Here is a 56687-nt window from a genome sequence, read left to right as displayed (position 1 = left end):
CGCCTGCGGCATCGACGTCACGGTCACCAACGCCAAGGGCTCGGTGAAGGACCACGGCACGGTGATCATCCCCGCACGCGGCCAAACGCCGAGCGAGGCGAGCTACAGCATTCCGACCTCGTCGTCGTCCGGCATGGCGCAAACCGCGCGAAATTGCCGGTTCGTGTGAGGGTCTTTCTTACCTCGCCCCGCCTAGCGAAGCTTCGCTTCGCGCGGGGCGGGGAGAGGTTAGGAAGTCCCTCAATCGATCCTGATTTTCGCCGCCTTGATCACCTCGGCCCACAGCGCTTTCTCATCGGCCATGCGCTTGCGGAGCTGATCGGGCGTGGTCGGCGAGGGCGTGATGAGCTGCAGCTTCAGCTTCTCGATCACGGCCGGCTCGGCCAGCGTCTGCGTCACTTCGGCATTGATCGTCGCCACCACATCCTTCGATAGCCCGCCCGGGCCGACCAGCGCATTCCAGGCGTCGGACTGCACGTCGATGCCGCTCTCGGTGAGTGTCGGCACATCCGGTAGGAACGGCGAGCGCTTCGCAGTGGTGACGGCGAGGATCTTTACGGCGCCGGTGGCGAGCTGCGGCGTCACGCCGATGGCGGGCAGGCACGCGACCTGCACGTCGCCGCGGATCAGCGCGGTGGTCGCCGCGGGCGACGACGGATAGGGGATGTGCACCATATTGGCGCCGGCCTTCTGCGCGATCGCTTCCATGCAGAGCTGCGACAGTGTGCCGACGCCGATCGAGCCGTAGCCGAGGCCCTTCGGATCGGCTTTGGCCTTGGCCAGGAATTCCGCGACCGTATTGACGCCGAGGCTGGTCGGCACCGCGAGCACGCTTGGGAGCTGCGTCAGCAGCGTGATCGGCGCGATGTCGGTGTCGGGATTGTAGGGCAGCTTGGCAAACAGCAGCGTGTTGATGGCGAGCGGGCCGCCGAGCGAGATGCCGATGGTCGAACCATCAGGCGTGGATTTCGCGATGGCGTCGGTGCCGATATTGCCGGAGGCACCTGGCTTATTCTCCACGACGAAATTGGTGCCGGGATGCCGCGTCTGCAGACTGTCGGCGAGCACGCGACCCACGATGTCCGGGCTCGCACCGGCGCCGAACGGCACGATGATGCGAACAAGCTTGGGCGGCCAAACGGGCGCCTGCGCGTGCGCTGCGAAGGGCAGCGTCGCGAACAGCAGCGCTGCGAGCGCAAGGTGAAGGCGGGCAGGTGTCGTGTCGTTTCGCAGCATTGCGTGCGTCCCCTGAAAAGTGATACCCGGAAGCCGTCTGATCGGCACCAAAGGCGGCTAAAATCCGCTGGCCGGGCGGGACCATAGTGGGAATTTCAGGGCGGGCAACCCATCCGGCACGCAACCGCCCGGGCGAGAGGACTGAACATCATGGGACTGAGCGTGATGATCCTCGGCCTCGTGCTGTTTCTCGGCATTCACCTGTTCATCATCAGGCGCGAGGCGCGCGCGGAGCTGATCGCACGCCTGGGCGAGAGCGTCTACAAGCTCGGCTTTGCGCTGATCTCCGCTATCGGCCTCGCGCTGATCATCTGGGGCTTCGCGCAATATCGCGCGACCGGCTGGATCAATGTCTGGACGCCGCCGCTGGCGATGAAGCACATCACCGTCGCCCTGATGCTGCCGGCGGTGATCATGGTCACTGCGTCCTATATCCGCGGCCGCATCTACACCACGCTGAAACATCCGATGCTTGCCGGCATCAAATTGTGGGCCGCCGCGCATCTGCTCGCCAATGGCGATCTCGGCTCGATCATTCTGTTCGGATCCTTCCTGGCCTGGGCGGTGATCGATCGCATCTCGATGAAACATCGCACCGACGCCGGCGGCCCGCCGATCCCGGTGGGCGGTCCGATGAATGACGCGATTGCGGTCGCGGTCGGCGTCGTCGCCTATATCGCTTTGGGTTTCGCCTTCCATCCGGTGGTGATCGGCGTTCCCGTGTTCGGAGCTTAAGTTCATGTCAGTTCAGTCGGCCATTAAGCGCAAGACCGCACCGGATATTCTCGCGCGCAAGAACGGCGAGCCGATCGTGATGCTCACCTCGTATCATGCGCATACGGCCTCATTGGTCGATCGCTATTGCGACGTGATCCTGGTCGGCGACTCGCTCGGCAATGTGATGCATGGCTTTGAGACGACAATCCCGGTGACGCTGGAGATGATGATCCTGCAGGGTCATGCTGTGATGCGCGGTTCGAAGCAGTCGCTGGTCGTTGTCGACATGCCGTTCGGCTCCTATGAAGCCTCGAAAGAGCAGGCGTTTCATTCCGCCGCGCGCATCCTGAAAGAGACCCATTGCGGCGCCGTGAAGCTGGAAGGCGGAGCGCGTATGGCCGAGACCATCGCCTTCCTCACCGAGCGCGGCATCCCGGTGATGGCGCATATCGGCCTGACGCCGCAGTCGATCGCAGCGCTCGGTTCGTTCCGTTCGCAAGGTAAGGCCGAGGCCGAGGCACTGGCGCGGGGCGATAACGCGCCGGGTCCGATTCAGAACGATGCGATTGCTATCGCGCAAGCCGGCGCGTTCTCCGTCGTCATTGAAGCAGTCGCCGAACCACTCGCGCGAAAGATCACCGAGACGATTCCGATCCCGACCATCGGCATCGGCGCGAGCCCGGCTTGTGACGGTCAGGTATTGGTACTCGAAGATATGCTCGGCCTGTCGGCGCGGGTGCCGAAATTCGTCAAGCGCTACGGCAATCTCGGACCCATGATCGAGGCCGCCATCGAGGGCTACGCCACCGACGTGCGCTCGCGCGCGTTTCCGGGGCCGGAACATGTCTATGGCGGCAAGCCGAAGGGCTGACGCAGGTTTGACGCAAGACGGACGCAGGATTTCCGCAGGAATTTTGCGGCCCGGCCGGGGTTGAAAGAGCAGGGGCAATGCGAAGGATGTTGATGATGAAGGCCTTGAAATTCCTGAGCTTTGTCGCCGTTTTGGCGCTGCTTCCCGCGGTTTCCCACGCGGAGCCAGCCAAAAAGGAGCGGAAGCCCCATTATCGTGTCGAGGAGCCGCGTCCGGTCCCAAACCCGCTTAACGACACCCGCGGCAATGCGGCGCTGGGCGGCAACAACGCCAATTCGGCCTTCGGCGACAACAGCGCCGGGTCCAATGCCAATGGCCGCACCAGCGGCGGCGCCGGTGGCATGAACTGACGGGCCTAAAAGGCATCGGTTCGAAATTAAGCATTTCGGGATAACGCTTTGATCGCGCTGGCTTTGCCTTGCCAGCGCCATAACGCTAGGGTATCGCCGCCGCCATGCCGGAGCGTATATGCCCGGCGCCGCTCGGGGTGAGCGCGGCCCATCGGGGACAGGATACCTTTAAGTGTCTGAATTATTTAATGAAGTCGACGAAGACCTGCGTCGCGAGCAGCTCAAGAAGATCTGGGAGAAGTATTCGCTCCTGATCATCGCAGTCGCGATTCTGATCGTGGTCGGCGTCGGCGGCTGGCGTGGCTACAGCTATCTTGAGGCCAAGAAGGCCGCCGTGGCCGGTGCGGCGTTCGACCGCGCGGTCGAGCTGGCCGAGCAGAACAAGCATGCCCAGGCGGAAGCCGCCTTCACCAAGCTCGCTGCCGAGGCGCCGTCCGGCTACCGTACGCTGGCGCGTCTGCGCGCCGCTGCCGAGGCTGCTTCGCGCGATCCGCAGGCTGCCGTGAAGCTCTATGACGACATCATCGCCGACCGCACCGTTCCAGCACCCGAGCAGGATCTCGCGCGCATCCGCGCCGGCAGCCTGCTGCTGGAGACCACGCCTTATGAGGCGATGCAGACGCGCCTGGAGCCGGCGACGACCAATACCAGCACCTATCGCCATTCGGCGCGCGAGCTGCTGGCGCTGTCGGCATGGAAGGCCAACAACGCCGTGGCGACGCGGCAGTGGCTGGACATGATGTCCAACGATGCGGAGACGCCGGCGAGCCTGCGGACCCGTGCCGAAGCACTGCAGGCGCTGCTGCCGCCCGCGGCGAAAAGCTGAGCAAGAAAAGAGCCGAATTAAAGCTGACCTGAAGCCGATCGTTCAGATCACGAGTTGAGTGAGAAGTCGTCCATGCGCCCGATGCAACGCCTCGTTTCCGCCGCCGTCCTGATCGCGCTGTCCAGCGCGCTCTCGGGCTGCGGCAGCATGACCGGCTGGGACCCGTCCGACATGCTCGACTTCCTGGACACCAAGAAGAAGCTGCCCGGCGACCGCAAGCCGGTGTTCCCCGACGGCGTCCCCGGTCTTGAGCAGGGCGTGCCGCGCGATCTCTACAAGGAGAATGTCGAGCGCCAGCGCGCGCAGGAGGCTGCGCCCGTCGCAGCCGCCCCACTGCAGCCGCCGCCGGGCGCGCCGGAGCCGAAGGGTCGCAAGGCGAAGAGCCGTGGCTCTGTTCAGGTCGGCACCGTCCGTCAGGACGGCGCAGCGCCCGCCGATCCCGATGCCGCGCCGACAGAGGAAGGCAGCACGGCTGCCGCACCGCCTCCGCCGCAAGGCAAGAAAGTCGCCCGCCGCCGCAGCACCACCGCGCCGCCGCCGGATGAGCCGGCAGCAGCCGCGCCGGCCCAGCAGGCCACCACACCATTCCCGGCACCAGTGCCGTCGGGTAGTTTCTCGCGCTGAGTTCGCGCGCCCTCTCATTGACAGGCTGTCCGTAAAGGGCGCACGGATCACCTATGTCTTATACCATTGCCATCATCGGCCGACCCAATGTCGGCAAGTCCACGCTGTTCAACCGTCTGGTCGGGCAGAAGCTTGCGCTGGTCGATGACACCCCGGGCGTCACCCGCGACCGCCGCGAGGGCGAGGGCAAGCTTGGCGATCTCGAATTCACTTTGGTGGACACCGCCGGTCTCGATGAAGGCCCAAAGGGCTCGCTGACCGCACGCATGCAGGAACAGACCGAGACGGCGATTGCGCTGGCCGATGCGCTGTTCTTCGTCATCGATGCGCGCATGGGCTTGACGCCGAACGACCGCGCCTTCGCGGATTTCGCACGCCGCGCCAACAAGCCGGTGCTGCTGCTCGCCAACAAGAGCGAGGGCAAGCACGGCGAAGTCGGCGCGATGGAATCCTATGCCCTGGGCCTCGGTGATCCCATCCAGGTCTCCGCCGAACACGGCGAAGGCCTCGGCGAGCTCTATGACGCGCTGCGCGTGCTGATGCCGGAGCCGGTCGAAGAGCCGGAAGAATTCGACGACGACGACGTCATCATTCCCGAAGAAGAGATCGAGACGCGGCCGATCCGCGTCGCTATCGTCGGGCGCCCCAATGCCGGCAAATCGACCACCATCAACTATCTGCTCGGCGAAGAGCGCCTGCTGACCTCGCCGGAAGCCGGCACCACACGCGACAGCATTTCGGTCGAGCTCAACTACAAGGGCCGCGACTTCCGCATCTTCGATACCGCGGGTCTACGCCGCCGTTCGCGCATCGAGGAGAAGCTGGAGAAGCTCTCCGTCGCCGATACGCTGCGCGCGGTGCGTTTCGCCGAAGTCGTCGTGCTGATGATGGACTCGCAGAACAAGTTCGAGGAACAGGATCTGCGCATCGCCGATCTGGTCGAGCGTGAGGGACGCGCGCTGGTGCTTGCGGTCAACAAATGGGATCTGGTCGAGAAGCAGGGCGGCCAGATTGGCGCGCTGCGCACCGATGCCGATCACTTGTTGCCGCAGATCAGGGGGGTGCCGGTCGTAGCGATCTCCGGGCTGATGGGAGAGGGTGTAGAACGGCTGATGAAGGCGATACAGGATGCCTACGCGGTCTGGAATCGCCGTATTCCCACCGCAGGCCTCAATCGCTGGTTCGAGGATGCGATCGACAAGAATCCGCCGCCGTCGGTATCGGGTCGCCGGCTGAAACTGAACTACGTCACCCAGAACAAGGCACGGCCGCCAAGCTTCGTGGTGTTCTGCTCGCGCGCCGATGCGGTGCCGACGAGCTATCTGCGCTATCTCACCAATACGCTGCGCGAAGCTTTCGACCTGCCGGGCACGCCGATCCGCATCACGTTGCGCGAGAAGGCGAACCCGTTCGCGCACAAGCGCAAGCGGCCGAACTGATCGACCAGCAGGAAAAAAAAACGCCGGATCGCGGTGCACGCGATCCGGCGTTTTTATTTTGTGTCCTATCGCTCGCCGGTGAGTCCGAACGGATTGGCGTGCCTCTGCGTCGGCGGACGCTCTGATTTGCGCCACGGCAGGATCATCGACACCCGATCGCGGTAGCGGCGATAGTCATCGCCGAACAGCTCGACCAGATCGCGCTCTTCCAGAAAGATCCCGACGAAGATGTAGGCGGTGGTGACGGCCGCAAACAACAGATGTCCGACCGTCATGAGCGGCGTCGCCCAGAAGGCGATGATGAAGCCGAGATAGATCGGGTGGCGCACAAAGTTGTAGTAGAGCGGCGTGCGAAACGCCGGCGCAGACGGCTTCTGGTCAGACAAATTCTGCACTACCTGCTGCACGCCGAACAACTCGAAATGGTTGATCAGGAACGTGCTGGTGAAGACGAGGACCCATCCGAACAGGGAAAGCCCTGTCATCGTCATGACCAATTGTGGATTGTTGATCTGCCAGACGACCGCCGGCATTGGGCGCCACTGCCAGAACAGCAGCAGAAGGCTCAGGCTCGCGAACAGCACATAGGTGCTGCGCTCGACCGAAGCCGGGACATATTGCGTCCACCACTGCTTGAACGACTTCCGCGCCATGACGCTGTGCTGGATTGCAAACAGCGACATCAGAGCGAGATTGACGAGCCCAGCTTCCAGCCACGGAACCTGCGTTCCGGTGTTGATGTCTTTTGGTACCATCATTCCGTCGACGAAACCGATGGCATAGAGGATCGTGATGAAGAAGATCGCGTAGGACGCGAGCCCGTAGAGGAGTGCAATGATGCGGGTCATGGAACTATCCTTTGCTGGTTGTCTTGTCGATTTGAACCAAGCGTAAGCGTTGTCTCAGCTGGCCCGTCCGGGAGGACCCGCGCGCGCTTCGGGTTGCTTGGCGCGGGGCTTCCCGGGGAGAAGGGATGCCTCGGCCACGCGCACGATCGGCCGCATGATCGGCGCTAACGGAATGGCATCGGGCTGCAGCCGACAACGCGCGGGGTGATCACGGCGGATTTGTGCCGCATTGTGATCGGGCAGGCTGCCGGAGCAGGCACTCAGGGCGCCGACGGCGACGAGCACGCCAGCTGTAAGTATCCGAATGCGGAAGCTCACCATTTGTCGGATCGCACGCATGATGGTTTCCCGGTGCAGCGTATCGATCTGCGCGCGATGGCTGTCGAAAGCGATCGATTCATCTGCGAGATTTTGAGTCGGGTCCGGTTGGGGCAGCGACACTTGACCCGACTCAAGAGCGGTATCGACGTCTTGCACATCGCGCTGCGCATGCTTGCTACCAAAGAAGCGGTGCGGGTCGGTTTGAAGCGGACTCTCGAGGAACTCGGCCACCGCGGCGCGTGATAATCCTGCCTTGGATAGCGATCTGTCGTCGATGCTGATCAGCCGCGCAATGGCGCGCCGCATCAACAGTGCTGCAATCAACCGGAAGCTACGATCGGCGGCTTTGGACAGCCGTTTCTTGATCATCATCGTCTCCATCGGATACAATGCGCCACATGCCGCGCATGGTTGGGGCTGCGGACGATGATCGGAGGTTCAGGACCTCGCATGATCGAGACACCGCCATCATTTGCAGCGACGCCGGATATTGATCGCGGTGGGGATTTGCTCGCAGATATGCTGCGGTCGATCCGGCTCAGCGGATCGGTATTTCTGAACGCCAGCCTGACCGAGCCCTTCGGCCTCATTAGTCCGAAACATTTCGACGAACGCACTCCGATGGCGCATTTGCGCCATGTCAGCATTTTTCATTTGATCGCGGCGGGCGAATGCACCGTCGAACTCGCCAGTGGCGAGCGAGGCACCATTGCCGCGGGCGACGTTCTGCTGATGCCGTTCGCCGACACGCACAGGTTCTACAGCGGCGATGGCGCGGAGTTGTGTTCCGCGATGGAACTGGTGCGGGCCGGTCCACTATCCGGCATGTGGACGATCGAGCATGGCGGCGGAGGGCGGGAGACCCGCATGGTCTGCGGCTTCATCGAATCGTCGGAGCTGCTGCATTCTCCGGTCTTTCGGACCCTGCCGCCGATGCTCATCGATCGCGCCGGCGACGACAAGGTGAGCGCGATTCTCGCCACGACGGTGCGCGAAATTCTCTCACTGACCGAAGATGCGACGCCCGGCAGCGAGATCATGCTCGGCCGACTGATGGAGCTGCTATTCGTCGAGGTGCTGCGTCGCTACGCTGCGGGATTGCCGCCCAGCGCGCATGGCTGGTTCGCAGCACTGAACGATCCCGTGCTCGGACGTGCGATGTGGCATGTCCACGGAAATCCCGGTCATCGCTGGACGGTTGACGATCTGGCCCGCGAATGCGGCACGTCGCGCACGGTGCTCGCCGAGCGCTTCAACGAGGTGTTGGGCCAGGCTCCGATCGAATATGTGACCAGCTGGCGGATGCAGTTGGCAGCGGAGCGCATGCGAACGGGTGGCGACAGTCTTGCTGTCATCGCCAGCGATGTCGGCTACGACTCCGAGGCGGCCTTCAATCGCGCCTTCAAGCGCGTGACCGGAATAGCACCGGGTCGCTGGCGTGACGGCGCGAAGTCGGCGAAGCCGTATCCGAGCCCCATGCGCAGAGGCTGACCTCGACTTAAACTGGCTATTCCTCGCGAAATGATCGTGCGATCTGGTCACCGATCGGCTTGATCAGAAAAGACAGGACTGTGCGTTCGCCGGTCTGAATGAAGGCTTCCGCAGGCATTCCGGGAACGAGGGCGAGTTTGCCGAGGCGCGCCAGTTGCTGCGGCGGGATGGTGATCCGCACGATGTAATGGGAAAGCCCGGACTTCTGATCCAGCGTCAGGTCGGCGGCGATGCGGCTGACGCTGCCGTTCAGTTCGGGCGTGGTGCGCTGGTTGAAGGCCGACATGCGCAGCACGGCAGGCTGGCCGAGCCGTATCTGGTCGATGTCCTGCGGGTTGATCTGTACTTCGAGCGCTAGCCTGTCGCTGTCGGGCACGATGAGCATGACGGTATCGGCTGGCGAAATCACGCCGCCAACGGTGTGCACCGCGAGCTCGTGGACCAGTCCGCTTTGCGGAGCGATAATATCGATCCGCTTGAGCTGATCTTCTGCAGTCACCTTCCGTTCGACATATTCCGCCGTCTGGCCCTCGATGTCGCGCAGGCTGCTGGCGACTTCGCTGCGGAGGTCCTGGTCGACCTGAATCATCTGCAACTGTGTTTCGGAAATCTTGCCGCCGGATTGCGCCTGGGCTTCAACGAGCCGGCCGCGTTCGCCGTCGAGGTTTGCCGCTTCGCGTTCCAGCGCCATCATGCGCTGAATGGGCACCAGCCCTTTCTCCCATAGCTCGCGCACGCCTGTCAGTTCGCGTTCGATCAGACCAATGCCGCGAATTTTCGCTTCCTCCTGAGCCACGAGGCCGCGCACTTCCTTGCCGTATTGAAGGGCGCGTTCGCGAAGCTGTGCCTTCTGGCCGAGACGGGCATCGCGGCGCAGTTCGAACAGTCTGCTTTCACCAGCCATGAGCTGCGCGATCTCCGGATAGGCAGCGCGTGATCTGATTTCGTCGGGGAAGGCGATGACGCCGGCCTCGTCGCGCTCGACGCGGAGCCGCGCCCGTCGCACCGCGAATTCGTCGAGCCGTTTGGTAACGATGGCGAGATTAGCGCGCGTCTGCGTCGCGTCGAGGCGCATTACAATGTCGCCTGCAGTCACGCGCTGTCCTTCGCGGACCAGAATTTCGCCGACCACGCCGCCGGTCGGGTGCTGGACCTTCTTGACGTTGGTATCAACGACGAAGTGTCCTGCGGCGACGACCGCACCGGCCAGATTGGTCGCCGCAGCCCATCCGCCGATGCCGCCAACCAGCACAACACCCGCCAGCGTGGCGATGCCGAGATGGCGCAGGATCGAGTGGGAGACCGCCGAGACATTGCTATCGGGCATCCCGATCTTCCATATCGTCATGAGGATGTGTGCTCATTCCCGACTTGTCGGCGGGATTGGCGATCACCCGCAGCGGCGCCAGAGACCGCGCGGTGGCCGTATGGCCGGTCGTCGTGCCGCTGCCGTGTGCTGCGGGGGCGGGAGCCTTCAGCGCTTTGCTGAGGACGTCCGCGCGGGGACCGAATGCCTTGGCACGACCGCCTTCCATCACCAGGACGAGGTCAACGGCGCCGATTGCGCTCGGACGATGAGCGATGACAATGGCAATGCCCTTGCGCTCGCGGATGGCGGCGATGGCGCGGATGACCGCCGCTTCGCCCTCGACGTCGAGATTGGCATTGGGCTCGTCGAGCACGACCAGGAACGGATCGCCATAAAGCGCGCGTGCCAGCCCGATGCGCTGGCGCTGGCCGGCGGACAGGGCTGAGCCGGCTTCGCCGATCCGCGTCTGGTAGCCATGTTCCAGCCGCAGAATGAGATCGTGCACGCCGGCAGCTTTGGCCGCGGCGACGATGGCCTCGGAGTCCGGGTCATCTTCGAAGCGGGAGATATTCTCGGCAATGGTACCATCGAACAGTTCGACGCCCTGCGGCAGATAGCCGATATCGCGACCGAGCATCTCGCGATCCCACTGGTCGAAGCTGGCACCGTCGATGCGCACCTTGCCGCTGGCGGGTCGCCAGGCGCCCACCAGTGCACGTGCCAGTGTGGACTTGCCGCTGCCACTATGGCCGATGATGCCAAGAGCACTTCCGGCGGAGACGGTAAAGCTCAGCCCCGCGACGCTCGGCCGTTTCTCTCCGGGCGGCGCGATGGTCATTGCCTCGACGCGCAGATCGATATGCGCGCGTGGCAGTGCCATCGCCTTGGGGGCTTCCGGCAGGCGCGTCAGCAATTCATCGAGCCGTGCCCAACTTTGCCGCGCCATCAGGAACGGCTTCCATGTCGAGATGGCCAGATCCACGGGCGCAAGCGCCCGGCCCATCATGATCGAACTCGCCACCATCACACCGGCGCTGGCTTCCTGCCTGATCACGAGATGGGTGCCGACACCGAGCATGGTCGACTGCAGCAGCGCACGCAGCGCGCGGGCTACACCGCCGAGGCCTCCCGCCACATCGCCAGCTCGTCGATTGGCCGCCAGATAATCCGAATTGGTACGATGCCAGCGCGCGGCCATCCGGCCGCCGAGGCCCATCGCGCGCACGACTTCGGCATTGCGGCGGCTGGCCTCCATCAGCGCGTTGCGAAACATGCCGTGTTGCACGGTCTCGCGGGCGGGTCCCTTGGAACGGGCATTGGTGAGAAGGGTGAGGGATACGAGGATGACCGCGCCCACGAGGGCCGTGATGCCGATCCAGAAGTGAAACACGAAGCAGATGGCGAGGTAGAATGGCATCCACGGCAGGTCGAAAAAGGCGGTCGGGCCGGGGCCGGACAGGAAGCCGCGCACATTGTCGAGATCGCGTAACGGCTGCAGGCCATCGCCCGGCAAAGGCATCTCAAGCGGCAGGCAGACAACGGCATCATGCACACGGCCGGACAACTGATGATCGAAGCGCTCGCCGATGCGCAGCAGAATGCGCGATCGAATGATGTCGAAAAGGGACTGAAAAGCGTAGAGCGTGGCCGCCAGCACACCTAGGCCGATCAACGTCGAAACGCTGCGGCTGGCCAGCACACGGTCATAGACCTGCAGCATGAACAGCGGCGCGGTCAGCGCGAGCACGTTCACGATGCCGCTGATCACGGCGATCCCCGCGATGGCGGGCTTGAGTGGCGAGATGGCCGCCGCAGCCAATGGCTGCGACGGACTTCGCTGCGGAGCTTTCACCACGACAGCTCTGCTCAGACGGTGAAGTGGCCGTCCAGGATCAGACCAAGCATGTCTGTCCCGACATAGCCATCGAGCTGGATCGAGTTGGCGCCGTCGGTGATGGTGAGCACGTTGCTATTGTCCCACCAGTTGCTGTGGTTGAAGAACAGATCGACATAGTTCGAGATGTTGGTCACGCCCTGCAGGTCGAGGACGTCGAAATCGCCTGCGGCCGCGTGAAAATCCAGCACGACGTCATTGGCGCACCCGTCGGCGAAAAAGAGCGTATCGTTGCCAAGACCGCCAGTGAAGCTGTCATTGCCACCGAAGCTCAGCATGACATCGTCGCCGGCCGTGCCGGTCTGGATGGTGCCCTGTTCGGCAAAGTAGCCGTAAAGGCCGTTCAGGCTGCCATTCTGCGACAGATCGGTGATCGCGGCATCGAAGGCCGGCGTCAGCGTTGCGCCGCTGAATCCGATCGACAGACCGGGATCCTGGACCCACAGGTCGGTCGATGATGCATAAGCCAGATTGCTGCCGAGTGTCAGGTTGGTGACCGTGCCATCGACGATGCCCGGCGTATAGGAGAAGTCATCACCGCTCACGATGATCGACGACTTGTCGTTATCGACGCCGCCGACGATGCGTGTGCCGGCATACCATTGGTCGGTTGTGTTCTTCACGGCGTTGAAATTTCCGGTGCCACGATATTCGAAATTGTCGATCCAGTTGTCCAGATAAGCGGGCAGGTTGCTGCTTGCTTCGCTGTAGGTGACAGTTAGTGCCATTGTCTTTCCTCAGGATTTGGGTTGTCGGGACGTCGTGATCCAGCGGCGTGTCGTGATCACTGCAGGCGATCCCGATGCAAGGAGCTGACGCGACATCAGCGTCGCGTCAGCAGGTTGCGTGGCCGCCAGTTCGCAGCGAAGTCTGTTAGACGAAGGCGATATCGCTCCAGTCCAGCGTGCCGCCGCCGTCGAAGTTCACGGTGATGGTGCTGGTCAGCCCGTTCGTCGCATCGGCATAGGTGATGACATTGCCGGACAGGCTGCCGCCTGCGCTCTGGAATGCCGCAGCATTTGCCCAGCCGAAACCCGTGAACTGAATCTGGTCGGCGTCGTCGAAGAAGTCGGTGATGACGTCGTTACCCCAGCCCTGTGCAGCGGTGCCCGCGGCCGTGTCGTAGTAATCAGCGCTCCAGCGGAATGTATCCACCGATACGGCGCCGTTGCCGCTCAGCACGTCGTTGCCCGCAAAGCTGAGGAGAACGTCGTCGCCCGTGGTGCCCGTCTGGTTCGTTCCCTGCTCGGCGAAGTAGTCCGTCAATCCCGCGAACGACTGACCGAAGAACGTCCCACCATCGACCAGGCCGCCATGCGATAGCGAATAGATCGCCTGATTGAAGGTGGTGGTGACGGGCATGTAGCCGCTGCTATTGGTGATGATCAGTTCCTGATCTTGCACCCACAGATCCGTGGCCGGCACATATTCAAGATTATGGCCAAGCGTGAGCGATTCCACGTCACCGTTGAATGCACCGGGCGAATAGGTGTAGTCATGAATGTTCATGATGACGGAAGGCAGATTGTTGTCGGCGCCTTCGGTATCGACGCCGGCCGACCACTGATCCTGGCCGGTGAACGAGGTGGAGAACCAGCCGTTTCCGTTGTAGGTGAAATTGGCATCGTATGACGCCAGATAAGTCGCGAGATTGCTACTCGCAGCCGTGAGCTGAATATTTAAGGTCATTCTGGATATCCTTCTCTGCTGTTATGCCCGTCGTGTGACGAGCGACCCATCCCCGGCGAGGGAGCTTGGGGATTCCTAAAATTTGTAGTTCAGCGACACCGTCGCAGTGCGGCCCGGCGCGGCGTAGAAATTGGCGCCGACCGCCGGCGCATAAGCAAGGTCGGTGACGTTGTTCACGGCGAAGCGCAGCTTGGTCGCTTCGTCGAAGCTGTAGGATCCGTAGATGTCGTAGACGCGGTAGCCCGGCATCTCGTAGCCGCTGCGCAGCGAACCGAGGGCAGGGACGGTCTTCGAGACGTCGACGATGCGTGTGCCCAGCGTCAACTTCTCGTCGAATAGCCGGATGCCGGCATCAAGCGTTACGCGCAGCTTCGGCTGTTCGAAGATGACGGCGGCGCCGAGACCGCTATTGATAGGCATGTTTCTGCCCGACGGGGTCGTGAAGCTGTCGGCGAAATCGGTGTCGATGCGGGTCACTGTCCCGCCGATATAGAGGAATCGCGCGTCGTAATTGGCCTCGATCTCGACGCCCTTCATCCGGGTGACGCCATTCAGATTGACGTAGGTCTGGTATTGTTTGGCGGCTTCCGCATTCCGGATCTGGCCGAAGCTGATATAATCCGTGATCTCGCGATAGAAGCCGACGGTCTTGAAGCGGACGGTGTCGCGCTCGGTTAGGATGCCGTTGGCCAGGACATTGAAGCCGGCTTCGTAGGTGTCGCCGCGTTCCGGACGCAGGAACGGGTTCGGCGCGTAGCCATTGATTTCATTTGCGTCGTGGCCGCCATTCAGGATCGATTCCATGATTGTCGGGGGCCGATAGCTCTTGGAATATTTGGCGAAGGGCTGCAGCCAATCGGTGGGCTGAAAGGCAACCGTGAAGCTCGGTAACCAGGCGCCGCCGGATTTATCGATCTCCACATCATAGCTCGGATAGACAGGGGGACCGTAGATCGGCTCATATTTCGGCAGAATAGTGTCCCAGCAGCCGCGCCGGTTACAGCCGGCCGGCTTACCGGGGTCGGTCATCTTCTGACCGATGACCGGCGGCTTCGGATCGCCATAAATCGTCGCATTGCCAGCGATATGATACCAGTCGTAGCGGACACCGCCGATCAGGGTCACCCATTCCGTTGGCTTGAGAGTGGCCGTGCCGAAGCCACTGGCGACGTCGCGATCTCCGCTCGGTGTGCCGCCGGTCAGGGTGCTGGAATAGTCGACGCCGTTGGCGTCGGTGAAGCCGCGTTGCAGCTTCGTCTTGCCGGTGTCACTGAACGCTTCCAGGCCGTAATTGAGCGCCAGCGCGCCGATTCCCGTCTCGAAGCGACTGGTGTTCTCGACGCTGCCGCCCAGCGTCGAGAATACGAAGTTCGAAGGCCCGGTCAGCGCAAACGCGCCGTCGGAGACCGTGTCGTTCTTGAGGTGGTTGTAGTAGAGCTTTGCTTTCAGATTGACGATGTCATTGCCCGGATTCCAGTCGAGCGCTGACGTGAATGTGTCGTTGGCGACCTGTTCGCTGGACTTGAGGATGCCCCCGCGTGCGATCGTGTCATCGTAGTTTCCGGTATTGTACCGGGAATCGTTATGCAGCCAGCCGATCGTGATCTTGACGTCTTCGGTCGTCAGTGCCTCGGCCTTGAGGATCGTCGAGAACACCTCCTGGCCGGAGAACAGGAAGACATTGCCGTCATAGGCCGTGGTGCCGCCACCGATCGTGCCGTTCTTGCCGATATCGTAGGCGCCGATGTTCTTGTAGCTGACGCCGCCGAGCACCGAGAAACGCTCCGACACGCGGACGGCTGCGGCCGTCGAACCGTCGAAATTGTACGCATTGGTACCCGTAGTGGCATTCACCATGCCGCCATATTGATTGCCGGGCTTGATCAGGTCGTCGGCGATGAAGGTGCGGAAATTGACAAGGCCGCCGAGCGCGCCGGCGCTTCCAACGCCCGATGTCGTGCTCTTCTCCACGTCGATCTGGCGCAGGAAGGCGGTGTCGACATAGGTCCGCTGCGTCGCACCGTGGCCGCTGCGCTGGAAGTTCTGCCGCGCGCCGTCGATCATGGTGGCAATGCGGTCCTGGTCCTGCAGGCCGCGGATATTGACGCTGATGCCAGGGTTCTGCGCCGCCGAGCGGTTGGCATAGACGCCGGCGACATTGTCGAGCAGATCGCGTGCGTTGCGTGTAGGGCTGCTCTCGATCGCCTCGCGGGAAATCACGCTGACCGCGGCCGGTCGCTGATAGACCCAGTCCGGCGTTCCCTGATAACCGGAGCCCGTCGTATTATCGCTCCTGGCCGCATCGACGACGATCGTATCGAGCTGGACGCCGTCGCCCGAAGGGACGGGCCCCGCGCGGCTCTGCGACGGATCGATCAGCAGCGCGGCTTTCGGGCCGGTGATGCGATACGTAATTCCCGTGCCGGCCAGCAGTTGTCCCAGCGCTTGTGCGACCGTGTAATTGCCGTTCAACGGCTGGCTGCGGATGTCTGGCGCGAGCTGGATCGTGTAGAGGATGCGCCATCCGCTGCTGGCGCCGAGGTCGGCAATTGCTGCTGCAAGAGGTTTGGCGGAAATGTTGAGCGGGTAGGTCGTAGGGGTGGTCGCTGTTGCTTCGACATTGTTTTGGCCAAAAGCCGGTACTGTCGTGATCAACGGCAATATGCCGATCAGCCCGCTCGCCACATGGCGAGCGACGCCCCGTCTACCCCCGAACCGCATTACGCACGAACTCCGTTGTCTCATTGTTTGCTGTGCGCCGCCCCAGCGCCGCGAAGAGCTTCTGCTCTTCATCCAGTTCAACGAGTCACGAAATCAAACCCACATCAGGTCCGTGGTGTTGCGGTTTAGAATTCCGGTAAACAGCGGAGGAGTTCAGTAGATAACGGTCACCCAAGGGGTGATCTGGGCGACGTTGCCCTCGATCATGCCGGCAATGGCTGTGAGGCTTTCATCGACATTCGTGGTCGGAAACGTGCCGGAGACGAGCAGATCGCTGAAGCGACCGCGGATGACGATGCGGCTCGATGTCTGACGCTGCAGCGCTTCGACGACCCGATGCAGCGGGACGCGGTCGAAGACCAGGCGGCCGGATATCCATGCGAGCCTGGCGTCAATGTCTCCGGTTTCGACGGTGCCGAGCTTTCCGCCGGACACGCGCACATGCTGGTTTGCCGATAGCTTGACGGTCGCATCGCGATCCTCGCCGGCGACCGACACCAGTCCGCGCTGAACTGTCACCTCGACACCATCAGCCGTCCGGTCGATATTGAAGGCAGTCCCGAGCACGCGGATTTCGCCTGCGCCGCTGTCGACCGTGAAGGCCGTCTGGTCTGGCTTTACATCGAAAAAGGCCTGGCCACGGCGCAGAACGACCCGGCGTCGACCATCCTTGAAGTCCAGGTCCAGGGCAGTGTCGGCACCGATGTTCAGGCGGGAGCCGTCCGGCAGGTCGCGGGCCATCACCTGACCACGCGCAGTGACAATATCTGCCTGCCAGTTCTCAAGCATCGATGGATTGATGACCCAGATGACGCAGGCTGCAGCGATCGCTGCGGGCAATGCCGGCCACCATCTCATCTGGCGCCGGGCAGCGATGTTGCCGAGACGATGGTCGCGTGCAGCCAGCCGAATGGCAGGCTCCTCAAGCTGCTGCCAGATCGCCGCTGCTTCGCGATAGGCAAGTTGATGACGATGATCCTCATTGAGCCATTGCCGAAAGGACGCTTCGTCGGCCTCGGTTGTCGTCCCGTCGCGTCGGATGAGCCAGAGATCAGCGGCGGCGCACTGTGCTTTCGTTGGCCGGTCGCCAGGTTTCATCAGCAATTCCTTCGATCGATCGAAAAGGCGATGCGGGAATGCTCCTGCCGTTAGAAGCGTTCCAGCTACTCCTACCTTTACAACGAGCGACGAGAAAGAACCCACATCCATTTTAGCGGAAATCTTTGCTGGCGAGGTTGAGATGATCGTCCACGGCGGCGCGGCAGTGTTGCATGGCGCGTAGCAGATGTTTTTCGACGGCACTCACGGAAATGCCGAACCGCTGTCCGATCTCGGCATTGGATTCGCCATTGACACGTCGGCGAATGAAGATCTCGCGGGTTCGGGCGGGAAGCTGCGTGAGCGCGCGATCCAGCGCGGCAACGGCCTCGCGCGCCTGCAGTGCGGCGTCTTCCGATGGCTGCCCGGGACTGAGCTGTTCAGGCAATACATCGGCGAGCATATGATGCCGCCGCGATGCCGTCAGGTTATGATCGATTGCGGCGTTCCGGGCTGCAGCGTAGAGGACGCGCTTGTTGTCTTCATCCGAGCCGTTAGTCCCGGCGGCAAGCACCCGGGCGAAGACGTCCTGGACGATCTCCGAAGCCACTTCACGATCACGGACCCGGCGACGCACGAGCGTTTCGAGATGAGCGCGATGTGACGTAAAGAGCCTCGCGATCGTGCTCTTCCAGAGGGGCATGATGTCACGCGTTCGAACAAGACGGGCTTCGATGCGTTGCGGCGATCATTGAGAACGGGGCAATAGCTGACCCATACAAACGATATGTTGTCTGTATGACGAGATCGTCGACCATGTCACCGACGGCGCCAATGTCGCTATCGGAAATCTCGCTCATCACCGGTTCCTGTAGTCAGGATATTCCTGATTGTCCGGCAGAGATAGACGGTACCACTGTCCAGCTCAAGTTATTGATGAGGACGTGATATAGAACGGTTCGAAATTCACGGAAGCCCGGCCATGCGAAGTGCCGGCACGGGATATTCCGACACTCAGGCCGCAGCCACGATCACGTGTGCCTGAATTTTAGCAGCAACCTCGCCGTTGCCATGTCTGCGCGCAATTTCAGATGCTGCGTAGTCAGTTGCAGCTTCCAGTTTTCCCGCGTCTCTGGCTTCGATTTCGGTGCGAAGAACAGTTCCCTGACAATAAGCAACGGCCGGAAGGCGCGGCGAGGATGCACGGCTTTGTTCGGCTCTCGTCTCGATCATCACATGGGAGAAACCTGCGTCCTCCAGCTCGCGACGGATCAGTGCCGTATCGTGGTAGCCGTGTGGCGTGCGCGCCAGAAAGCGCGGCGGATCGTCCGGGAAAATCTTTGCGAGAGCATTCGTCACATCGTCAGCAAATACATTGTCCTCGATGCGATCCCATACATTGAATAAAAGATGTCCTCCGGGCTTCAGAACTCGCTTCGCTTCGCGGTAGGCAGATGGGCGATTAGGAAAGAACATCGCACCGAACTGACAACACACGAGATCGAAGGCCGCATTTTCAAACGGGAGCGCCAGAGCATCCGCTTGTCGCCACGTGATGCGATTGTCCGGAGCTTGTCGCGACGCGGCGTAGTCGAGCATCGGCTGGTTGAGGTCGGTGACAATATAGCTTGCATCGGGGGACAGTTTTGGCGCCAGCGCCCGGGTGACAACTCCGGTGCCCGCGGCGATTTCCAGAACGGCGCCTGGCGCGAAAGACGCTGCGCGTTGTGCGAGATCTGCGGCGTAGGGCTCGAAAATCAACGGCACCATATAGCGGTCGTAGTTTTCCGGAATCGAGCCAGCGAATAACTTGTCCGTTTCCAGCATTGCTATCACCCGTCGTCCGTTTGATGGCGCGCGAGACTAGCATGTATTGTCGGCGTCGTCCCGAAGGGCGAGAGCCGGGCCAGGGCCATTGCGTCTGGCCGAACGTCAGTGATTCAAATTCTCCAACCGGGCGCTCGAACGATGGAGCTGTCCAGATGATGGACGGCTCCATTGTTCGCATGCACCAGCATGGGGCGTGCATCGTCGGGACCGGAAACAGACGATCTGGCTATAACTCGTAGCGACAGCTACTTCAGCGCATCCGAGACAAGCCTGAACTTCTGGATGCGCTTTCCGGTGTCGACTTCGGCCGTGTAGACGTTGCCCTTGGTATCGACTGCCATGGCGTGAATCCAGTGGAACTGGCCGGCCTGACGGCCATTACGGCCGAAGGTGCCGACGACCTTGCCGTCGTCGCGATTGATGACGCGGATCTCGTTGTTCTCACCATCCGCTGTTAGCAGCCAGCTCTGCTTAGGATCGGGCCACACCGCGAGATCCCACACCGCGCCGTTGCCGAGGGTGGCCTTCTCGTAGAACCACTCCTTCACGAAGCTGCCGTCCTTCTTGAACACCTGCACGCGGTTGTTGATGCGGTCGCAGACATAGACGAGGCCGTCATTGGCGAGCTTCACGCAATGCACGGGATTGCCGAACTGCTGCGACACCGGCGCATTGGGGTCGTAGGCCGCCTGCTTGTCGTCATTCGGCTTGTTGCCATAGGCACCCCAGTGCCGCTTGTAGGCGCCGGTGGTGGCGTCGAATACGATGACGCGGCGATTGCCGTAACCGTCGGCGACATAGATCTCGTTGGCATCCTTGTCGATGGCGGTCTCGGCGGGCTTGCCGAGCTTGGTGGTGTCGTTGCTACCCTTGCTCGGCGCGATCTTGCCGATCTGCATCACGAATTTGCCGTCGGTGGTGAATTTCAGGATCGCATTGTCGTTGTCGAGATTGCCACCGACCCAGACAAAGCCATCGTCGCTGACCTCGATGCCATGCTCGCGGCCGACCCATTCATAGCCTTCGCCAGGACCGCCCCATGAGCGCAACAGATTGCCGGCGGCATCGAACTCTAATACGGGCGGCGCTGAGACGCAGCACTTCGAACGCGGCGGATTGAGTGCCGCGCCTTTCTCGTCATCGGTCAGCGAGCGCGGGCGGTGGATCACCCAGATGTGGCCGTCCTTGTCGGTCGTGATGCCGCCGACCTGGCCGAGGATCCAGTTGTTCGGCAGCGGCTTCGGCCAGGACGCGTCGACCTCGAAGCGGGGGATATCGGCGGCGCGGGAGGAGGGAGGTGCGAGGGACAGCGCGGCGAAAGCGAGGGCTGCTGTTGCAAGTGCACGCAGTGACCGCGCGCGATGAGTTGGCGACGCCATGACGACCTCCCTGATTGTCGGTGCGGGTTGTCCCGCTTGGGAGGGAGTGAATAACGCGGCTAGCTATGAGTCAACCGAGAGGCAGTGATTGCTGGTGTCTCAGTTCGAATTCCCCAAAAGGATGCTAGCCTACCAGCAGGGCCGGAAGCTCGCTCATGCTATCGAACAGTTCGGAGCAACCTGTACCCAGTTCCAACGCCACTTCGGCGTCACCAGCTGTAAAGCCGAGCACGCGCATTCCGGCGGCCTTGGCCGCCCAAATTCCGGGCAGTGAATCTTCAACGACGATGCAGCGCGACGGGTTGACCCCCAGCGATCGTGCGGAGTGCAGAAAAAGCCCAGGGTCCGGCTTCCATGAACCAACCTCATAGGCGCTGAATATGCGTCCCTCGAAGTGTGGAAGAAGCTTGGTCAATCCGAGAGTGTGCGTAAGTTTGGACATTGGCCCGTTTGATGCGACGCAGACTGGAAGCGTGATTGATGCTAATGCCGCGTGAATCCCTTCCACAGCCTGCAAATTTGCCTCGAACGCAATCGCTATGGCTTCCCTCAAGTCCGCGACAAAGTGATTGCGAACGCGGCGCCCCGATCTGCGTTCAATTTCGGCGACGCAGTCTGCCATTTTCATTCCGCGAAACAGCCGAATTGCTTCTTCCGCACTAATCGCAGCCCCCTCAGCAGTAGCTGCTTGAGCGAGTACCGCAAGAGCGATCCTCTCGCTATCGACCAGAACACCGTCGCAATCAAAGATCACTAGTTCGATCATAAGCGATGATCCATGTCGTCTCAGTTTGCGGGGTCTCTCACCTTATAGGTTCTACGCATCTTTGAGGAATGCGAGCGCCCGGTCCTCGATCGCAGCAAGCAGTTATGGGGCAGGTGCGTGGAAGCCCATCACCTTGCCGGTCTTGTAGTCGACGAACTTCCCGGTCTCCGTCCATGACGGCAGGCAGAGCGGCACGATGGTCTCGGCAACTTGCGCCGGCGTGTCGAGCGTTTCGGGATCTTCGCCGGGCATCACGATGGCGCGCATGTGGGTGCGGATCGGGCCGGGATTAAACAGGTTCACACGCAGCGGCGTCGTGGCGGTCTCGTTGGCCCAGACCCGGACCAGCGTTTCCAGCGCAGCCTTGGAGACGGCATAGGGGCCGCGATAGGCAGAGGCCTTGCTGGCGGTGCCGGATGTGAGGAACACCGCGCGGCCCGCATCGGACTGCTGCAGCAGTGGCTCCATGCAGCGGATCAGCTGGAAGTTGGCCGTGAGGTTGGTGGCCATGGTGTCGTTCCAGGCCTTCAGCTCGATATGGCCGAGCGGCGACGAGGGGCCTGCGACGCCAGCATTGCCGACCAGAATGTCGAGCTTGCCGTGGCGCTCATGCAGAGCGGCGCCGAGCCGCGACAGGCCGTCGAGATCGGTGATGTTCAGCGGCACCAGCGTGGCGCTGCCGCCCTCGGCACGGATCGCGTCGTCGAGTTCTTCGAGGCCGCCCTGGGTGCGCGCCACGGCGACGATGTGCGCGCCGGCCCTGGCCAGCGCCAGCGCAGTGGCATAGCCGATGCCGCGCGAGGCGCCGGTGACGAGGGCGATGCGGGAGGCGAGGGGAAGGGTCATGGCGCGGCTCATAAATCTCAGGCGTCATCCCCGCGAAGGCGGGGATCCATACACGGGAGGGTTATGATGCGGAAAGGTGGTCGTGTCTAATCCAGAGCCAAACAAATTAGATCGTGGCTATGGATCCCCGCTTTCGCGGGGATGACACCCGATAAGACTGCGATCAGCTCGCCTCAGCCAGCAGCGAGAGCTGCCGCGGGGCGTCGATCTCGCTCATGTCAGTGAGCGGGGTCGGGTAGTCGCCGGTGAAGCAGTGATCGGCGAATTTCGGATGGGCAGGATCGCGGCCGGGTTCGCCCATGGCGCGGTAGATGCCGTCGACCGAGACGAAGGCCAGCGAGTCCGCGCCGATCAGGTCGCGCATTTCTTCCAGCGTGTGCGTGGCGGCGAGCAGGCCGGCGCGGTCCGGCGTGTCGATGCCGTAATAGTCCGGATGGGTGATCGGCGGCGACGCGATGCGGAAGTGGACTTCCCTGGCGCCGGCGTCGCGCATCATCTTGACGATCTTCTTCGAGGTAGTGCCGCGCACCAGACTGTCGTCGATCAGCACAACGCGCTTGCCTTCGATGGCGGCGCGGTTGGCCGAATGTTTCATGCGCACGCCGAGTTCGCGCACGCTCTGGGTCGGCTGGATGAAGGTGCGGCCGACATAGTGATTACGGATGATGCCGAGTTCGAACGGCACGCCCGAAGCGCGGGAATAGCCGATCGCGGCAGGCACGCCGGAGTCCGGCACCGGCACGATCACGTCGGCTTCCACATGGGTCTCGCGGGCGAGCTGTTCGCCCATCGCCTTGCGGGTGTCATAAACCGAGCGGCCGCCGACGATCGAGTCCGGACGCGCGAAGTAGATATATTCGAAGATGCAGGGGCGCGGCGCTTGCGGCGCGAACGGCTTGTGGCTCTGCGCGCCGTTCTCGTCGAACACGATGACTTCGCCAGGCTCGATGTCGCGGATGTACTTGGCGCCGATGATATCGAGCGCGCAGGTCTCGGATGCGAGGATCGGCGAGCCGTCAAGTTCACCCAGCACCAGCGGGCGGATGCCGAGCGGATCACGGGCGCCGACCAGCTTCTTGTTGGTCAGCGACACCAGCGCATAGGCGCCTTCGATGGCGCGGAGTGCTTCAATATAGCGGTCGATGAAACGGTTGCGCTTGGAATGCGCGACGAGGTGCAGAATGACCTCGGTGTCGGTGGTTGACTGCATCATCGCGCCGTTCTTCACGAGCTCGCGGCGCAGGGTCAGACCGTTGGTGAGGTTGCCGTTATGGGCTACTGCAAAACCGCCGGCATTGAGTTCGGCGAATAGCGGTTGGACGTTGCGGAGAATGGTTTCGCCCGTGGTGGAGTAGCGGGTGTGGCCGACGGCGGCGGTGCCGGGCAGGCGCTCGATCACTTCGCGGCGGGAGAAGGTGTCGCCGACGAGACCGAGGCGGCGTTCGGAGTGGAAACGCTTGCCGTCGAAGGCGACGATGCCGGCCGCTTCCTGGCCGCGATGCTGGAGGGCGTGGAGACCGAGCGCGGTGATCGCCGCCGCATCGGGATGGCCGTAGATACCAAACACACCGCATTTTTCGCGGAGCATGTCGCCGTCGAGATCGGGATTTCGCATGGTGGTGCTCGCGTCGTCGGAAGGGCTCTGCATCGGATCCATCGCGCCTTTCAGGTATCGCGAGAAACTAAGAACGCCTAGCGTCCCGCCGGTTTGCCATCGATCAGCTTTTTCAGGCTGTCGCGGGCAGGTTTGGAATAGCCATCCGCGGCGCCGGGCGCTGCGGGCTCGGCGTCGGTCGTATCCTCATCGGGTTTGTTTTTCTTGAACCTCTTCAAGATGGTGTTTTCAGGGTCATCCGGCAAGAGTGCCATCAGCCAATCGCCGGTTCCTTGCAGAACGACGCGCGATTTTGCTCCCGTGACCCAATCCGGACGCTGCTTGTCCGGCACCAGCCATGAGAAGAACAGGAAGGCGACGACCACGATCAGGAGGCCGCGGGCTAGGCCGAACAGGAAGCCCAGCGTGCGGTCCAGCGCGCCGATGCGCGAATCCAGGATCATGTCGGAGATGCGGACGGTGATGATCGAGACCACGATCAGCGTGCCGATGAACACGCCGGCCACCACCACGATGCTGGCGACGGTATCGTTGTTGAAATAAGTTTTAGCGGTCGGGAGCAGCTTCTGGAAAGCGAACAAGGTGACTAGCGCCGCCGCGCCCCAGGCCGCGATCGACAGGATCTCGCGCATGAAACCGCGGACCATGGCCAGCAGGCCGGAGATCAGCATGACGCCGAGCAGGACAAGGTCGAGAATCGTGATCGGCATCGGCTGGTCAGGTCCGCTCGTGAATCAGAAACCGCGAATCGGCACAGGCGGCCGCTTCAGGTGACGGTGATATGGCACGTCTCGCAAGGCCGGAAAACCGCTATCGGCCGCAAGAGCACACCTGATCACACCATTGTTCCGCTTTCGGCAGAGTGCCTTAACGGAGCGTTTTGCACATCTGCGCAGTCTGTTGCGCGCGCATTCTATAGCGGCCGCAGCAGCGCAGGTCACGCCGCTGTCAGCCGTCCTGGCGTTTGAATCGCGCCGGTACGGTATTTTTCTCGGCATCTGTGCTTTTGCTGTTGTCGCGCGTGGGTTTGACGCCGCGCGCAGCGATATCGGCGACCAGCGAGGTCAGGCCGCCGATGGTATTTAGCGACAGTCCGGCATCGCCGCCGGGATCGCCGCGTGCCGATTCCGGCAGTACCGCGCGGCCGAAGCCGAGTTTTGCCGCCTCTTTCAGCCGCGCCGAGGTCTGCGCCACCGGGCGCACGGCGCCGGACAGCGAGATTTCGCCGAAATAGACCGCGTCGGTGGGCAGCGGCGCATTGCACAGCGAAGAGACCAGGGCTGCGGCCGCGGCCATGTCGGCGGCGGGCTCGTTAATGCGCAATCCGCCGGCGACGTTGAAATAGACGTCGTAGCCCGACAGCTTGACCCCGCAATGGGCCTCCAGCACGGCCAGCACCATGGACAGCCGGGAGGAATCCCACCCCACCACGGCGCGGCGGGGGGTGCCCAGTGTGGTCGGCGCAACCAGAGCCTGCAGTTCCACCAGCACCGGACGGGTGCCCTCCATGCCGGCGAAGACGGCGGTGCCCGGCGAGCCGAGATCGCGATCGGACAGGAACAGCTCCGACGGGTTGGAGACCTCACGCAGGCCGAGACCGGTCATCTCGAACACGCCGATCTCGTCGGTGGGGCCGAAGCGGTTCTTCACCGCGCGCAGGATGCGGAACTGCTGCGAACCTTCGCCCTCGAAGGACATTACGGCATCGACCATATGCTCGACCACACGGGGCCCGGCGATCTGGCCGTCCTTGGTGACATGGCCGACCAGGATGATGGTGGCGCCGGATTTTTTGGCGAAGCGAATGAGCGCCTGCGCCGAGGCGCGGACCTGGGTCACGGTGCCCGGCGCGGATTCCACCGTGTCGGTCCACATGGTCTGGATCGAGTCGATCACGATCAGCCGCGGCACGGTGCCTTCGGAGAGCGTGGCGACGATATCTTCGACCGAGGTTTCGGACGCGAGCTGCACCGAGGCGTCCGCGAGGCCCAAACGCGACGCGCGCAGCCGCACCTGGGCGACGGCTTCTTCACCGGAGATGTAGACCACGCGGTGGCCGGCACGCGCCATCAGGCTGGTGGCCTGTGTCAGCAGTGTCGACTTGCCGATGCCGGGATCGCCGCCGATCAGCAGCACCGAGCCGCGCACGAAACCGCCGCCGGTGACGCGGTCGAGTTCGCCCATCCCCGAGGCAATGCGCGGCGCATTGTTGCTCTGGCCGGTCAGGCTTTCGAGATTGAAGGTGCGCCCCTTGCGCTTGGAGCGCGCGCTGACCGGAATCGTGGTGACGCCGGTGGTGTCCTCCTCGGCCAGCGAATTCCACTCGCCGCAGGCGTCGCACTTGCCCTGCCACTTGTTATAGGCGGCACCGCAGTTCTGGCAGACGAAGGAAAGGAGGTTCTTGGCCATTGGCGGAAGGAATCGGGGCTGTAGGTGTTTTTGGTTTGTTCTCTTGGTCTACGCGGTTGAATGGGGCATTTGCAAGTTTCTTCTCGAAGGGTTTGCCAGCCTCGCCGGGTGGGACGCATCGACCGGCACATGGGCAAGGTCTATTCGGTTGCCAAAATTCCGACGCGCGAGAACTGGTCGGCAATGTCGGCCTGGATCGCCTTTGCCGCGGCGATGCTGGAGGTGCAGCCTCTGCAGTGGTCCTTCTTCAGCTTGGCGATTGCTTACGCTCGGTAGACGCGCCGCGAGCAGAATCCAGATGCAAGCAGTGGTGAGCGATCGAGGCTGCTCGACCAACCAGCTGAGCCGAGTCCAGCGCTTCGCGAGTCTAATTCATTCCGCGCAGGAGCTCGTGTGGAACTGCACGTGCGACGAATCCTTCATTAACCTCCGCTCTATAGCCTCACCGCAGTGACGTCAGCGTGAGGTGTGCCGTGCGTATTTTGATGATCGTGCTGGGTGCAGCGACGCTGGCGACGCCGGTACTTGCCTCTGACTACCGTGATGCGCGCTATCGCGCCGGCACCGCGCGCTATCCCATCAAGATGGATACCGGCATTCGCGCGCCGCCGCCGCTTTACTATGTGGAAGCGCCGCCGCGTTATGTGCGGGATCTGAGAACGGGCGAACCGGGCCAATGGGTGGTTCGCCAACCGAGTGTGTTCGAGCAACTCTTCGGGCTGCCCCGCGACGGTTATTAGGTTGGCTGCTGAGGCCGATTGATCTCACGTCGGGCTCTGCGGTGAATCCAGGCGCAGTGCAGCTGTGTCTGCCTTGGCATCCTGATATGTTGCCGTCATCAAATCTTAAGCACGTTCATCAAGGTAAATATCAGGACCGCGTTGACCGGTGGTGGTGCTTGGCTGAGTGTCGCGCATCAGAGCGATACGAACTCATTTCAAACAAGCTCGCCACGGGGTCTCATCATGACAAAATTGATTGCTGCTGCGATGTTCGCCACTGTCGCCGGAATGGCGATGCCCGGTGTTGCCTCGGCGGGTTGCTATAACTGCTACACACCGCCGCCGTGCCAGACCTGCTATCAGCAGCAGGTGGTGCCGCCGCAGTATCGCACGGTCGAAGAGACGGTGATGGTGGCTCCCGGCCGCACCGTCGCGCGCCGCACGCCGGCGCAGTACGAGACGGTGATGGTGCCGAAGACCGTGATGGTTGCGCCTGCGCGCGTCGATTACGAGCGCATCCCGGCACAATATGCCACGCAGCAGCGCGTCCAGATGGTCGCTCCGGCGCAGGTCTATTACGCACCGGTGCAGCAGGGCTGCTCGACCTGCAATCGCGGCTTCAGCTTCGGCTCAAGCTACGGTTACTAAGCCGCGGATAGCTCAGATTTTCAGGACTGCGATCGGCCGCCTCAGGGTGGCCGATTTGCGTTTGGGGGAGGCCACCGGTGGCGGCGGCGGTCATCTCCCTGCGGTGATGACCTCTCCGCACAACTCGCCGTCAGCAGCACCATTTCCAAATGAAACTGCCGCATCGAGGTCGAATTCGGAGAGCGGGACGGGCCGACCGAACAGAAAGCCCTGGACGAGGTCTACGCCTGCAGCCTGCAGATATTCAAATTGCTCTTCGGTCTCGACACCCTCGGCCGTCGTTGCGATGCCAAGACCACGGGCCAGCGCAAGCACCGAGGACACCACCGCTGCACAATCGCGGCGATTGGGAGCGCCTTGTGCGAAGGATTTGTCGATCTTGATCCTGTCGAACGGGAAATTGGTCAAATAACTCGCCGTTGAATAACCAGTGCCAAAATCATCGAGCGCTATGGAGATGCCGAGATTCTTCAGTTGCCGTATCGTCCCCAGATGCGCCGTCGCGTTCTCAAGAAGAGCGGTCTCCGTAATTTCCAACTCCAGCCGTTCAGGCGAAAGACCCGTCTCCATCAGAGTATCCAGCATGACGTCGAGCAGCTTTCCCTTGCTGACTTGAACCGCTGAGATGTTGACCATGATCTTGAGGTGAGCCGGCCACGACGCTGCATCCGTGCAAGCCTGGTGCAGGATCCACTCGCCAAGAGGAAGGATCAGCCCCGTCGCTTCCGCGAGCGGAATAAATTGATCGGGAGCGATGAGCCCTTTCGACGGATGCCGCCAGCGGACCAGCGCCTCGGCGCCGCGGATCTGCCGTGTCTTGGCGTCAACCACCGGCTGATAGTGCACTTCGAATTCATTTCGCGCGATCGCGTCTCGCAGTTCGTTTGCCAATATCTTCTGCGAGTGGGCAGCCTCGATCATTTCGGACTGGAACAGGCGGAAATCGTTTCGCCCGCCCGTCTTGGCGTCGTAGAGCGCGAGATCTGCTTTTCTCAACAGGTCCTCGGGATCGACGCCCTGTTCCGGAGCGAGGGCAATTCCAATGCTGATCCCGATGCTGGCCTGGTGGCCGTTGAGATCAAATGGCTGAGCAATGGCATCGATGATCCTGAGGGCAAGCACGATTGCACCCTCCTGCGGATTGGGTCCTCCGTCCTGGATGATCGCAAACTCGTCACCCCCAAGGCGGGCCAGCACATCGGTTTCGCGAGTCGATGATTTCAGCCGTTGAGCGAACTCAACAAGCAAACGATCCCCTGCAGGATGTCCCAGCGTGTCGTTGACGGTCTTGAATCTATCGAGGTCGAGCATGACCACGGCAAAGCCATCGTCATGGCGGCTAAGACGCTGGCTCGCCTCCTCAAGTTTCTCGGTAAACAGTGTTCGGTTGGCAAGTCCCGTGAGCGCATCGTGACGCGCCAGGTGAACGATCTCGGCCTCTGCGCGCCGCCGTTCGGTGATGTCTTCGTGCGTTGCAACCCAACCGCCGTCCTTCATCGGCTGTCGGGTGACGAGCATCAATCGCCCATCCGCAAATTCATCGACCCTGGCCGAGCTTGAATCGGTCGAGTGCTGGCCCAATTCAGCTATCTTTTTCCTGATGGCTGGTTCGCTCGTCCCGCCCTTGAGAATGCCACGGGAGACGCGATCGGCGATGATAGCCTCATGAGGCGTCCCGACTTTCAACAAAGCCGCAGGCAACTGGTATAGTTCCGCATAACGATCATTCCAGACAACGAGCCGTTTCGCTCCGTCGAACATGCAGAGACCCTGCGACATGTTGCTCAGCGCAATGTCGAAGCGTTCGTTGGTCTGCTCCAGCTCCACGGCTTTCGTGGCCAGCAACTGCTCCCTGTGTTTTTGCGCCGTGACATCTTCATGAGTCGCCAGCCACCCTTCGGTCGGCATCAGATGGCGCGTCATCGAAATGAGGCGTCCGTCGACAAGCTCCTGGACCTCTTTCTCCAGTTTCAGTTTGGCGTCGACAAGGACATCCGCAGCCATTTCGCAATTTGTTCTCTTCGCCCGGCGATATTCAATGATTTGCCGCAGCGTAGTCCCTGGCTTCACCTGTTCCTCGCTGAGGTGATAGATTTCCGCATAGCGCGCATTTGAAAGAATGATCCTCTGCTCACCATCAAATAGCGAAAGACCCTGCGACATGTTGTTCATCGCGGCGTCGAAGCGCATGTTGATCCGCTCAAGTTCAGCAGCTTTATCAGTCAACAAGCGCTGTGCGCGTTTCTGCTCGGTGATGTCTTCATGGGTTGCGACCCATCCGCCATCCGCAATCGACCTGCGTTGAATTAAAATCACGCGACCGTCGGCAGTCATAAAAATCTGTCTTTGCTTCGTCGGAATCTCCTGAACATCCCCCTCGATGGACAAATCGTGCTTTCCGCGATCTTTGAGGGCCTGCAGCATGAGAGACAAAGGTGTTCCGGGCCTGACGAGTTCTTCCGGGAAACCGTACATCTCGCGGAAGCGGCCATTCGAAACCACCAGATTCTTGTTCGCGTCAAACAGGCAGAGCCCTAGCGACATGTTGCTCAAGGCAGCATCGAACTGCATGTTCGTTCGTTCCAGAATCCTAGTTTTCACGGCAAGACTATTCGTCTGGCGCAAAATCCTAAACGTGCCGAACAAGATGACGGCAACGATCATGGCGACGAGCGGGCCCACCATGTAAAGGTGCTGGCGCCATGGTCCCAGCACCTCACTGCGGGCGTATGTGATGACCAAGACCAGCGGCAGTCCGGGCACAGCCTTGTACCCCGCGAGGCGCGCGATGCCGTCGATAACGCCTATCGTCTCGTAGGTGCCTGCTTCCGATTTTGGCAGATATTCGGAGACGAGCGGGCTATCCGCGAAAGATTTGCCGATGGCTCCTTTTCTCGCGGGCTCTCGCGCAAGAACCCGCCCCGTGCCCGCGCGATGCAGCAACAGCACGGATCCGCCCTTGCCGACATCGATCGCGCGATAGACCTGCGTGAAATGTGTCGGGTCGAGCGGCGCAGTTACGACCCCTGCAAAGCTGCCGTCGGCGTTGCTTAACCGGCGCGACGCCGCCGTCAACCATTTGTCGGTGACAGCCGAGGGATAGGGGGGCGCAATAAACAGCCGGCCATCGGCCTGATCGCGTTGAGCGGTGAAGTGCAACATGTCGGAGATATTGCTTCGCGGCGGCGTGCGATCGTAGGAATGCGCCAGAAGGTTACCGGCTGCATCTGTCCAGCCGACGGCAACGACGATCGATGAGGCCTTCTTGAGAAGACGCAAGGCGGTATTTGCGGCTTCGGGCGTTGCATACTTTCCCGAAAGGTTATCTTCGCGAATTCTCTCAGCTTCGAGCAGTGTTCGATCGATCCCCTCAAAGGTCAGCGCCGTGTGTTCGGCGAGAATCTCGGCGATGTTCAGTGCTGCCTTTCTTGCCTCAGAAAGCGCCGCATGATGGCGCGCCTGCAGATCCACCAAAAACACAACGATGATCGACGTCGCAAAGAAGACGCCGAGCACCACCAATGAAAATCCTGGCAGCCGGGCCAGTCTTCCATAGAACGCGCGCATGAAGCGTCCAGTAGTCGTTACAAATGAAACAAATGAAATTCCGGATTTCAGCGTGGATGACGAACCTTAATAATAGGTTGGAAATATTGGCTTTACTGTACGCGGCGAGGCAAAGGATTATGTTGCACTGCGCACGTTGGATATGCGGATTTGCGAGATACTAATACCTGTTGCTGGTTGATCGCATCTATGAAAATCAGTCGCATGTACTTCTAAGTAATAGATACAACTTTAAACAGCGCCAGCTTCCAACGGCCTGCCGTTTGGAAATCTCCTGTTGGCGCGTTTCGGACCCGAGGTGATGTCCTGGTTGAGCCTGCAATTCGCGGGGATAGCGGACATACTTACCGCGGCTTGTGAGTACACGCCCTAGATCAGCGCCATCCCCGACAGCACCATGCTTGCGCCCGCCAGAAGCATGATCCCGTCCATGACCAGGCGGAACGTCTCGACGCTCAGCTTCAGTACGTAGCGCTTGGCGATGAATGCGCCGACCATCAGCGAGGCGCCGGCGATCAGGCCTTTCACAAGCACGTCGAGATCGAGCGCGCCAAACCGCTGGAAGGTGACAGACTTGCTGAGATACAGGCCGAGCGAACTCGCGGCTTCGGTGGCGAGGAAGGCGCCCTTGGCGAGGCCGTAAAACAGAAACAGCGGCACGCTGAGTGGGCCGCTGGAGACGACGATGCCGGTCAGATAGCCAATGATCGCGCCGCCAAGCGCGAGTTGCCACAGGCTGATGGTGAAGGAGCGCCGCGCCAGCCAGTGGCGCAGCGGCACCATGGCAATGAAGAACAGTCCGATGGTGAGATCGACCACATGCGACGGCAGCACCAGCGGCGTGCGTGCGCCCAGGGCTGCAGCTGGAATGCCGGTGAGCGAATAGGCGGCGGTGGCGCGCCAGTCGACCTCGCGCCACCAGGCGAGGATGCGCGACAGGTTGGCCATCACGGCGGCGACCGCCATGATCGGCACGGCTTCCTTCGGCCCGAATTGCCAGACCAGCACCGGCATCAGCATGATCGACGAGCCGGTGCCGACGATCCCGGAAATGGTGCCGGCGATAAGGCCGACCGTGCAGACGAAGATGAAGTTCAAGGCGCGACTCTCCAAGCGCGGGACGTTACAAGAGCGCTCCAGTCGTGTAGGTGCAACCGATCCGATGGGAGACGGCGATGCCAGTCACAAGAATAGTCGCCGGAGAATGGGCGCGGGGCCGTGAGATCGAGGTCATTGAGGCCGTGCAGTCGGCGATGCTGGCGGCGCTCAAAATTCCCGACTGGGACCGCGACGTGACGGTGGACACCTATAGCGAAACGCAGCGCATCGTGCCGACCGGGCGCTCGCAGCGTTTTACGCGGGTCGAGATCACGATGTTTGCCGGCCGCTCCATCGAGGCCAAGCGAAGCCTCTATAAGACGATCGTGCAGAACCTTGGGGCGCTCGGCGTTCCGGAACTCGAGATCAAGATCGTCCTGAACGAACAGCCTTTGGAGAACTGGGGCGTGCGCGGCGGCCTGCCGGCCTCCGAGATCGAACTCAGCTTCAAGGTCGACGTCTAGGACGCGGCGGCGGGCTCTGCGGCGGCGGTGCCGTCGTCGCCCTTGTAGACCCGCAGGTAGCGTCGGCCGAGGCTGGTCAGCACCTCATAGGCGATGGTGCCGTAGTGATGCGCGAGTTCGTCGACGGTGATGCCGTCGCCGATCAGCGTCGCCAGATGGCCGCGGCGGGCGGCGTTGTGGGGCAGGTCGGTGATATCCACCGCAAGCAGGTCCATGGAGATGCGGCCGGCGATTGGGCAGCGCTGGCCGGCGATAATCACCTCGGCGCCGCGGGTGCCGTCGCTGCTGCCGGCCGCGCGGAAGTAACCATCGGCATAGCCGGCCGCGATGATTGCAAGTCTGGTCGGACGCCGCGCCACCCAGGTGGCGCCATAGCCGACGCTGTCGCCGCGTTCGACGCTGCGGGTCTGCAGGATCCGCACCTTGAGATCGACCACAGGTGCCATCGGGTTGTCGGCTTCCAGCGTCGGATTGACGCCGTAGAGGGCTGCGCCCGGACGCATCAGATCGAACTGATAGGCCGCGCCGAGATAGATGCCCGACGAATTCGCGAGGGATGCAGGCACGCCGGAGAACAACGATGACGCCTCGCGGAAACTGGAATATTGCCGGGCGTTCATCGGATTGTGCAGTTGTTCAGCACAAGCGAGGTGGCTCATCACCAGCGTGAAGCCGTGATCGCCGGAACCTAGGCGCGGGATCAGGCCCTGGACGTCAACCAGGCCGAGGCCGAGCCGGTTCATGCCGGTGTCGATATGCACCGCCGCGCCGCCCTTCCAGCCGGTGCGGCGGCAGAACATGTCCCATTCGGCGAGTTCATTGAGATCGCCGATCACGGGCTGCACATTGATGGCGGCCAGCGCATCGCCGGAATTCGGCGGAAAACCGTTCAGTAGATAGATCGCGGCTTCGGGCGCGGCCGCGCGGGCGGCGCGAGCTTCGTCGAAGGTCGCGACAAAGAAGGTCTTGCAGCCCGCCTTTACCAGCGCGCGCACCACGGGGGTGATGCCGCAGCCATAGGCGTCGGCCTTCACCGCCGCGCCGCATTCGGCAGGCACGCCGTGTTTTTCGAGTTTGCGCCAATTGGCGACGATGGCGTCGAGATCGATGGTCAGGATGCCGCTGGCGTCTGCAGGCAACTCCATTTCGGCGGGAGTTGTTAATTTCGGATCGGAGACGCTGTTCATCGAAATGTCCTGGCACAGGGATCGTGTGATGGGATCACACGATTGAATTCTGCGCCGCACAATATGCGCGCGTCAGAGACGGTTCAACCGCACGCGCGTCACTCCTGCGGGGCGCGGAACTGGGCGCCGCCGGCGAGATCGCTGAAGCGGGTGAACTGGCCTTCGAACTGCAGGTCGACGGTGCCTGTGGGGCCGTGACGCTGCTTGGCGATGATGACTTCGGCCTTGCCGTGCGCAAGATCCATCTCGAGCTGCCATTTCTCGTGCTCGGGAGTGCCGAGTCGCGGCTCCTTGGCCTGCAGATAGTATTCCTCGCGATACACGAAGACCACCACGTCGGCGTCCTGCTCGATCGATCCGGATTCACGCAAGTCGGAGAGTTGCGGATGCTTGTCTTCACGATTTTCGACCTGACGCGAGAGCTGCGACAGCGCCACTACCGGGCAGTTCAATTCCTTCGCCAGCGCCTTGAGGCTGGTGGTGATCTCGGTGACTTCCTGCACGCGGTTATCGGAGCGTTTGCCCGAACCCTGCAAGAGCTGGATGTAGTCCACCATGATGACGTCGAGGCCCTTTTGCCGCTTCAGGCGGCGGGCGCGGGCGGTGAGCTGCGAGATCGACAGGCCGCCGGTTTCGTCGACGTAAAGCGGCAGGTTCTGCAGCTTGATGGTGTAGTCGCGGATCTTGTCGAATTCGGCTTGGGTGATGCCGCCGCGGCGGATCGCGCTGGAGGAAATCTCGGTCTGCTCGGCGAGAATACGCGTGGCGAGCTGTTCGGCCGACATTTCGCAGGAGAAGAAGCCGACGACGCCGCCATTGATGGTCTTCATGCTGCCGTCGGGCTGCACTTCGGACTGATAGGCGGCGGCGATGTTGTAGGCGATGTTGGTGGCCAGCGAGGTCTTGCCCATGCCGGGGCGTCCGGCGAGCACGATCAAGTCGGAGCGCTGCAAGCCGCCCATGCGGGCGTCGAGGTCGCGCAACCCGCTGGAGATGCCCGACAGTTTGCCGTCGCGCTGATAGGCGTTGGCCGCCATGTCCAGCGCTGTGGTCATTGCCTGGGAGAAGCGCTGGAAGCCGCCGTCATAGCGGCCGGCTTCGGCCAGCTCATACAGCCGACGCTCGGCATCCTCGATCTGGGCGCGGGGGGCGAAATCCACCGGAGCGTCATAAGCGACGTTGACCATGTCCTCGCCGACATTGATCAGCTGGCGTCGGATTGCCAGTTCGTAGATCGTGCGGCCGTAATCCTGCGCATTGATGATGGTGGTGGCTTCGGCGGCGAGGCGGGCGAGATATTGGCCCACGGTCATGCCGCCGAGATCCGTGTCGGTCGGCAGGAAGGTCTTCAGCGTCACGGGTGTGGCGATCTTGCCGGCGCGCACGATGGCAGCGGCCGTCTCGAAGATCGTCTGGTGGATCGGCTCGAAGAAATGCTCGGCCTTGAGGAAGTCCGAGACCCGGTAGAAGGCGTCGTTATTGACCAGGATCGCGCCCAGCACGCCCTGTTCCGCCTCGATATTGTGCGGCGCCGACCGATAGGCCGGGGTGCCCGCCTCGGGGGTGAGCTTAAGAACGTTCGAATCGAATGCGGCCATGGTCTCTATTGGGTCTTCCGAATTGGGCGGATGAACGGCGTAGTCACGCGGGCGTCGGCGACTAAGCGCCTGACGGTCTCCGAGTGGAAGGACGAAGCGGCCTTATGCACGATTCACACATCAAGGCGGGGGAATTCCGGTCGGTCGCGCGCATTGCGCTTGACGCTTCCACCGCAGCAAGGGGAGGGGTCTGAATCATTGCTTAAGGAACCCGCAAAAATTGCGCCCCGCGCCTGAACCGGATGGCGATCTCTCGCACTTATAAGAGAGCCAGCCGCTGGCAGGCACGGCAGTGCCGGAACCCCACGGGGAGCCGGGCGTTGGCTTCAAAACGAATAAGAGGCGAAGGATAGATCCATGAGCCAGCGTCACCAGCATCCCGATGCCGGAACTCAGGCTGCCGGAACCGACGGTTCTGCGTGGTTGTCCACGCTGATCGACACGTTCGAGCGCACCGCGCAGCTTGAAAATGTCCCATGCGATACGAAAGCGCTCTCCGCCGCCAAAGCGCGCCTCCAGCGCCCCGCCATTCTGCGGCCACGGCCTGTCTTGCGCCGCCGGCATGCGACGCTCCTATTCCAGCACTAAACCAGCCTATTCGCCGGCAATCTGCAGACGCGGTTGTTGGCTCCGTTCCCTGGCTCGAAGCCGAGCTTCCTCCCGCCCGATATAATCGCGCGTGAACGGCACAACGTCCTGACGTTTGGTGAGCTGGATCTGGAAGTTCATCACGTTCTGCATACGGAACGACATTTCCGACGCCGCCAGATAGAACTCCCACATCCGCGCAAAGCGCTCGTCATAGAGCCGCACGGCTTCCTCGCGTCGTGCCATGAAGCGCTCGCGCCATGCCTTGAGCGTCTCGGCATAATGCAGCCGCAGGATTTCGATGTCCGAGACCAATAACCCGGCCCGTTCGATCGCCGGGAGAACTTCCGACAGAGCGGGGATGTAGCCGCCGGGGAAAATGTACTTGGCGACCCATGGATTGGTGATGCCGGGTCCCTCAGGGCGACCGATGGAGTGCAGCACCATGACGCCGTTCTCGGTCAGAAGTTCTGCGCACCGCTTGAAGTAGGTGTCGTAATGGTCGACGCCGACATGTTCGAACATGCCAACGGAGACGATGCGGTGGAATGGACCGGGGATGTCGCGATAGTCCTCGAGCAGGAATTTTGCGCGGTCTTTGAGGTTTTTCTCGCCGGCCCGGGCATTGGCGACCTGCAGCTGTTCGGTGGACAGCGTAACGCCGGTGACATTGGCACCGGTCATCTCTGCCAGATAGAGCCCAAGCCCGCCCCAGCCGGAGCCGATGTCGAGTACGCGTTGACCTTTTTCGATGAGCATCTTGGCCGCGAGGTGGCGCTTCTTGGCGAGCTGGGCGTCGTCCAGGGTCGCGTCCGGTCCTTCGAAATAGGCGCAGCTATATTGCTTGTCAGCATCCAGAAACAATGAGTAGAGCCGGCCGTCCAGATCGTAGTGATGGGCAACGTTGTTGCGGGAGCGCTTGCGGGGATTGAACTGCTGGGCGTGGCGCAGGACGTAGCGGAGCCACCATTGCAGCTTGGCCCAGCGGGGCGCCATGTCGGGCTGGTTCAGGGCGATGGCGAGCAGGTCGGCAATGGTGCCACGCTCCATAACGAGGAGCCCGTCCATAAATATCTCGCCGAGTGCCAGTTCGGGATCGAGAAGTAGTCGGCGTTGGGCGGCTTTGGTGACGAAGCGGGCAGAGACGGGAGGTCCGGAGCCATCACCGAAGGTGAATTGTTGGCCGGAGGCCGTAGTGAAGGTTATTGCCCCTCGGCGAATGTACTGACTCAGGAAGAATCGCAACAGACGGTCCATCGAAATCACCCCAATGATCCGATCACGCGCAAACTGAAGCAACAGCGTAACTTCCCGCCGTGCACGAGATCAACTGTCTCCCTAGCTCTTGAGTAGAAGATAGTAGTGATGCACCGCCTGTGCCAATGCGCACGCTGCAATGCCGCTATCCCGATTGTTCCGATCACATCGTTGCGATATGTCGATGCTTCCATTCACGTCACAATCGGATACAAGGTGATCCGCGTGATTAAGCTAGCCACATCAGGAGATTGAAATGTTGAGCCGAGCGCTCAGTTTAGCGACGGTGATGCTCCTGATTGGCTTCGCGGCAGTCCCGGCACAGGCCCAAAACCTCGAAGCCGGAAAGTCACCTTCCCAGATTTTCGCGGGCGGCTGTGCCGTCTGCCATAAAAGTCCGCGCGGGCTGCTGAAGACGGTGGCACCCGGTCAGTTGCCGGCCTTCCTGCGCCAGCACTACACCACAAGTACAGATATGGCGGCGTCCATGGCCGCTTATGTCGTGTCCAACGGGGCGGCCGACCGCCGTCCTGCCGGGGATAACCTGACGCGTCAGGGCCGTGAACTCACGACCGAGCAGAAGCCGGCCCCGGCCGATGCCAAGCCCGGTGCTGCGCCGCCGCCCGAGGCTCCGCCGCCGGGCCGCCGGCTACGTCCGCAGGAGGCCGCTAAGCCCGATGCCGATGTTGCACCAGCTCAGGCCGAGCCCGGCACGCGCCAGGGCCGCAATGCCCGGCGACAGGCGCGCCCGGCGACAGACAATCCCGAAGCGAAGCCCGATGCGGCCAAGCCCGTAGACGCACAGTCGCCGGCTGCCGCCGAAGCAGAGCGTCCCGCGCAGAAGCAAAGGCTTGGCAAGAAGGGACGCCGCCATCAGGAAGAGCCGCCGAAGGCCGAACCTGTGAAGGACGAGCCCAAGGTCGAACCCAAGTCTGAGCCGAAGGCTGAGCCGCGGCCGGAGCCGGCCAAGACCGAGCCTGCGAAGCCCGCTGAAGAGAGCAAGCCTGAGGCGAAGCCCGAAGCCAAACCTGAGACGCCGGCACTTCGTCCAGATCCCGTTCCGTCGGTCACGCCGGCACCGAAGGCGCCTGAAGGGGAAAGCCGTCCGGCGCCAGCCGAGCCGGCGCCGCCTGCGCCGGCAGCCCCAGCGTCTCCGCCCGCAGCAACGCCGGCCCCGGCACCTGTGGCTCCAACGCCTCCGCCAGCCGCTGCTCCGCCGCCAGTGGTCGTGCCTCCCGCCACTCCGCCAGTGCCCGCGCCGACTCCTGTAGCTCCAGCTGCGCCTTCGCCGGCACCGGCCGCGCCGCCACCACCGCCTCCGGCGTCGGCTGCACCACCGGCGCCTCCGGCCTCGTCAGGCTCGCCGGTGCCGCCGATCTCGCAGTAGACGGTTCAACCGCCTCTCAACAACGGAACAAAAAAGCCCGGCCAATCTGGCCGGGCTTTTCTCGTTTGAGCAGAAGCTTCGTGTGGACTTAGCCGTTGTCTTCTTCGGCGTTGCCCTGTGCGTCCGGATCGAAGAACTCGCCGGCGGCGGCAAGTGCTTCGGCGGCTGCGTCCTGATCTTCCTGACGGCTCGAAATGTCTTCGCCGCGGTTGATGCGCTCGGCTTCGTCGGCCGAACGGGCAACGGTGACGCTGACGCTGACTTCGACTTCAGGATGCACGGCGATCGAGATCTTGTGCTGACCGATGGTCTTGATCGGCGCGTCGAGCAGCACCTGGCTACGGGCGAAGGTGACGCCGTCAGCCTCGAAGGTGGCGATGATGTCGCGCACCGATACCGAACCGAACAGCTGACCGGTTTCCGACGCCTGACGGATGATGACGACGTTGCGGCCGTCGATCTTCTCGGCAACCGTGGTGGCTTCCGCCTTGGCCTTGATGTTGTTGGCTTCGAGGTCAGCCTTCATGCCGTCGTACTTGGCGCGGTTGTCGGCGGTGGCGCGCAGCGCCTTGCCACGCTTCAGCAGAAAGTTGCGGCCGTAGCCGTCCTTGACGCGGACGACTTCGCCCATCTGGCCGAGTTTGGCGACGCGTTCGAGCAAAATGACTTCCATGATCGTTCTCCTTTAAGTGTTGAGCAGGTGTTGAGTTGAGTTGGTCAGGCCACCGTCGAAGAAGGTGGCTTGCGTGCGAGAAAACGTTGGCGAAATCCGAAGAAGGCATCGGCGAGGCCGAGGCCAACCATGGTGAGGATGGGCCAGCCGAGGACGAGCACCATGGCGTAGGTCAGACCGAGCACCATCACGCGGCTTTTCATGCCCATGGTCAGCGTATGCAGCGCGGCGAAGCCGGTGAGGGCATAGGCCATCATCAGCGCCGAGGTGACAATCTGCGAAAAGATGCCGACGATGCCGCCCATGAAGGACAGCGCGATGGCCAGACACAGCGCGACCATCGTCATCGGCGGCAGTGCTGCGGATTTCAGCTCAGGCCACGGCCGATTCAGCCGGCCCGATGTCACGATGATGCGGCCGGCGAGCCAGAGATTGAGCGTCAGCGTCATGATCGCGACGATGGCGGCGGCTGCCGGAGCGATCGTCACCAGCGCATTGATGACCTGTTCGGAGTCGCCAGCGCCGCCGCGCGATCCCAGGATGCGGGTCAGAGCGCGGCGCAGCGCCGAGACGATAGTGTCGCCATCGGTGCCGAGGGTCAGCAGCGCGCCCATGGTCGTGAATGCGGCGAAACCCGCGGTCCACAGTAACATGCGGCCGACCGGATACCATTCGACCAAGGGCGGTGTCGCGGCTGCGCCATTCACGCCCGGCACTTCTGCAGTCACTGGACGGCCGAGCAATGCGAGATGGCCGAGCCAGCATGCGGGCAGGGCCACGGTGAAGACGAAGGCGGCGAGATAGGGCATGCCGAACAGCAGGCCGAGCGAGGTGCCGGCTGCGATGCCGCCGATGGCAGCAGTCACCGGACCCCAGCCGAGAGCGGCCACCATCAAGGGCAGCGGCGCGAGATAGAACAGCAAAAGGGAAATCAACGCGCCCGAAATGATCGAGGCGAACATCAGCGCTGAGGCAGCGCCGGCGGCAAACGCGATGAGAAGGCTTGCGATCATCAGCTGTCCCGCCCCCTTTGAGCGGTTAGAGGCACTTGCCCCAACCATCGGCGACCGGACGACCCGGAAGCCTTATGAGAAATAAAAGCGACCGGCGGCACGAGGCCGCCGGTCGAAAACCGCCTTAGCGGATAACGTAGGGCAGCAGACCGAGGAAACGCGAGCGCTTGATGGCGCGGGCGAGTTCACGCTGCTTCTTGGCGGAGACGGCCGTGATGCGGCTCGGCACGATCTTGCCGCGCTCAGAGACGTAACGCATCAGTAGCTTGGAATCCTTGTAGTCGATCTTCGGCGCGTTCGGACCCGTGAACGGGCAGGTCTTGCGACGGCGGAAAAACGGACGACGTGCACCAGCTTCAGCCATTATTCTTACTCCTCAACCGATGCTGCTTCGTCGTCGCGCGGACGACGCGGACCACGATCACCACGGAAGCCACCGCCTTCACGGTCGCCACGGAAACCGCCGCCTTCGCGGTCGCCACGGAAGCCACCGCCACGGTCGTCGCGTTCACGATCACGATCAGCCTTACGCATCATGGCGCTCGGGCCTTCCTCGTGCTCTTCGACGCGGACGGTCAGATAACGGATGACGTCTTCGCTGATACGCTCCTGGCGCTCAATCTCGGTGACCGCCGCGGACGGGGCATCGAGGTTCATCAGCACGAAGTGCGCCTTGCGATTCTTGTTCATGCGATAGGTCAGGGAGCGCACGCCCCAGTTTTCCATCTTCACGACCTTGCCCCCGAGACCTTCGACGATGCCGGTCATCTGGGTGGTGAGGTCTTCGACCTGCTGTGCGCTCGCATCCTGACGTGCGAGAAATACATGCTCATAAAGAGGCATGGCTGTCCTTTCCAAGGTTAGCGCGTTTCCCGGCGGCAAGCCCTTCGAACCCTTATGGAAAGGACTCGATATTGCTCAGAAGGCGGGAGCACGGGACGACGGACCAACTGGCCCTATCGCAACAAACCTGTGTGTGATTTTGCTGTGACCGTCCGTTCAGCTCCCGGCCGGGATCTGCGGATCGGGGCCTTATACGGATTTTCCCAGTAATGGCAAGCGAAACGGGGGCCAAATGAGCGGATTCCGGGAGCGGGCGGGAACCCGGATCGTGGTGCATCCTGGGCGCTGCGGCTTGACATTCCCCGTCGTGCCAGTGTCTTACGGCGCACGTTTGAACGAGTTTAAGCCAAAAAACATGACGGGGCGTCAATGACCGCAGCATTTACCTTTCCGGGGCAGGGGTCCCAGGCGGTCGGCATGGGCAAGGCGCTCGCGGATGCATTTCCCGCCGCTAAGGCCGTATTCGACGAGGTCGATTCGGCCCTCAACGAGAAGCTCACGGGAATCATCTGGGATGGCCCAGCCGAAACCCTGCAATTGACCGAAAACGCCCAGCCGGCGCTGATGGCGGTGTCGCTGGCGACCATGCGGGTGCTTGAGGCCGAGGCCGGCATCTCGCTGGCCAAGGACGCCGCTTTCGTGGCCGGCCACTCGCTCGGCGAATATTCGGCGCTGGCAGCGGCGGGAAGCCTCTCTGTCACGGATGCGGCCCGCCTGCTGCGGACCCGCGGTCTGGCCATGCAGAAGGCCGTGCCGGTGGGTGTCGGCGCCATGGCGGCGTTACTCGGCCTCGATTACGAGACCGCCGTGGCCGTGGCTGAAGAAGCTGCACAGGGCGAAGTGTGCCACGCCGCCAACGACAATGGCGGCGGTCAGGTGGTGGTGTCCGGCAACAAGGCTGCGGTCGAACGCGCGCTGGAGATCGCCAAGACGAAGGGCGCCAAGCGTGCGATGTTGCTGCCGGTGTCGGCGCCGTTCCATTGCAGCCTGATGCAGCCCGCCGCCGACGTGATGGCGGAGGCGCTGGCCAAGGTCACGATCAACAAGCCGGTGGTGCCGCTGGTGTCCAACGTGCTGGCCGCGCCGATCTCGGATCCTGATGAAATCCGCCGCCGCCTGGTCGAGCAGGTCACCGGCACCGTGCGCTGGCGCGAATGCGTATCCTATATGGCAGGCCAGGGCGTGACGCGCTTCCTCGAGGTCGGCTCCGGCAAGGTGCTGAGCGGGCTCGTCAAACGCATTGCCGAAGGCGCCGTCGGCGTCGCCGTCGGCGGACCCAATGACATTGCCGCCGCCAAGGATGCGCTCGCAGCAGCGCGTTCGGCGTAAGCGGCCAGAGGAGAAGACAAGATGTTCGATTTGACAGGCAAAACCGCGCTGGTGACCGGCGCGACCGGCGGTATCGGCGAGGCCATCGCCACAGCTCTGCATGCTCAGGGCGCGACGGTGGCGCTGTCCGGAACGCGCAAGGCGGTTCTCGAAACGCTGGCTGCGAAGCTCGGCGATCGCACGCATGTGCTGCCGTGCAATCTTTCCAACGCCGCTGAGGTCGAAGAGTTGGTGCCGTCAGCCGAGAAAGCCATGGGCCAGCTCGACATCCTCGTCAGCAATGCCGGGATCACCCGCGATAATCTGTTCGTCCAGTTGAAGGACGAAGACTGGGATGACGTAATCAACGTCAATCTGACCGCGACCTTCCGCCTCGCACGCGCCGCAACCAAGCTGATGATGCGCAAGCGCTTCGGCCGCATCATCGCCATCACTTCGGTGGTCGGCGTGACCGGAAATCCCGGGCAGGGGAATTACACCGCAGCGAAAGCCGGCCTGATCGGCATGATGAAAACGCTGGGGGCGGAATACGCCAAGCGCAACGTGACGGCCAATTGCATTGCACCCGGTTTCATCGCAACGCCGATGACCGATGTGCTCAATGACAAGCAGCGCGAAACGATTCTGACCAAGGTGCCGGCAGGGCGTCTCGGCTCGCCGGAAGATATTGCGGCAGCAGCGGTCTATCTGAGCTCAAATGAGGCGGCCTACGTCACCGGACAGACGATTCATGTCAATGGCGGCATGGCGATGATCTAAGCGTCGGGGGAACCCCAACGTCGTGATTTAATTGAGGTTTGGACAGTCACCGGGCTATGTGGCCAAGCCAAATGAAGTATGGTAACCGAACCTCCAACGGTGGGGCAAAGAAGGCCATTGCAGGAATTTGAAACCCTGTATATTGGCGGGGACGAGCCTGCCGTTTTCGCGAGGCTCCGTCCGGGACGACGGGGTCAATCCAGAGACGCGCAACTGCGCAAGGTTTAACGAGTTAAACGCTCCACGATGGCTCGTATCGTCTGCGGACGGGCCCAATGTAACAAGCACGAGGTTGATATGAGCGAGATTGGCGAGCGAGTGAAGAAGATCGTGGTTGAACACCTTGGTGTTGAACCCGAGAAGGTGGTCGATGCCGCGAGCTTCATCGATGATCTCGGCGCTGATAGCCTCGACACGGTCGAGCTCGTGATGGCGTTCGAAGAAGAGTTCGGCTGCGAAATTCCGGACGATGCCGCCGAGACGATTCTGACCGTCGGCGACGCAACCAAGTTTCTCGAGAAGAACGCAAAGAGCTGACACCTTCGCGCGACACATTTTGAAGCCGGCCGGATTGCGTTTGTGCGATCCACCGGCTTCTTGCTGTGACGCGTAGGCATTGCTCAAAGGCATTGGCTCAAGGATGGGCCATGGAGGTACGACAATGAGGCGGGTGGTCGTCACAGGCCTTGGCATGGTGTCGCCACTTGGCTGCGGCGTCGAGCCGACCTGGAAGCGCATCCTCAACGGTGAGAGCGGCGCAAAGCGGATCGATACATTCGATGTATCCGATCTCACCAGCCAGATCGCCTGTGTGATTCCACGCGGCGACGGCACGGGCGGTACCTTCAATCCCGACCAGTGGATGGAGCCGAAAGACCAGCGCAAGGTCGACGACTTCATCATCTATGCGATGTGCGCCGCCAAGCAGGCGCTCGACGATGCCAACTGGCACCCCGACAATGAAGACGATCGCTGCGCCACCGGCGTGATGATCGGCTCCGGCATCGGCGGTCTGTCCGGCATTGCCGATACCGCATTGCTTCTGAAAGAGCGCGGCCCGCGCAAAGTGTCGCCGTTCTTCATCCCCGGTCGCCTGATCAATCTCGCTTCGGGCTATGTCTCGATCGAGCACGGCCTCAAGGGCCCCAATCATTCCGTCGTCACCGCATGTTCGACCGGCGCGCACGCGATCGGCGATGCCAGCCGTCTGATCGCGCTCGGCGATGCCGATGTCATGGTCGCCGGCGGCACCGAGTCGCCAATCAGCCGTTTGGCGATGGCCGGCTTCGCGGCAGCACGCGCGCTGTCGACCAATTTCAACGAAGCGCCGGAGAAAGCGTCGCGGCCCTACGATAGGGATCGCGATGGTTTCGTCATGGGCGAGGGTGCCGGCGTCGTGGTGCTCGAAGAGTACGAGCACGCCAAAGCGCGCGGCGCACGCATCTATGCCGAGATCATCGGTTACGGTATGTCGGGCGATGCCTATCACATCACCTCACCGACGCCCGATGGCGATGGTGCGTTCCGCAGCATGAACGCTGCGATGAAGCGCGCCGGCATTGCCGCGGCCGACATCGACTACATCAATGCGCACGGCACCTCGACGCCACTCGGCGACGAGATCGAACTCGGCGCGGTTCAGCGCCTGCTCGGCAATGCCGCGTCAAAAGTGTCGATGTCATCGACGAAGTCGTCGATCGGCCACCTGCTCGGTGCGGCTGGTGCGGTCGAGGCCATCTTCTGTGTGCTTGCGATTCGGGATAACATCGCGCCGCCGACGATCAATCTCGACAATCCGTCGGTGGAAACTGCGATCGATCTCGTCGCATTGACCCCGCGCAAGCGCGAGATCAACATTGCCTTGTCGAATTCATTCGGTTTCGGCGGTACTAATGCGTCCGTGATCCTACAGTGCGTGGCTGGTTAGAGAACCTCCACCGTTTCGCCGTATTCCGCGCTAATTCCTACACTGGGCGTATGTTATTGACAGGGATCGTGTTTGTCCCCGTCACGATTGAACCGACAGGATCAGGTACTATCGATGAGTGAGAGGCCGCCCATTTCGCCGAGGAGCCCGCGTGCCGCGCTGGAGCCGGAGCAGGTTCCGCCGCCGCCGAAGCGTTCCGATCATGCGCGTAATCCGCTCGTGGTTGCCGGTAATGCCATCATCACCATCATTATCGTCGCCATGCTCGGTGCAGGTGGCGCCTATGTCTATGGTCGCCAGGCGCTGGAAGCGCCGGGGCCGCTGCAGGAAGAAAAGGTCGTCAATATCCCCGCGCGTGCGGGCAAAGGCGACATCGCCGAAGCGTTGCTGCGCGAAGGCGTGATCTCAGCCAATCGCTGGGTTTTCATCGGCGCCGTGTTTGCGTTGAAGGCCAGCTCGGAACTGAAGCCCGGCGAATATCTGTTCCAGAAGAACGCCAATCTGCGCGATGTCATCGGCACCATTGTCGAAGGCAAGGTCGTGCAACACTCCATCACGATTCCCGAGGGCCTGACCTCCGAGCAGATCGTCGCGCGTTTGACCGATAACGACATCTTCACCGGCTCGATCCGTGAAATGCCACGCGAAGGCACGTTGTTGCCCGAGACATACAAATTCCCCCGTGGCACGCCGCGCGACCAGGTGATCCAGCGCATGCAGCAATTGCAGAAGCGCGTGCTGGCCGAAGTCTGGGAACGCCGTAACGCCGACATTCCGGCGAAGACGCCTGAACAGCTGGTGACGCTCGCCTCGATCGTCGAGAAGGAAACCGGCCGCGCCGATGAGCGCAGCCGGGTGGCCGCCGTGTTCGCCAATCGCCTGCGCCAGAAGATGAAGCTGCAGTCCGATCCGACGATCATCTATGGCATCGTCGGCGGCAAGGGCACATTGGGTCGTCCGATCAAGCGCAGCGAGATCCAGCAGCCGTCGCCCTACAATACCTATGTGGTGGAAGGCCTGCCGCCGGGCCCGATCGCCAATCCGGGCCGTGCGTCGCTTGAGGCGACTGCCAATCCGGCACGCACCCGCGACCTGTTCTTCGTTGCCGACGGCACCGGCGGTCACGCCTTTACCGAAACCTACGACGCACACCAGAAGAACGTCAGCAAGCTGCGCGCGCTCGAGAAGGCCGTCCAGAACGACGCTGTCGAGCCGCCGGAAGAGGCTACTGCTGCGCCTACCGGAGCGGCGACGGATCCTGCCGCCGCGACGGGTACAAGTCCGGTCAGGCCCGCCGCACCGGCCAAACAGCGTGCCCGTACGGCTCCTGCGCCAGCCGCGCCGGCGCGTCAGGGCGCTGCGCAGTCGACGGGTACACCGCCGGTTGTTCAGCAATAGGCCGTACCACCAAGCCTGCGCTGGCTTCTGCTTCGAATTCCCCTTGGCCTGAAAAGGCCCTAACCTGAGCCGGTTCGCGCCTTGCGAATCTTACTCGTATTCTTTGGAGACGTTCCGCGATGGCGTTGTCGAGCATGACCGGCTTTGCGCGAAGCCACGGCACCAGCGGGCCTTATAGCTTCGAGTGGGAGCTGAAATCCGTCAACGCCAAGGGCTTCGATTTGCGCTTCCGGATGCCCCCGGGTTTCGACGAAGTCGAGGCGGTCGCCCGCAAGCGCGCCACTGAAGTGCTGTCGCGCGGCACGGTTTACGCGAACCTCGCCGTTAAGCGCAGCAATGCGGCTTCGACCGTGCGGATCAACGAAGAGGTGCTGAATTCGGTGCTGCGTATTGCCGCCGAATTGGCCAGCAAGATCGACGCCGTCGCGCCGAGCGTCGATGGTCTAATGAATATCAAGGGCGTCATCGAAGTGGTCGAGCCCGAGGCTGACGAGGCCGAGGACAAGGCGGCGAAGGCTGCCGTGGCCGCAGCATTCGAAGAGGCCCTCACCGCGCTGGTCGCCATGCGCAAGCGTGAGGGCATGACGCTTGGTGACATCCTGTCCCAGCGTCTGAACGAGATCGAGGCATTGTCGCAGAAGGCCGAGGCCGCGCCGGGCCGCAAGCCCGAAGCGATCCGTGCACGGCTCGCGGAACAGATCGCGACGTTGCTCGAGGCGTCGGATCGTTTCGATAGTGATCGGCTGAATCAGGAAGCGTTGATGATGGCGACCAAGGCCGACATCCGCGAAGAACTCGACCGCATCGCGTCGCACATTTCGCAGTCGCGCGAAATGATCAAGAAGGGCGGTCCGGTGGGGCGGCGGCTGGATTTCCTGTCGCAGGAGTTCAATCGCGAGGTCAACACCTGCTGCTCGAAATCCAACGATCTGGAATTGACCAGCACCGGCCTCGAAATGAAGAACGTGGTCGAGCAATTCCGTGAACAGGTACAAAATCTGGAGTGACCATGTCCGGGGGCAGCCGAAATTCTCAAGAAGCTGGCTTTGACGGAGTCGAACGGCGCGGGCTGATGTTCGTGCTGTCATCGCCATCCGGTGCTGGCAAGACGACGCTGACGCGGCTGCTGATCGACCGGATGCCGGGGCTGCAACTGTCGGTCTCGGCCACGACGCGCCCGATGCGGCCCGGAGAGGTTGACGGCAAGGACTACATCTTCGTCGACAAGCCGCGCTTCGAAAAAATGGCCAAGGGCAATGAACTGCTCGAATGGGCCACGGTGTTCGACAACCGCTACGGCACGCCACGTGCACCGGTGGAAGCCGCGCTCTCAGCCGGCAATGACGTGCTGTTCGATATTGACTGGCAGGGTACGCAGCAACTGCGTGAGAAAGCCCGGGCTGACGTCGTCAGCGTCTTCATCCTGCCGCCCTCGGCGGCTGATCTCGAAAAGCGTCTGCATACTCGCGCGCAGGATTCCGACGAAGTGATCCGCGGGCGCATGAGCCGTGCCAGCCACGAGATGAGCCACTGGGCTGAATACGACTATATTGTCATCAACCACAATGTGGAAGAGGCCTATAGCGAGGTGCAGTCGATTCTCAAGGCCGAGCGCCTGAAGCGCGAACGCCGCACCGGCCTGACATCTTTCGTGCGCGGATTGCAGCAAGAACTCGAAGGCTAATACCATGCAGGCATTGTTCTGGAATGAGCGCACGCAGCAGCTCAGCGATGGTGCACGGGTATTCGATCCGCTGGCGTTGAATTGGCACGACGATAGTGCCGCGCAGGGCGGCGAAGCGGTGACCGCTTCCGAAGCACTGCTGCGGCTTGCAGCAACGCGCAAGCTGCGCCGTGTGCCCATCGGCATCATCGGGCCGCGAGACGCGACGCAGGCGCAACGCGATCTCGCTGAACAGATGGGCGCAGCATTGGCCCGCCATGGTCTGCAATTGCTGTGCGGCGGCAAGAACGGCGTGATGGAAGCGGCGTGCAAGGGCCATGCACAGGAGGGCGGCATGCCTGTTGGTCTGCTGCCCGACGAGGAATGGCACGCAGCCAATCCCTATGTTGCGATCCCCATCGCAACGGGCATCGGCCCCGCACGGAATGCCATTATCGCGCGCGCATGTCTCGTGCTGGTCGCGATTGGCGGAGGTGTCGGGACACTCTCGGAGATGGCGCTGGGACTACAGTTCAATCGTCTGGTGCTGGCGATGGCCGATGCGCCAGAGGTGAATACGGTCGAGCGCGTCGCTGATGTCGATGGCGTCATTGCTCGCATCGCAGCACGCCTTCTCGCAAATGCATAACTTTGCCGCTCTGTCATAAAACTGATATGCCGCCGTTATACTGAGGCGCAGACTTCAGCATCACATTTGACAGGGGACATGGCTCGTGCCGTTCGTCGCGATCGCCTATCTGATTTTTCTCGCGGCGCCAGTCCTGTTGTTGTTCGTCGGCTCTTTTGGAGAAGTCTGGAGCGGGACGCTGCTGCCGTCAGGCTTCACCTGGCGCTGGTATCAGGAAGTCGCCGGCGATCCCAGCTTTCGCCGCGCTTTCATCACCAGCCTGAAGATCGTCGCGACCACCTGCATTCTCAACATCCTGATCGGCCTGCCGCTCGCTTACGCCATTCATGCCGGCGCGCGGGGTGGTGTGCGGCTCGCGGCGCGGATCGTCACGCTGATGCCGATTGCCGTGCCCGAACTGGTTCTGGCTTTCGGCTTCATCCTCGTCTTCTCGTCGGACGCATTGCCGTGGCTCGGCAGTTTTTGGCTGCTGGCGGCGGGGCACCTCGTATTGACGCTGCCCTATACGGTGACGGCTCTTGTCGCCGATATGGATCAGCTCGGGCTCGCCGAATATGAGCACGCAGCCGCAACGCTCGGCGCATCGTTTCCGGCACGTATGTGGGACGTCACACTGCCGCAGCTGCATACGAGCCTGCTGTCCTGCATGCTGACAGTGGCAGCGCTGTCGATCGGTGAATTTCAATTATCCAATCTGGTCTCTGGCTTTCTGTCGCGCACCTATCCTGTGGTGCTGTTGCAGGCGTTCTATGGCGCGACGGGCTTTGCCTGCGCGGCCACCGTCGTATTGCTTGGGCTTGCGATGATCGCATCGCTGACCAGCGGGCTGACGGCGCGGGTCACCGGCCGGCGTAAAGTGGGGGCAGGCGCGTGACGCTGCGATACGATCAAGTGAGCTACAGCTATCCCGGCACGAGCACTGGTGTGTTCGACATTGCCCTGGAGATCGGCCGCGGCGAATTGCTGGCGATCATCGGCGCGTCGGGGTCGGGCAAGTCGACGATTTTGAAATTGCTGGCGGGATTCCTCAAGCCTGACACCGGGCGCATCCTGATCGATGGCAAGGATGTCGGAGCGTCACTGCCCGAGGCGCGTCGTCTGGGTGTCGTGTTTCAGAACTATGCGTTGTTCCCGCATATGCGGCTGTGGGAAAACATCGCCTATCCACTGAAGGTGCGCGGTATCGCCAAGCAGGAACGGCGCGCGCGGGCCATCGAGATGCTGGGACGTGTCGGCATGGGCAAGCGCGCGGAAGACTATCCAGCGGAATTGTCGGGCGGTCAGCAGCAGCGCGTCGCGCTCGCGCGTGCGTTGGTGTTCGAGCCGCAAGGCCTGCTGCTCGACGAGCCGCTGTCGGCGCTCGATGCGGGGTTGCGACTGGAAATGCGTGACGAAATTCTGCGTGTGCAGCGGCAGGCAGGAATCGCGACATTGCTGGTGACGCATGATCAGGAAGAGGCGTTGTCGATTGCCGACAAGGTCGTGATGATGCGCGACGGCCGCATCGTGCAGATCGGCACGCCGCGCGAATTATACGAGACACCGGCCGATGCCAGTGTCGCGGCCTTTGTCGGTCAATCCAACCTGTGGCCCGGCAGCATTTCCGGTGACGGCATGGTGACAACGCCGGTTGGCGCGCTGGCCTGCGACACGCAGGGCAAGAGCATCGGTGCGAAGGTCACTGTGTTCGTGCGTCCTGAACGGGTCGAGCCGATCACAGGACCCGTCGATGCGAGCAATCCATGTTGCTTCGCCGGCTCCATGTCCGCCGACCGTTACCTCGGCCCTGTCAGGCGCATCGATATGGCCGTCGCCGGCGGGGCCATCCGTCTCGAAACCCATCTGCGCGGGCCAATCACCGGCGTGACGATCCCGCACGATGCCATCCGCCTTCTTCCCCCGACCTCATAAAGGAGATCGACATGAACCGACGCAAGTTTCTGAGCGGCGTTGCCGCAGCTTCCCTCACGATTGCCATCAGCCCGGCCGCATGGGCCTTCGAAGGCGCCGAACTCTATGCCGGTGAAAAGGCGCTGTACGAAGCCGCCCGCAAGGAAGGCCTCGTCGTGTCGTTCGATACCGGGCCGACCTGGGCCAACTGGGCCAACCAGTTCAAGGCCTTCCAGAAGCGCTATCCCGGCGTCGAGATGGTCTATAACGATCTCGGTTCGGCCGCGACCGTCGTCGCCCTCGACAAGGCGCGCAATCGCCCGCAGGCCGACACGGCCTATTACTTTGCAGCGTCCGCTCTGGACGCAGCAAAGGCTGGCGTCGTCGATGGTTTCAAGCCGGTGAATTTCGACAAGCTCGCCGATCCGCTGCGCGAGGCCGAAGGCCGCTGGTTCACCATCCACACGCTGAGCGTGGCGTTTCTCGTCAACACCAAGCTAGTCAAGACCGTGCCGCAGAGCTGGGCGGATCTTTTGAAGCCGGAATACAAGAACGCCATTGTGTATCAGGACCCGCGCTCGACGGGGCAGGGCCAGGTGGTGGCTTTCGCCGCGGCTTTCGGCAATGGCGGCAGCATGGACAATGTCGCGCCGGGTATCGACTATCTGGGCAAGCTGACCAAGGCCGGCAATGTGCTGCGCACGGTCGGCACCACGCCTTACGCGCAGTTCCTGAAGGGCGAGATCCCGATCTGGATCGGCTACGAGAACGATGGTTTGAAGGCCAAGTTCACCGACGGTCTCGGCGATGGCGTGTCTGTCGTCATTCCGAAGGAAGCTTCAGCCGCCGCGCCATACGCGATCTCGCTGGTGAAGAACGGCCCGAACCCGAACGCCGGCAAGCTCTGGCTCAACTTCATCATGAGCGATGAAGGTCAGAAGATCTTCGCCGAAGGTTATGTGCGTCCGGCCGTGCCCGGTGTCGCCCTGCCGCCGAGCGTTGCCGACAAGATGCCGGCCGCGCCGCAGGTGCAGGCGATGGATATCGCCAAGGCCACCGCGAAGAAGGCCGAGATCGATGCCGGTTGGGCCAAGGCCGTCCTCGGTCAGTAAACTGAATTAACAGGCGATCCCCGCATCAGCGCGGGGATTGCCTCTCTCGTCATGCGGCAACAAGGACCACGATGAGCGCCCGCGTTCCGACATCCATGCTCGCTACGTTTGCCGTGCCTGGCAGCGTGGTGCTGGGGCTGTTCTTTCTGATCCCGGTTTGTGCGGTGCTGGTCGGCGCCTTTGCGGATGGCGGCAGTGCGTTCGGTCGTCTCGCGGGCGATCCCGTGTTCTGGAACGGCCTGCGCGGTACGATGGTGCTGGGCACCGTCGCACCGCTGTTCTCGCTCGTTGTCGGCTTCTGCGTTGCACTTGCGTTGGCGCGGTTCGCGCCAGGCCTCCGTACGGCAGCCTTGATCGCGATCTCGCTACCGCTGACATTCTCTGGGCTGATCGTCGCTTACGGTTTCATTCTTCTGCTCGGCCGCGCCGGCTTCGTGACGCTGCTGCTCGCCAAACTGGGCTTCGATCCCGCAGTGATCGGTGGCTTCATCTTTTCACCGGTGGGTCTGGGGCTGGCCTATTCCTACTATCTCGTGCCGCGCGTCGTGTTGATCGTGCTGCCGGCGATCAGCAATTTCGATCGCAACCAGATGCTTGCCTCGCGCTCCCTCGGCGCCGGGAGTTTCCGTACGCTAACCGAGGTGATGTTGCCGCAGATATTACCGAGCCTCATCGCAGCCTATTGCCTGACGGCCGCAGTTGCCGTCGGCGCCTATGGCACCGCGCTGGCGCTCGCCGGCACGCAGGTGAATATCCTGCCGCTGGTGCTCTACAGCAAAATCTCGGAGACGGGGACCGATCTGCCGGCCGCATCCGCAGCCTCGATCGTTCTGGTCGCGATCTGCGCCGTCGTCGTGGCGATCGGCGAGGCGATGCGGCCGCAGCGCAAGTCGTAGCGAGACAGCCGGAAGCTCATTGCTTGCTGGCCATCCAGCGACCGGTGCAGCCATTCGACATTTGCATCGAGCCGCCACCACTGCGGCCGGACAGGCGGCCGGTCATGACCGCGCTCACACTGCCGCTGCTGCCGACCCCTTGCAATACGCCGCTTGGACTGATGTTCCCGCCCCCGCCGACGCTCCCACCGGAGATCGTCAATGTGCTGCTGGCGGTTTTGCCCGCGCACACCGCCGACTGACCGGTGAAAGTGATCTGCCACATGCCGTCGAATCTGGTGGCGCTGCCGCCCTCACCAGCGCCGCGGCGGGCTGGAGCTGCACGCTGCTCGGATCGCGGCGGGCGGGCTGGCTTGGCGGCAGGCGGCTCGGAAGACGAGCCGGACAGCGTCTTGTTGTCATTGCCGAGGCTGCCGCCGGTTGCGCCCTGACTCCATGCGTCGCTGCCGCCGAGTGCGATGATGAGCAGACAGGGGAGGATGACGGATTTCATGATGATCTGCGGGATTGTCATGGGCGGTTACTGCTTGCTTGCGACCCAGCGGCCCGAGCATCCATCGGATCGCTGGAAAACTCCCGAACCGGTACGGCCGGAGAGGCGACCCTGGCTGGTGACGCGGATGCCGCTGTAGTTTCCGCTTCCGCGCACTGTCCCGTTGGCGCTGACCGGGGCGCTGCCGTCTTTGCCGATCATCCTTCCGTTGGCCACTACGAAGCTTTCCGTGAATGTGTCGGAACAGCCGGAGGTGCCTACGCTCGATATCGACCAGGCGCCGTCGAAATTTCCGCCGCCTCCCGCGCCCTCGCCACGGTTGCGCGGCGCGGTCTGACGGCGCGGCGCGCGGCGTTCGGAGCTTTCGCGTTGGGCAGGCGCCGCTGATCGGGATTCGGGGGAGGAGCCCGACAGCGTCTTGCTGTCGTTGCCAAGGCTGCCACCGGTTGCGCCCTGTGCCAGAGCTGCGTCTCCCGAAAATATCAGAATGGCCAAACCAATCAGAAGTCCAGATCGAAAAATCATGTTCAATAACTTTCAAAAAAGATCGAACTTACAATTTCGCGTCAGGCCCCATCGTGGCGTTGGCGCAGATGGCGCCGACAATCGGACATGATTTTCCTGTTTTGGTGCATTGATCGATGGCCGCATCGCGCGCCTGTGCAAGCGTGGGCCGCGCGACAAGCGACCAGTTGCCGCCGAGAGCTGCGAATGCACCGCAATTGGCTCCGTAAAACGACAGTTCGAGCGGGCAGGGAGCCGTGCCGCATTGGGCGCGTGCCTTGGTCACGGCTGACTTGCGGGACGGTTGATCCCACGACATGCCCCATTTCTTGTTCTTGATGTCGTAGACGATCGAGCCCCATTGTTTCTGGTCGCTCGCGCTGCGCAAACGCTGCAGCAGGCCCTCGGTCGCCTCTCCCGTTGGTGGCATGCCGCCCTTGACCTGGAAATCGCGGATCGCAACCGCGATTCCATTCTTGCTGTTCAGCGGTTCGGGATCGAAATTCAGCTCATAAAGCCGGTCGCTGATTTCCGTAAGCTTGATTGGATCGGTGATCGGCAATTTGTCGAAGTCGATCCGCGGCGCATCGGGCAGGCGTGCTTCCTGCATGGGCTTCTGCGGCACGACGAGCGGCACGGTGGCGGTTGGTGCCACGAAATAAAACGTGCCGTCGATCGGCGACGACGATACCCATGGCTGTTGCGAGCCGCCGGTGGCGCGCTTCACGGCAAGGCCGACCTGATTGAAGGTCTGGAAAATATCAAGCCCGGCCTGACGCACGGTACTCGCCAATGCCTTGGTATAGGGGCTGTTACCATCGCTGCCGTCCTGCGCCACGCTGCCGGGCTGGGTCGCATAGGAGATCAGGGTGCCTTCCGGTGCGCGCATCTGGGCGAGGCCGCCTTCCGATGCGCGCAGGCCACGCGACCCGAACGGATTGTTCCGGCAGGCATCGAGGATGACCATGTTGAGGCGCGTGCCGGAGCCCTGCATCTGCCGCAGCACCAGATTGATATCGACCATCTGGAAGTCGACATCCGCCTCGCGGGTGGGATTGGCGTTCACCGGCACGAGGTAATTGGAACCGCTGACCTGCACGCCGTGGCCTGCGTAGTAGAACAGGGCGACGTCAGCGCCCTGAACCTGCCGGCCGAAATTCTGCACGGCGAGATCAAGTGCGCTTTTGTCCAGGTCCAATCGCGCAGTGCCGCCGATCAACGTGAAGCCGAGACCGCTCAGCGTCTCCGCCATCAGCTTGGCGTCGTTCTTCGGGTTATCGAGGCGGGTGATGTTCTGGTAGCCGGAGTTGCCGACCACAAGCGCGATGCGCTTCTCGGCCAATGCAGCGCTGACCGAGAGCAGCAAAGTCAGGGCCATCAGCGCGGCAATTCGCGCAAGCGACCTGACCGGTTGGACGAAATGGTCCATGAATCCCATCCTGCAATGGGACATATCCTAGCCCGGATCGCATGAAGCGCAATCCGGGCCGGAGCCTGAGTGCAGTCTAATTCAGTTGGTCAGCATGATCCGGCCGACGACCTTGCCGGCGCGCAATTCGTCGATCCACTTCTGCGCATCGCCCATCGGCTCCGCCTTCATCGGCGTCGGCTTGAGCTTGCCTGCGCGGGCCAGCGCCATCAGCTCTTTGGCTTCCTCAAGCGTGCCAACCATGAAGCCCTCGATGGTCATGCGCTTATAGATCCATTGCACCATGGGCAGGCTGAATTCGCCGCCCATCAGGCCGGACACCACGATCTTGCCGCCGCGCGCCACGGTGGCCACCGCGAAGTTCATGGATTTGTCGTTGCCGGCAAAGTCGACCACGCCATCGAAGCCTCCATCATTTTCCTTCACCATGCGCCTGGCGACATCGGGCTCGGAAGGGTCATAGGCGAAGGCGGCGCCGTTATTGAGCGCGGCTTCGCGCGCGGCGGGGTTGAGGTCGGCCACCGAGATCGGCTGCTTGAACATCGCCTGCGCCAATGCGAGGCCCGCCATGCCGACGCCGCCGAGACCGACCAGCAGCAGGTTGCGCTGTCGCGGCCGATCAACGAGACGCTTAAGCGCGCCATAGGCGGTGATGCCTGAGCACATCAGCGTGGCCGCCATGTTGATCGGCAGCGGATCGTAATCGAGCAGATACTTCTCGTCCGGCACGAGGACATGCGTCGCGAAACCGCCGTCGAGCGACACGCCGAGGAAGCGGTTCTTGGCGCAGAGGTTCTCATCGCCCGCAAGGCAATCGCGGCACTTGCCGCAGCCGATCCACGGGAAGACGGCCTTCTTTTTGCCGATCAGCGATTGATCGCCATCAGGACCGACTTCATCGACGATGCCAGCGATCTCGTGGCCGAGCGTAAAGGGAAGCGTCATGCCGCGGGTGGTGTCGAGCTTCTTGCCACCGCCCAGATCTGCATAGCCGTCCTGGATATGCAGGTCGGAATGACACAGCCCGCAGCATTCGATGCGGACGAGTACTTCCTTGCCTTGCGGCTTCGGTGTGTCGACGATTGTTTCGCAGAGCGGAGCGTCGAATTTCACCAGAGACTGGCGTTTCATAAGAGCCATTTTTGTTTTCCCTAGACTTCGTTGCATCCTAGCAATCACAGGATGGGGGCGAGTTCAAGGGTGCGAAAGAGCGCCAGGTTCGCACCTTCTTGCCCACGTCGCGGTCGTCTTGAGAGACTCATGTCGCGCGCATGCGGGCCCGGGCTGCGCGACGAATGCTGAGCCTTCTAAGGCGCGACCATGCGGGGGAGATTTGTTCTGGCTCGGGCTCGACCACCGCCTGCAGCAGCCGCG

Annotated in this window: 57 protein-coding genes (2 of these 57 running past the window's edge); 26 read left to right on the top strand and 31 right to left on the bottom strand. The window is 62.3% G+C overall.

Annotation, left to right across the window (positions count from 1 at the left end; genetic code table 11):
* A protein-coding gene (locus AB7828_RS08045; RefSeq protein ID WP_184517499.1) for a hypothetical protein crosses the window boundary here: on the top strand, window positions 1-169 show its 3' end. The gene continues 209 nt to the left of window position 1, outside the view; the window shows 169 of its 378 coding nt (coding positions 210-378); its start codon lies off the left edge, out of view; its stop codon occupies window positions 167-169.
* 71 nt (window positions 170-240) lie between these two features.
* Here the strand turns inward: AB7828_RS08045 and AB7828_RS08040 are convergent, their stop codons facing one another.
* A complete protein-coding gene (locus AB7828_RS08040) occupies window positions 241-1236 on the bottom strand; it encodes a Bug family tripartite tricarboxylate transporter substrate binding protein (protein WP_441229878.1) in 996 nt (331 codons plus the stop codon).
* A 150-nt stretch (window positions 1237-1386) separates the two neighbouring features.
* Here AB7828_RS08040 and AB7828_RS08035 point away from each other — a divergent pair, with 150 nt between their 5' ends.
* From AB7828_RS08035 to der, 6 genes are all read left to right on the top strand, one after another.
* Complete coding sequence (locus AB7828_RS08035; protein WP_441229877.1) at window positions 1387-1971, top strand: NnrU family protein; 585 nt, start codon at window positions 1387-1389, stop codon at window positions 1969-1971.
* 4 nt (window positions 1972-1975) lie between these two features.
* A complete protein-coding gene (panB, locus tag AB7828_RS08030) occupies window positions 1976-2824 on the top strand; it encodes a 3-methyl-2-oxobutanoate hydroxymethyltransferase (protein ID WP_120292267.1) in 849 nt (282 codons plus the stop codon).
* A 95-nt stretch (window positions 2825-2919) separates the two neighbouring features.
* Window positions 2920-3174, top strand: coding sequence for a hypothetical protein (locus tag AB7828_RS08025; protein WP_441227961.1), 255 nt, complete (start codon window positions 2920-2922; stop codon window positions 3172-3174).
* Window positions 3175-3346: 172 nt separating this feature from the next.
* Window positions 3347-4000, top strand: coding sequence for a tetratricopeptide repeat protein (locus AB7828_RS08020; RefSeq protein WP_441229876.1), 654 nt, complete (start codon window positions 3347-3349; stop codon window positions 3998-4000).
* Window positions 4001-4072: 72 nt separating this feature from the next.
* Entirely contained in the window at window positions 4073-4624 is a 552-nt protein-coding gene (locus tag AB7828_RS08015) for a hypothetical protein (RefSeq protein WP_120292273.1), read from the top strand.
* A 53-nt stretch (window positions 4625-4677) separates the two neighbouring features.
* A complete protein-coding gene (gene der / locus AB7828_RS08010) occupies window positions 4678-6063 on the top strand; it encodes a ribosome biogenesis GTPase Der (protein ID WP_089263911.1) in 1386 nt (461 codons plus the stop codon).
* Window positions 6064-6128: 65 nt separating this feature from the next.
* Here the strand turns inward: der and mddA are convergent, their stop codons facing one another.
* Both mddA and AB7828_RS08000 read right to left on the bottom strand, forming a co-directional pair.
* On the bottom strand, window positions 6129-6911 hold the full coding sequence (mddA, locus tag AB7828_RS08005) for a methanethiol S-methyltransferase (protein WP_441229875.1): 783 nt from the start codon (window positions 6909-6911) through the stop codon (window positions 6129-6131).
* 54 nt (window positions 6912-6965) lie between these two features.
* Window positions 6966-7601 (bottom strand): hypothetical protein, encoded by a 636-nt coding sequence (locus AB7828_RS08000; RefSeq protein WP_147421721.1) that lies wholly within the window; start codon window positions 7599-7601, stop codon window positions 6966-6968.
* 81 nt (window positions 7602-7682) lie between these two features.
* Between AB7828_RS08000 and AB7828_RS07995 the strand changes: the two genes are divergently transcribed.
* Complete coding sequence (locus AB7828_RS07995; protein WP_158596850.1) at window positions 7683-8723, top strand: AraC family transcriptional regulator; 1041 nt, start codon at window positions 7683-7685, stop codon at window positions 8721-8723.
* Between the two features lie 16 nt (window positions 8724-8739).
* Here AB7828_RS07995 and AB7828_RS07990 read toward each other — a convergent pair whose 3' ends face one another.
* The 14 genes from AB7828_RS07990 to radA form a co-directional block, all read right to left on the bottom strand.
* A complete protein-coding gene (locus tag AB7828_RS07990; RefSeq protein WP_441229874.1) occupies window positions 8740-10050 on the bottom strand; it encodes an HlyD family type I secretion periplasmic adaptor subunit in 1311 nt (436 codons plus the stop codon).
* Window positions 10040-11887, bottom strand: coding sequence for a type I secretion system permease/ATPase (locus AB7828_RS07985; protein ID WP_441229873.1), 1848 nt, complete (start codon window positions 11885-11887; stop codon window positions 10040-10042). Before AB7828_RS07985 ends, AB7828_RS07990 begins: the two co-directional genes overlap by 11 nt.
* Before the next feature lie 11 nt (window positions 11888-11898).
* The gene (locus tag AB7828_RS07980; protein WP_441229872.1) at window positions 11899-12654 is read right to left on the bottom strand and encodes a hypothetical protein; all 756 of its coding nucleotides are present in this window, start codon (window positions 12652-12654) and stop codon (window positions 11899-11901) included.
* A gap of 145 nt (window positions 12655-12799) precedes the next feature.
* Window positions 12800-13615, bottom strand: a complete 816-nt coding sequence (locus AB7828_RS07975; RefSeq protein WP_441229871.1) for a hypothetical protein — start codon at window positions 13613-13615, stop codon at window positions 12800-12802.
* Between the two features lie 75 nt (window positions 13616-13690).
* Window positions 13691-16270, bottom strand: a complete 2580-nt coding sequence (locus tag AB7828_RS07970) for a TonB-dependent hemoglobin/transferrin/lactoferrin family receptor (RefSeq protein ID WP_441229870.1) — start codon at window positions 16268-16270, stop codon at window positions 13691-13693.
* A gap of 219 nt (window positions 16271-16489) precedes the next feature.
* Window positions 16490-17434: a FecR family protein gene (locus AB7828_RS07965; RefSeq protein WP_441229869.1), complete on the bottom strand. Its 945-nt coding sequence runs from the start codon at window positions 17432-17434 to the stop codon at window positions 16490-16492.
* 112 nt (window positions 17435-17546) lie between these two features.
* Complete coding sequence (locus tag AB7828_RS07960) at window positions 17547-18077, bottom strand: RNA polymerase sigma factor (RefSeq protein ID WP_441229868.1); 531 nt, start codon at window positions 18075-18077, stop codon at window positions 17547-17549.
* 311 nt (window positions 18078-18388) lie between these two features.
* A complete protein-coding gene (locus AB7828_RS07955; protein WP_441229867.1) occupies window positions 18389-19201 on the bottom strand; it encodes a class I SAM-dependent methyltransferase in 813 nt (270 codons plus the stop codon).
* 248 nt (window positions 19202-19449) lie between these two features.
* On the bottom strand, window positions 19450-20583 hold the full coding sequence (locus tag AB7828_RS07950; protein ID WP_441229866.1) for a hypothetical protein: 1134 nt from the start codon (window positions 20581-20583) through the stop codon (window positions 19450-19452).
* A 124-nt stretch (window positions 20584-20707) separates the two neighbouring features.
* Window positions 20708-21349: an HAD family hydrolase gene (locus AB7828_RS07945; protein WP_441229865.1), complete on the bottom strand. Its 642-nt coding sequence runs from the start codon at window positions 21347-21349 to the stop codon at window positions 20708-20710.
* 102 nt (window positions 21350-21451) lie between these two features.
* Window positions 21452-22195 carry an SDR family NAD(P)-dependent oxidoreductase gene (locus AB7828_RS07940; RefSeq protein WP_441229864.1) on the bottom strand — a complete coding sequence of 248 codons (744 nt, stop codon included), beginning with the start codon at window positions 22193-22195 and terminating at the stop codon, window positions 21452-21454.
* A 163-nt stretch (window positions 22196-22358) separates the two neighbouring features.
* Entirely contained in the window at window positions 22359-23852 is a 1494-nt protein-coding gene (gene purF / locus AB7828_RS07935) for an amidophosphoribosyltransferase (protein ID WP_441229863.1), read from the bottom strand.
* A 35-nt stretch (window positions 23853-23887) separates the two neighbouring features.
* On the bottom strand, window positions 23888-24520 hold the full coding sequence (locus AB7828_RS07930) for a CvpA family protein (protein WP_068731040.1): 633 nt from the start codon (window positions 24518-24520) through the stop codon (window positions 23888-23890).
* A 238-nt stretch (window positions 24521-24758) separates the two neighbouring features.
* The gene (gene radA, locus AB7828_RS07925; protein WP_441229862.1) at window positions 24759-26219 is read right to left on the bottom strand and encodes a DNA repair protein RadA; all 1461 of its coding nucleotides are present in this window, start codon (window positions 26217-26219) and stop codon (window positions 24759-24761) included.
* A 108-nt stretch (window positions 26220-26327) separates the two neighbouring features.
* Here radA and AB7828_RS07920 point away from each other — a divergent pair, with 108 nt between their 5' ends.
* From AB7828_RS07920 to AB7828_RS07910, 3 genes are all read left to right on the top strand, one after another.
* Window positions 26328-26495 (top strand): hypothetical protein, encoded by a 168-nt coding sequence (locus AB7828_RS07920; protein WP_441229861.1) that lies wholly within the window; start codon window positions 26328-26330, stop codon window positions 26493-26495.
* 197 nt (window positions 26496-26692) lie between these two features.
* A complete protein-coding gene (locus AB7828_RS07915; protein ID WP_441229860.1) occupies window positions 26693-26959 on the top strand; it encodes a hypothetical protein in 267 nt (88 codons plus the stop codon).
* 276 nt (window positions 26960-27235) lie between these two features.
* Window positions 27236-27589: a hypothetical protein gene (locus AB7828_RS07910; RefSeq protein WP_089264635.1), complete on the top strand. Its 354-nt coding sequence runs from the start codon at window positions 27236-27238 to the stop codon at window positions 27587-27589.
* Window positions 27590-27679: 90 nt separating this feature from the next.
* Here AB7828_RS07910 and AB7828_RS07905 read toward each other — a convergent pair whose 3' ends face one another.
* Both AB7828_RS07905 and AB7828_RS07900 read right to left on the bottom strand, forming a co-directional pair.
* Window positions 27680-31156: a bifunctional diguanylate cyclase/phosphodiesterase gene (locus AB7828_RS07905; RefSeq protein ID WP_441229859.1), complete on the bottom strand. Its 3477-nt coding sequence runs from the start codon at window positions 31154-31156 to the stop codon at window positions 27680-27682.
* 369 nt (window positions 31157-31525) lie between these two features.
* Window positions 31526-32254, bottom strand: a complete 729-nt coding sequence (locus AB7828_RS07900; protein WP_441229858.1) for a sulfite exporter TauE/SafE family protein — start codon at window positions 32252-32254, stop codon at window positions 31526-31528.
* Window positions 32255-32331: 77 nt separating this feature from the next.
* Here AB7828_RS07900 and AB7828_RS07895 point away from each other — a divergent pair, with 77 nt between their 5' ends.
* The gene (locus tag AB7828_RS07895; protein WP_441229857.1) at window positions 32332-32718 is read left to right on the top strand and encodes a tautomerase family protein; all 387 of its coding nucleotides are present in this window, start codon (window positions 32332-32334) and stop codon (window positions 32716-32718) included.
* On the opposite strand, the gene alr is transcribed toward AB7828_RS07895, so the two are convergent.
* Both alr and AB7828_RS07885 read right to left on the bottom strand, forming a co-directional pair.
* Window positions 32715-33905, bottom strand: coding sequence for an alanine racemase (alr, locus tag AB7828_RS07890; protein WP_441229856.1), 1191 nt, complete (start codon window positions 33903-33905; stop codon window positions 32715-32717). The genes AB7828_RS07895 and alr overlap by 4 nt on opposite strands.
* A 98-nt stretch (window positions 33906-34003) precedes the next feature.
* Window positions 34004-35503 carry a replicative DNA helicase gene (locus tag AB7828_RS07885; protein WP_068731048.1) on the bottom strand — a complete coding sequence of 500 codons (1500 nt, stop codon included), beginning with the start codon at window positions 35501-35503 and terminating at the stop codon, window positions 34004-34006.
* 357 nt (window positions 35504-35860) lie between these two features.
* Here AB7828_RS07885 and AB7828_RS07880 point away from each other — a divergent pair, with 357 nt between their 5' ends.
* Window positions 35861-36091, top strand: a complete 231-nt coding sequence (locus tag AB7828_RS07880; RefSeq protein ID WP_120292319.1) for a hypothetical protein — start codon at window positions 35861-35863, stop codon at window positions 36089-36091.
* A 6-nt stretch (window positions 36092-36097) separates the two neighbouring features.
* On the opposite strand, the gene AB7828_RS07875 is transcribed toward AB7828_RS07880, so the two are convergent.
* Window positions 36098-37348, bottom strand: a complete 1251-nt coding sequence (locus AB7828_RS07875) for a class I SAM-dependent methyltransferase (protein ID WP_441229855.1) — start codon at window positions 37346-37348, stop codon at window positions 36098-36100.
* Window positions 37349-37604: 256 nt separating this feature from the next.
* On the opposite strand from AB7828_RS07875, the gene AB7828_RS07870 reads away from it, so the two are divergent.
* A complete protein-coding gene (locus AB7828_RS07870; RefSeq protein ID WP_441229854.1) occupies window positions 37605-38735 on the top strand; it encodes a hypothetical protein in 1131 nt (376 codons plus the stop codon).
* 88 nt (window positions 38736-38823) lie between these two features.
* Here AB7828_RS07870 and rplI read toward each other — a convergent pair whose 3' ends face one another.
* From rplI to rpsF, 4 genes are all read right to left on the bottom strand, one after another.
* Entirely contained in the window at window positions 38824-39408 is a 585-nt protein-coding gene (rplI, locus tag AB7828_RS07865) for a 50S ribosomal protein L9 (RefSeq protein ID WP_089263933.1), read from the bottom strand.
* Between the two features lie 44 nt (window positions 39409-39452).
* Window positions 39453-40421 (bottom strand): hypothetical protein, encoded by a 969-nt coding sequence (locus AB7828_RS07860; RefSeq protein ID WP_441229853.1) that lies wholly within the window; start codon window positions 40419-40421, stop codon window positions 39453-39455.
* Window positions 40422-40545: 124 nt separating this feature from the next.
* Window positions 40546-40785 (bottom strand): 30S ribosomal protein S18, encoded by a 240-nt coding sequence (gene rpsR / locus AB7828_RS07855; protein ID WP_002711478.1) that lies wholly within the window; start codon window positions 40783-40785, stop codon window positions 40546-40548.
* Between the two features lie 5 nt (window positions 40786-40790).
* Window positions 40791-41264 carry a 30S ribosomal protein S6 gene (rpsF, locus tag AB7828_RS07850; RefSeq protein ID WP_068731054.1) on the bottom strand — a complete coding sequence of 158 codons (474 nt, stop codon included), beginning with the start codon at window positions 41262-41264 and terminating at the stop codon, window positions 40791-40793.
* A gap of 369 nt (window positions 41265-41633) precedes the next feature.
* On the opposite strand from rpsF, the gene fabD reads away from it, so the two are divergent.
* From fabD to AB7828_RS07790, 12 genes are all read left to right on the top strand, one after another.
* Entirely contained in the window at window positions 41634-42593 is a 960-nt protein-coding gene (gene fabD, locus AB7828_RS07845; protein ID WP_439072020.1) for an ACP S-malonyltransferase, read from the top strand.
* A gap of 21 nt (window positions 42594-42614) precedes the next feature.
* A complete protein-coding gene (fabG, locus tag AB7828_RS07840) occupies window positions 42615-43352 on the top strand; it encodes a 3-oxoacyl-[acyl-carrier-protein] reductase (RefSeq protein WP_089263936.1) in 738 nt (245 codons plus the stop codon).
* Window positions 43353-43649: 297 nt separating this feature from the next.
* Window positions 43650-43889: an acyl carrier protein gene (locus AB7828_RS07835; protein ID WP_006020277.1), complete on the top strand. Its 240-nt coding sequence runs from the start codon at window positions 43650-43652 to the stop codon at window positions 43887-43889.
* Between the two features lie 124 nt (window positions 43890-44013).
* On the top strand, window positions 44014-45279 hold the full coding sequence (fabF, locus tag AB7828_RS07830; protein WP_441229852.1) for a beta-ketoacyl-ACP synthase II: 1266 nt from the start codon (window positions 44014-44016) through the stop codon (window positions 45277-45279).
* A 114-nt stretch (window positions 45280-45393) separates the two neighbouring features.
* Window positions 45394-46677, top strand: a complete 1284-nt coding sequence (mltG, locus tag AB7828_RS07825) for an endolytic transglycosylase MltG (protein ID WP_175366145.1) — start codon at window positions 45394-45396, stop codon at window positions 46675-46677.
* A gap of 119 nt (window positions 46678-46796) precedes the next feature.
* Complete coding sequence (locus AB7828_RS07820; protein WP_439077393.1) at window positions 46797-47684, top strand: YicC/YloC family endoribonuclease; 888 nt, start codon at window positions 46797-46799, stop codon at window positions 47682-47684.
* Between the two features lie 2 nt (window positions 47685-47686).
* The gene (gmk, locus tag AB7828_RS07815; protein ID WP_093758293.1) at window positions 47687-48361 is read left to right on the top strand and encodes a guanylate kinase; all 675 of its coding nucleotides are present in this window, start codon (window positions 47687-47689) and stop codon (window positions 48359-48361) included.
* A 4-nt stretch (window positions 48362-48365) separates the two neighbouring features.
* Complete coding sequence (locus AB7828_RS07810; RefSeq protein WP_231080469.1) at window positions 48366-48989, top strand: TIGR00725 family protein; 624 nt, start codon at window positions 48366-48368, stop codon at window positions 48987-48989.
* An 85-nt stretch (window positions 48990-49074) separates the two neighbouring features.
* Window positions 49075-49863 (top strand): ABC transporter permease, encoded by a 789-nt coding sequence (locus AB7828_RS07805; RefSeq protein WP_089263942.1) that lies wholly within the window; start codon window positions 49075-49077, stop codon window positions 49861-49863.
* Entirely contained in the window at window positions 49860-50900 is a 1041-nt protein-coding gene (locus AB7828_RS07800) for an ABC transporter ATP-binding protein (protein WP_089263943.1), read from the top strand. Before AB7828_RS07805 ends, AB7828_RS07800 begins: the two co-directional genes overlap by 4 nt.
* Window positions 50901-50911: 11 nt before the next feature.
* A complete protein-coding gene (locus tag AB7828_RS07795; RefSeq protein ID WP_089263944.1) occupies window positions 50912-51991 on the top strand; it encodes an extracellular solute-binding protein in 1080 nt (359 codons plus the stop codon).
* Between the two features lie 71 nt (window positions 51992-52062).
* A complete protein-coding gene (locus AB7828_RS07790; protein WP_441229851.1) occupies window positions 52063-52887 on the top strand; it encodes an ABC transporter permease in 825 nt (274 codons plus the stop codon).
* A gap of 16 nt (window positions 52888-52903) precedes the next feature.
* On the opposite strand, the gene AB7828_RS07785 is transcribed toward AB7828_RS07790, so the two are convergent.
* From AB7828_RS07785 to AB7828_RS07765, 5 genes are all read right to left on the bottom strand, one after another.
* Window positions 52904-53401 (bottom strand): hypothetical protein, encoded by a 498-nt coding sequence (locus AB7828_RS07785; RefSeq protein WP_441229850.1) that lies wholly within the window; start codon window positions 53399-53401, stop codon window positions 52904-52906.
* Between the two features lie 6 nt (window positions 53402-53407).
* Complete coding sequence (locus AB7828_RS07780; protein ID WP_441229849.1) at window positions 53408-53905, bottom strand: hypothetical protein; 498 nt, start codon at window positions 53903-53905, stop codon at window positions 53408-53410.
* Window positions 53906-53933: 28 nt separating this feature from the next.
* On the bottom strand, window positions 53934-55313 hold the full coding sequence (locus tag AB7828_RS07775) for a caspase family protein (RefSeq protein WP_441229848.1): 1380 nt from the start codon (window positions 55311-55313) through the stop codon (window positions 53934-53936).
* Window positions 55314-55394: 81 nt separating this feature from the next.
* Window positions 55395-56453, bottom strand: a complete 1059-nt coding sequence (locus AB7828_RS07770) for an alcohol dehydrogenase (protein WP_441229847.1) — start codon at window positions 56451-56453, stop codon at window positions 55395-55397.
* A 118-nt stretch (window positions 56454-56571) separates the two neighbouring features.
* A protein-coding gene (locus tag AB7828_RS07765; protein ID WP_441229846.1) for an HdeD family acid-resistance protein crosses the window boundary here: on the bottom strand, window positions 56572-56687 show its end. It continues 1198 nt past the right edge of the window; 116 of the gene's 1314 nt are visible here — the last part of the coding sequence; its start codon lies beyond the right edge, outside the window; the stop codon is at window positions 56572-56574.

It is taken from the genome of Tardiphaga sp. 215_C5_N2_1 (genome assembly GCF_052076055.1).
Taxonomy (GTDB): domain Bacteria; phylum Pseudomonadota; class Alphaproteobacteria; order Rhizobiales; family Xanthobacteraceae; genus Tardiphaga; species Tardiphaga robiniae.
The sequence above is the reverse complement of the archived record's forward strand: the minus strand, read 5'-3'. Positions and strand labels throughout refer to the sequence as shown.

Bases quoted from the DNA above. Each gene is read 5' to 3' on its own strand.
- rplI (WP_089263933.1), bottom strand. From the start codon at position 39,408: ATGGAAGTCATTTTGCTCGAACGCGTCGCCAAACTCGGCCAGATGGGC.
- AB7828_RS07875 (WP_441229855.1), bottom strand. From the start codon at position 37,348: ATGGACCGTCTGTTGCGATTCTTCCTGAGTCAGTACATTCGCCGAGGG.
- AB7828_RS07930 (WP_068731040.1), bottom strand. From the start codon at position 24,520: ATGCCGATCACGATTCTCGACCTTGTCCTGCTCGGCGTCATGCTGATC.
- mddA (WP_441229875.1), bottom strand. From the start codon at position 6,911: ATGACCCGCATCATTGCACTCCTCTACGGGCTCGCGTCCTACGCGATC.
- alr (WP_441229856.1), bottom strand. From the start codon at position 33,905: ATGAACAGCGTCTCCGATCCGAAATTAACAACTCCCGCCGAAATGGAG.
- AB7828_RS07860 (WP_441229853.1), bottom strand. From the start codon at position 40,421: ATGATCGCAAGCCTTCTCATCGCGTTTGCCGCCGGCGCTGCCTCAGCG.
- AB7828_RS07785 (WP_441229850.1), bottom strand. From the start codon at position 53,401: ATGACAATCCCGCAGATCATCATGAAATCCGTCATCCTCCCCTGTCTG.
- AB7828_RS08015 (WP_120292273.1), top strand. From the start codon at position 4,073: ATGCGCCCGATGCAACGCCTCGTTTCCGCCGCCGTCCTGATCGCGCTG.
- AB7828_RS07880 (WP_120292319.1), top strand. From the start codon at position 35,861: ATGAGCCAGCGTCACCAGCATCCCGATGCCGGAACTCAGGCTGCCGGA.
- der (WP_089263911.1), top strand. From the start codon at position 4,678: ATGTCTTATACCATTGCCATCATCGGCCGACCCAATGTCGGCAAGTCC.
- AB7828_RS07955 (WP_441229867.1), bottom strand. From the start codon at position 19,201: ATGCTGGAAACGGACAAGTTATTCGCTGGCTCGATTCCGGAAAACTAC.
- AB7828_RS07775 (WP_441229848.1), bottom strand. From the start codon at position 55,313: ATGGACCATTTCGTCCAACCGGTCAGGTCGCTTGCGCGAATTGCCGCG.
- AB7828_RS07780 (WP_441229849.1), bottom strand. From the start codon at position 53,905: ATGATTTTTCGATCTGGACTTCTGATTGGTTTGGCCATTCTGATATTT.
- panB (WP_120292267.1), top strand. From the start codon at position 1,976: ATGTCAGTTCAGTCGGCCATTAAGCGCAAGACCGCACCGGATATTCTC.
- AB7828_RS07910 (WP_089264635.1), top strand. From the start codon at position 27,236: ATGCCCGGTGTTGCCTCGGCGGGTTGCTATAACTGCTACACACCGCCG.
- AB7828_RS07950 (WP_441229866.1), bottom strand. From the start codon at position 20,583: ATGGCGTCGCCAACTCATCGCGCGCGGTCACTGCGTGCACTTGCAACA.
- AB7828_RS08035 (WP_441229877.1), top strand. From the start codon at position 1,387: ATGGGACTGAGCGTGATGATCCTCGGCCTCGTGCTGTTTCTCGGCATT.
- AB7828_RS07995 (WP_158596850.1), top strand. From the start codon at position 7,683: ATGATCGAGACACCGCCATCATTTGCAGCGACGCCGGATATTGATCGC.
- AB7828_RS07990 (WP_441229874.1), bottom strand. From the start codon at position 10,050: ATGCCCGATAGCAATGTCTCGGCGGTCTCCCACTCGATCCTGCGCCAT.
- AB7828_RS07975 (WP_441229871.1), bottom strand. From the start codon at position 13,615: ATGACCTTAAATATTCAGCTCACGGCTGCGAGTAGCAATCTCGCGACT.
- rpsR (WP_002711478.1), bottom strand. From the start codon at position 40,785: ATGGCTGAAGCTGGTGCACGTCGTCCGTTTTTCCGCCGTCGCAAGACC.
- AB7828_RS07945 (WP_441229865.1), bottom strand. From the start codon at position 21,349: ATGATCGAACTAGTGATCTTTGATTGCGACGGTGTTCTGGTCGATAGC.
- AB7828_RS08025 (WP_441227961.1), top strand. From the start codon at position 2,920: ATGAAGGCCTTGAAATTCCTGAGCTTTGTCGCCGTTTTGGCGCTGCTT.
- radA (WP_441229862.1), bottom strand. From the start codon at position 26,219: ATGGCCAAGAACCTCCTTTCCTTCGTCTGCCAGAACTGCGGTGCCGCC.
- fabF (WP_441229852.1), top strand. From the start codon at position 44,014: ATGAGGCGGGTGGTCGTCACAGGCCTTGGCATGGTGTCGCCACTTGGC.
- fabD (WP_439072020.1), top strand. From the start codon at position 41,634: ATGACCGCAGCATTTACCTTTCCGGGGCAGGGGTCCCAGGCGGTCGGC.
- AB7828_RS07965 (WP_441229869.1), bottom strand. From the start codon at position 17,434: ATGAAACCTGGCGACCGGCCAACGAAAGCACAGTGCGCCGCCGCTGAT.
- AB7828_RS08000 (WP_147421721.1), bottom strand. From the start codon at position 7,601: ATGATCAAGAAACGGCTGTCCAAAGCCGCCGATCGTAGCTTCCGGTTG.
- rpsF (WP_068731054.1), bottom strand. From the start codon at position 41,264: ATGCCTCTTTATGAGCATGTATTTCTCGCACGTCAGGATGCGAGCGCA.
- AB7828_RS07885 (WP_068731048.1), bottom strand. From the start codon at position 35,503: ATGGCCGCATTCGATTCGAACGTTCTTAAGCTCACCCCCGAGGCGGGC.
- mltG (WP_175366145.1), top strand. From the start codon at position 45,394: ATGAGTGAGAGGCCGCCCATTTCGCCGAGGAGCCCGCGTGCCGCGCTG.
- AB7828_RS07980 (WP_441229872.1), bottom strand. From the start codon at position 12,654: ATGGCACTAACTGTCACCTACAGCGAAGCAAGCAGCAACCTGCCCGCT.
- AB7828_RS07810 (WP_231080469.1), top strand. From the start codon at position 48,366: ATGCAGGCATTGTTCTGGAATGAGCGCACGCAGCAGCTCAGCGATGGT.
- fabG (WP_089263936.1), top strand. From the start codon at position 42,615: ATGTTCGATTTGACAGGCAAAACCGCGCTGGTGACCGGCGCGACCGGC.
- AB7828_RS07835 (WP_006020277.1), top strand. From the start codon at position 43,650: ATGAGCGAGATTGGCGAGCGAGTGAAGAAGATCGTGGTTGAACACCTT.
- AB7828_RS07870 (WP_441229854.1), top strand. From the start codon at position 37,605: ATGTTGAGCCGAGCGCTCAGTTTAGCGACGGTGATGCTCCTGATTGGC.
- AB7828_RS07895 (WP_441229857.1), top strand. From the start codon at position 32,332: ATGCCAGTCACAAGAATAGTCGCCGGAGAATGGGCGCGGGGCCGTGAG.
- AB7828_RS07820 (WP_439077393.1), top strand. From the start codon at position 46,797: ATGGCGTTGTCGAGCATGACCGGCTTTGCGCGAAGCCACGGCACCAGC.
- AB7828_RS08040 (WP_441229878.1), bottom strand. From the start codon at position 1,236: ATGCTGCGAAACGACACGACACCTGCCCGCCTTCACCTTGCGCTCGCA.
- AB7828_RS07905 (WP_441229859.1), bottom strand. From the start codon at position 31,156: ATGCGCGCGTTCTATGGAAGACTGGCCCGGCTGCCAGGATTTTCATTG.
- AB7828_RS07940 (WP_441229864.1), bottom strand. From the start codon at position 22,195: ATGACCCTTCCCCTCGCCTCCCGCATCGCCCTCGTCACCGGCGCCTCG.
- AB7828_RS07770 (WP_441229847.1), bottom strand. From the start codon at position 56,453: ATGGCTCTTATGAAACGCCAGTCTCTGGTGAAATTCGACGCTCCGCTC.
- gmk (WP_093758293.1), top strand. From the start codon at position 47,687: ATGTCCGGGGGCAGCCGAAATTCTCAAGAAGCTGGCTTTGACGGAGTC.
- purF (WP_441229863.1), bottom strand. From the start codon at position 23,852: ATGGATCCGATGCAGAGCCCTTCCGACGACGCGAGCACCACCATGCGA.
- AB7828_RS07795 (WP_089263944.1), top strand. From the start codon at position 50,912: ATGAACCGACGCAAGTTTCTGAGCGGCGTTGCCGCAGCTTCCCTCACG.
- AB7828_RS07960 (WP_441229868.1), bottom strand. From the start codon at position 18,077: ATGCCCCTCTGGAAGAGCACGATCGCGAGGCTCTTTACGTCACATCGC.
- AB7828_RS07790 (WP_441229851.1), top strand. From the start codon at position 52,063: ATGAGCGCCCGCGTTCCGACATCCATGCTCGCTACGTTTGCCGTGCCT.